Genomic DNA, 56,016 nt, shown 5'->3' on the forward strand with positions numbered 1-56,016 from the left:
CGGTGTGTCGTTCGCATTCATCCAAAATGCCTTGGACCACTTAAGGCCGTCGTATCGTGGCGACCCCCGGGAAGGTGTGTCATCCCGGTGAGCGCCTGACGACCTTGGGGTCGGGGCGTTCGGTGGAAGCCTTCGGGGGGAGTACCCCCGTGCGCTTCTTCGCATTAATCCGAATGCCGGGGATACATAAAAGGCCGTCGAACCGATGGCGCTTCGTCATGCGGTTTCATGGCGGGATTACTCATAAAATAATGATAGACTCACGGGGAGACGGATAACTCTGGAGAACGTAGATATCGCGCGACTGGAGGCCGGTCGGTCATCCCCCGCGTCGTACGTTCGGTCTGACCGGGTGTCGGTCGCGCAAGCAGACGCTGGCGGCGCTGTTTGAAAGGCGTATCGACTGCACTACGACTCGGGTGCTACACGTGCGTGCGCACGATAAGAATGTGAACGTCGGTCGCGCTACTCGTCGAGGTGCTCGATTCCTTTCTTGGAAACGTTCCCTTTGGTGATCTTCCCTTCCATCCAGCCGGGCTTGTCCTCGGGGGCGCTGCTGTTCCACGCCCACGCGTCGAAGATGTGGACCTTGTCAGTCCCCTTCTCCCGGAGTCGAATCTCGACCGCGTCCGACTTCGCGTCGTCTTCGGACCCGGCGGGGTCGAGTCGTCGGGCCGCCTTGAGCGCCGCTTGTCTCGGCATGCTGCCCGAAAACACACTCGTCTCTGTACCGTCCTCCTCTCGGAGCACGAAGTTCCGCTTACCGTCCTCGCGTACCATGATTTTCCACCTCTATGCCAATGAACCACATGGCACATGATAAATATATCGACGAATTTCGACCGACGACGCCGTGTTACTTATATACTCGACCGGTTTGGCGCGCCGACTCACCTCGCCGACGATGCGACGGGCTTGGCTGCGAGACGGTCGGGTTCCGGCGAAAATCACCACTCTCCGGGAGGACGGAGACAACACTTATGTATCCCCTGCGGCGAACCAACGGATAGACCCCCAGATGGTCCGGAAAAAGAAGCTCAGTCCGAGTGGCGCCAAAGACGAGAACGGCGAGTACCACAACGTCCATGTCAACCTCCACGAAGACGAACTCGCGGTCGCCGGAATGGAGATCGGCGACGAGGTGTTCGTCCGCGTTCGGGACGGTAAAATCATCATCCAAAAAGCGGACCCAGACCAGGTCGAACACGACTTCTGAGCGCGTGATACGTATCGTCTCGAACCGACCCGTCACCAGCGGAAGGCACGACAGACAGCAATGAACCCCTATCACCTCGCCAAACCACTCCTCTTTTCGTTTCCACCGGAGACTGCCCACCGGACCATCCACGGACTGCTCGCGACCGCTCGCGGCACTCCGGTCGAACCGCTCTTAGAGCGACGCTACCGCGTAAACGACTCCCGACTCGCGACGAACGCGTTCGGCCTCGACTTCCCGAATCCGGTCGGCGTCGCGGCTGGATTCGACAAGAACGCCGAGATACCCACCGTTCTTTCGGCGCTCGGCTTCGGCCACGTGGAAGTCGGCGGCGTCACTGCAGAGCCCCAACCCGGAAACCCGCGCCCCCGGATGTTCCGCCTCCCCGAAGACGAGGCGCTCATCAACCGCATGGGCCTCAACAACGAGGGCGCGGACGCGGTCGGAGAGCGCCTCGCCGCCGGACCCCTCCCGGACATCCCCGTCGGCGTCAACCTCGCGCTCTCGGAGGTAACGCCCACAGAGGAGGCCCCCGACGACTACCGCTACACCTACGAGCGCGTCGCCGACGGCGCGGACTACTTCGTCGTCAACGTCTCGTGTCCCAACAGTGAGGGCTTCCGCGACCTACAGAACCGCGACTCGCTCGAAGCGATTCTCGGGACGCTCGTCGACGCCGGTGCCGACCCGCTTCTCGTGAAACTCTCGCCCGACCTCCCGGACCCCGCCGTGGAGGACGCGCTCGAAGTCGTCGACGAACTCGGTCTCGACGGCATCATCGCCAGCAACACGACCACCTCGCGGCCCGACACCCTGCGGAACCCAAACCGGGCAGAACGCGGCGGCCTCTCCGGGAAGCCCATCGAGGCCGAGGCCACGAACATGATTCGCTTCATCGCCGAGCGGACCGACGTGCCCATCGTCGGCGTCGGCGGCGTCTCGGACGCCGAAAGCGCCTATCGGAAGATTCGCGCCGGGGCCGAGATGGTCCAACTCTACACGGGCATGATTTACGAGGGCCCGTCCATCGCCCGCGACATCAACCGCGGCCTCCTCGACCTGCTCGACCGCGACGGCTTCGACGACGTGGCCGACGCCGTCGGGTCGGGGCTGTAGCGTCGCCCGCTCCGGCCGCTCACCGCGATAACCGACCGCCTGCGCGCCGATGGCGAACCGAAGACTGATTTTCCGTCTATTCGATTGACAACTCGTGCGCCCTCCCGCTCCTCGCGACTCCGGCGTGCTCGCGGTTCTCGCCTCAAACGCCGTCGCGCCCGTCGGCGTCCTGTTCCTCGGGTGGTCCCCGACCGTGCTCTTCGGCGTGTTCGTCGCCGAAATCGCCGCCGTGCTGTGCTGGACGCTCGTGAAGATACCCTTCGCGGCCAAGCGCCCCAACAACGCCATCGGCGACGGGGACCGACTGTTCGGCCCGTTACAGGCCAAGCGAGGGTCGGTCTCGTTCCCCGGACCGTTCCCGCCGTGCTACCCGCGGAACGTCCCAACGTTCCTCATCGCGGCGTTCCTACTCGTCCCGCTCGAACTCGGCGTCGCGTTCCTCACGTTCAGCCTGACCGACCCGGTCGTCACCGAGGAGGTCGCCGGACAAATCCTTCTGGGCGGCGTGGGCGTGTTCGTCGGACGGGGCGTCGAAACGGTCACCGGCTACTTCGCGGCGGGCGGCTACCGCGGCCACTCCCCCCGGTCGGTGCTCCTGCCCCCGTTCAAACTCCTGTTCGCCGTTGGACTGCTGCTGTTCGTCGTCGGGCCGTTCGCAGTCGAGTTCGATAACGCCGCGTTCCTCGCGGCCCTCGTCGGCCTGAAACTCCTCTACGACCTCCGCGCGCTCCAGCTCGAACGGAGCGAAAAGCGGGGCGTCTTCTACCGCCTCTACGGGAGCGAGGAGACGGAGATAGAACCGGTTCCGGTCGAGGAACCGAAAAGAGCGCCGACCTATCGAACCACGCCAACCCGCGCGGTCGCCCTCGCCGATGCGGCCTACCGGAGCCTCCGGTACACGGTCACAAGCGACGTGCTGTGGTGTTACGGCGTCGCCGCCGCGCTCGTCTTCTTCGGCGCGTGGACGGTCGCGCTCGCGCCGCTCGCCCTCGCCGCCGCGTTCGGTTCCGTTCGGGGAACCACCCGCTACCTCGCCTCCGGACCCGTCGAGTTCCGGTGCTACGAGGACGTGCTCGTCGTTCACGACGTGCTGTTGGACGAGCCGCAAGCCCGACTCGAACGCGACGCGGTCACCGACGTCAGCGTGTCCACCGACGCCGTCGACCGCCTGTTCGGTACGGAGACGGTGCGATTCGAGACGGACGCGGACACGGACCCTGACGTGCAACTCACCGTCCCCGACCCCGAGGAGGTCAACGCCGACGACGCGAACTCGAACCATCCGATGACGGTTCCCCACGTCGAAGACGCGGCGGCGGTGATAGCCGCCTTTGACGGCGGCGGCGAGGCCGAGGCTGAAGCCGAGTCGGAGGCCGAGACGGAAACTGAGACCGAGGCCGATACAGAGACGCCGGTGCCGACCCGCGACGACTGACGAGCCATCGGCTGGGCGACCGACTACCGGGAAAAGAACGCGGACGAAAACGACCGGGTCGCCGCCTCAGTCGGCGTGCTGGACGATGACGATGGCGTCGCCGGCTTCGAGCATGTCGCCTTCGCCGACGTACTCGCGGGACTCCTCGATGGTGAACATCTCGGGGTCGAGTTCGACGCCCGCGACGTGCATCACGCCGTCTTCGACCTCGTAGTCGTCGCTTTCGAGCGCGGCCTCGATGTCCGGAACTTGAGCGCCGTACTCGGGGCCGACGAGCGAGTAGTCGAGGTCGACGCCGGTCACGACCGACTCGATTTCGGGCTCCTCCTCGAGCAGTTCGAGTTCCTCGATGTGCATCACGCCGCTCACGTCCTCCTCGAAGCCGTGGATGTCGCCGTACACTTCCACGAGGTCGACCGGAGCGTTCATCGAGAGCTGGTTGTCGCTTTTGTACTTACGGAGCGCGCCGACGACGGCCATCGCCGTCTCGCCGGCCGCCACGTCGGCGTCGAGGCCGAGCGGTTCGGGCCACGACTGGTCGTGGACGCTCGTCTCGTCGTACATGTCGCGCCACAGTTCCTCCGTGACGTGTGCGAGGATGGGCGCGAAGCAGGTCAGGAACCGCTTGTGGGCGGTCTGGAGCGTGTACGCCGCCGAGGGGTCGTCGCCCTCGCGGACGCGCTGTTTGGCGATTTCGAGGTAGTCGTCACAGAACGTGTGCCAGAAGAAACTACGCAGGCGGTCGCGCGCCTTCGAGAACTCGCGGTTCTCCAGTTTCTCCGTGACGAACTCGAGTTCGCGGTCGAGCGAGGCCAGAAGCCAGCGGTCGATGGCCTTCAGGTCGTCGTGGTCGAACTCGGCGGGCGCGTCCTCGGTGAGGCTCTCGACGAGCTTGGAGGCGTTCCAGAGCTTCCGCATGAGCTTTTCGCCCGCGACGAGGCCCTTCTCCTGGTACGGCAGGTCGTCGCCGACGGCGCTCCCGGCGGCCCAGTAGCGGGCGGCGTCGACCGGGAACTTCTCTAAGACCTCGTCGGGCGAGACGACGTTGCCGACGGACTTCGACATCTTCTCGCGGTTCTCGTCGAGGACCATCCCGTTTATCATGACGCTGTCGAACGGGACCTCGCCGGTGTGCTCGTAGCACTTGACGACCGTGTGGAACAGCCAAAAGGAGATGATGTCGTGGCCCTGCGGGCGCATGTCGAACGGGTAGAGTTCGGGCTGTTCGAGTTCCATCTCCTCCGTCTCGGGGTTCCAGTCCCAGCCGCCGTTGATGAGGGGCGTGAGCGACGAGGTCGCCCACGTGTCGAACACGTCGTCCTCGGCGGCGAACTCGTCGTGGCCGCACGCGGGACAGGCGTCGACCGGCGGGTCGTCGGAAAGCGGGTCGACCGGCAGGTCCTCGCGGTCGGCGACGACGACGTGTTCGCAGTCCTCGCAGTACCAGACGGGGAACGGAATCCCCGAGGAGCGCTGTCGAGAGATGGCCCAGTCCCACTGAAGTCCCTCTATCCAGTTCTTGTACCGCGTGAACATCTTCTCGGGGTACCAGTCCATCTGCTCGCCGGCTTCGAGGTACTCCTCGCGCTTGTCGAGCAGTTTGATGTACCACTGGTCTTTGACGAGGAACTCGACGCTCGTGCCACACCGCTCGTGGACGTTGACCGTGTGCGTGATGGCGCGCTTGTCGAGGAGCGCCCCGGCGTCGTCGAGGTCGGAGACGATGGCCTCTCGCGCCTCGCCCGAGGAGAGACCGGCGTACTCGTCTGCCACCTCGGTCATCGTGCCGGACTCGTCGATGGCGACGCGGAGCGGCAGGTCGTGGGCCTGATACCACTCGATGTCGGTCTGGTCGCCGAAAGTACAGCACATGACGAGGCCCGTGCCCGTCTCCAGGTCGACGCGCTCGTCTTCGAGGATGGGGACCCGCTGTCCGAACAGCGGAACCTCTGCCTCTTGCCCGACGAGGTGGGCGTTGTCGTCGTCGTCCGGGTGGACGAAGACGGCGACGCAGGCGGGGAGCAGTTCGGGGCGCGTCGTGGAGATGACGAACGACTCCTCGGAATCGGCCACGCCGAACTCGATGTCGTGGAAGTGCGAGCCCTGCTCGTCGTCTTCGGTCTCGACCTGCGAGATTGCGGTCTCGCACTCGGGACACCAGATGGCGGGCGCGCGCTGGCGGTACTGCCGGCCCTTGTCGTAGAGGTCGACGAAAGAGAGTTGGGAGACGCGCTGGACCTCGGGCGAAATCGTCTGGTACGTCTGGTCCCAGTCGATGGAGATGCCGAGGTTCTGCATCTTCTCCGTGAACTCGCCTTCGTACTCCGCCGTGACCTCGCGGCAGAGCTTCTGGAACTCGCGTCGCTCGTAGTCCTGGTGTTTGATGCCGAGTTCGTCCTCGGTCAGGAGCTCCGACGCGATGCCGTTGTCGTCGTAACCGAACGGGAAGTACACCTCGTCGCCACGCATCCGGTTGAACCGGGCGACGAAGTCCTGAAGGGTGAAGCCGTAAACGTGGCCCCAGTGGAGGCTCCCGGACACCGTCGGCGGCGGTGAGTCGATGGAGAAGACGGTGTCGGGGTCTACCGCACGCTCCGGGTACGCGTACAGGTCCTCGTCGACCCACCTCTCTTGCCACTTCGCCTCGACGGTTTCCGGATCGTATTCTCCGCTCGGCATTGCGTTGGCGTACCTACAGCCGGGCGGACTGTTAAACGCCTCGGTTAAGTGCCCGAGGGAACGGAATTCGGGCGCGAGAGCCGTGACTGCCTACAGGACTGAAAGCGCCGACGCGAGGTCCGAACGCAGGTCGTCGACGTGCTCGACCCCCACGGACATCCGGAGGAGCGAATCGGAGATGCCGAGCGCGTCGCGTTCGGTCTGCGAGAGCGGCGAGTGGGTCATCGTCGCCGGGTGCTCGATGAGGCTCTCGACGCCGCCGAGACTCACCGCCAGCGGGAACTCCCGGAGTTCGCCGAGGAACTCGGCGGTCCCGTCGAGGTCGGTGTTGAGTTCGAACGACAGCACGCCGCCGAATCCGGACTGCTGGCGGGCCGCGAGGTCGTGTTGCGGATGGGACTCCAGCCCCGGGTACAGCACTCGCGTCACGGCCTCGTGGGATTCGAGGAACTCCGCGATTTCCATCGCGTTGGCCTCGTGCTGGCGCATCCGCAGCGGGAGCGTCTTGATTCCCCGGAGCGTGAGGTAGGAGTCGAACGGCGAGAGCATCGACCCCATGCCGACGCGCTGGAGGAAGGTAATCTCCTCCAGTACGTCCTCGCGGTCGGTGACGACCGCACCGCCGATGGAGTCGGAGTGGCCGTTGAGGTACTTCGTGGTGCTGTGGACGACCACGTCGGCCCCGAGCGACAGCGGATTCTGGAACTGCGGGCTGAGGAAGGTGTTGTCCACTCCGAAGACCGCGTCCCCCTCGTCGGCGATGGCCGCGATGGCTTCGATGTCGCAGAGGTGCATGAGCGGGTTCGTCGGCGTCTCCATCCAGACGAGCGCCGTCTCCTCGCGCATCGCGGCCGCGACGTTCTCGGGGTCGGTGGCGTCCACGAACGACACGTCCACGTTCAGCCGGTCGGCAAACAGCCGGTTGAGCATCGTCTTCGTCCCGCCGTAGAGGTCCTCGAACGCGACGATGTGGTCGCCCGGCCGGACCACCGCGGTCATCGTCGCCGCGATGGCCGCCGTGCCGGAGACGAACGCCAGCGCGTGGTCCGCGCCTTCGAGCGCCGCGAGCCGGTGTTCCAGCGCGTTCCGCGTCGGGTTAGACAGCCGCGAGTAGAGATACTCGCCCGCGTCGGGGTCGAGCGTCTCCAGGTCCGCGTCGGGGTCGATGGTCGGCACCGCGTAGGTCGAAGAGAGGTGGACCGGAACGACGACGTCCTCGACGCCCGGAGCCGGGGCCTGCCCGCGCTCGCCGTGGGTCACCGCCAGCGTCTCGCGACGAACATCACTATCGTTCATACAGGAAGCGCGACGACTCGCGTCCTAAAGGTTTCTATCGCGTTCTGACCAAATGCATGAAAAGAATTACTGAAGGCGTTGAATTACCCATAGTTATCCTAATTCGCTTCGTGGACCTTCAAAAATCTGTCCCGGCTCCTGTGTCAACGCCGACAGGTCGAAGCTCCAACCTTTTTCCGCGACTCGCGCCGCTCGTCGCGCACAAATCTGGACCAAAAACGACCGCCGGAAGTCCTACGCCAGCGCCGACAGGTCGAATTCGAACGCCGCGACCGGCAGTTCGAGGTCGTGGTCGACGATGACCTTCGGGTGGAGTTCGCCGACGACGCCGACTTCCTCGCCGTCGATGACGACCGCGGCGGTGCGGCCGTCGATGAACGACGGATGCTCGGTCGCGGGCGTCTCCAGTTCCGCGTCGAAGTCGCGGCAGAGCGCCGCGAGGCGGGCCTTCGCGTCCTCGTAGGTCGCGTCGTGGCGGGCGAGGACGGCCGCGACGTGGCGGGACTCGGCGACGCGGGTGTTCTCGTCGTCGTCGCGGTGGGCCACGTGGCCGATTTCCGCGAGGTCCTGCGGGTACGCCCGGTGGGTGTTGTTCTCCAGCACCATCGTCAGCGAGGGGAGCACCCACGTCCGAAGCATGGTGTAGTCCTCGCTGTACGGTTCGGTGATGGAGGCGGGTTCGCCGCCGCCGAGGGAGTCGGAACCGACCTCGACGTCCATTCGCTCGTAGTTCTCTCCTTCCGAAATCATGTGGAAGTTGAGCAGGTCCTCGAAGCCGAGGCCGACGAGCGAGGTGCGGACGGCGTCTTCGAGTCGGGAGCGCTCGTGGCGCTGGCCGACCGTCCCCACGTCGGGGTAACGCGGTTCGAGTTCGTTGAAGCCGTAGGCGCGGCCCACGTCGTCCACGAGGTCGAGCGGGTGGAGCACGTCGACGCGGTACGGCGGGATAGAGACCTCGTAGACGGTCTCATCACCGAGTTCGGCGTCCGCGTCGAGGCCGGAGCGCTCGAACAGGTCGATGACCTCGTCCAGCTCCAACTCGACGCCGAGGACCGTCTCGATGCGGTCGTGAGAGACGTGTTTCGTCTCGACTTCGAAGTCGGGCTTGACGACGGTTCCCTCCTCGTACTGGACCTCGACGTCCTCGATGGTCGCCCCACGGGCGGCCAGCGCGTAGCAGATGATGTTGCACATCCGGTCGATGGTCCACTGGTCGGTGCCGGTGAGTTCGACGAGCAGGTCGCGGGAGTCCGTCGAGACCTCGGTCCGGCGGCCGTTGATGACCGGCGGGAACGAGAACAGCCCGATTTCGTCGTAGATGGCCGGGTAGCGGTCGTATTCGCTCACGAGGTCGGCGTACTTCCGCCCGGTATCGTGCTGTTCGAGCACCTCGGCGGGCGTGAGTTCGTCGTTCGAGTCGAGCGCGACGAAGGTGTCGCCGTCGGGTTCGATACCCGTGTACGTGATGGAGTTGCCGGAGGCGTTCTCCGAGAGCACGTCGCCTTTCAGCATCGTCAGGTCGTGGATGCCGATGGCTCCCTTGGCGCGCTTGCGGCCCATCGTCGCGTGGAGTTTCTCCTGCAACTGGATGAGCGAGTCGAGCGCCGCGTCGTCCAGGTCGATCCCGCGGACGACCGCGCCCGTGACGTAGGGGCGCTCGTCGGGAACGTCGTCGTCGACGACGAAGGTCCAGTCGGGGTCGTTCGTGTTCGGCACGGAGACGCCGCGGGCGTCGCCGTACTGGTAGCGAAGCGAGCGGGCGACGCCTTCGACCGACAGGCGGTCGAGGCGGTCGGGACCGAACTCGAGCTGGAACGCCCCGTCGTCGGTGACGCCCTCGAACTCCAGTCCGAGCGCGAACAGGTCGTCTTTGAACTCCTCGTCGGACTTGTCTTCGTGGCCGGTCAGGCGGCGCAGTTCGTCGGGTTGAACGTCGACTACGGGCATTACTTGAGCACCTCCGTCTCGCGGAGCAGGTCGAGGTCACACAGCGTTCCGTGCACGTCGCGGATGTCGTCGAAGCCGTACATGAGCATCAGCAGGCGCTCTAAGGCGAGGCCCCACGCCATCACGTCGCACTCGACGCCGAGCGGGCGAAGCACCTCCTCGCGGAACATCCCCGAATTCCCAATCTCGATGAGTTCGCCCGTCTCGGGGTGTCGGCCGAACAGTTCGAACGACGGCTCCGTGTAGGGGTTGTAGTGCGGCTTGAACTGGATGTCCGTGATGCCGAAGTGGGAGTAGAACTCCTCGAAGGTTCCCATCAGGTCGCGCACCGAGAGGTCCTCGGCCATCACCCAGCCCTCGATCTGGTAGAACTCCAAGAGGTGCGTCGGGTCGAGCGTGTCGTTGCGGTACACCTTTTCGACCGAGAAGTACCGCTGGGGTGGCTCTAACTCGCCGACCTCGTGGCCCGAGAGGTAGCGCATCGACAGCGACGTGGTGTGGCCGCGGAGCGCGATGGCCCGCGCGAAGTCCTCGGACCACGGTGAGTGGTAGCCGTCGCCGTCCTCGCCGACGCCGTTGAGGTGGGCGTCGCGGACGTTGTCGATGAGGTCCTCGGGGATGTCCTCCATCGGCGGCACATCGAGGGCGAAGCGGTCCCAGTGGGTGCGCGCCGGGTGGTCCTGCGGCATGAACAGGCAGTCGTTAATCCAGAAGTCCGCGTCGGCGTGCGGGCCTTCCATCTCGGCGAAGCCCATGCCGGTGAGCACGTCTTTCACGCGGTCGGCGGTCTGCCGGAGGATGTGCTTTTTGCCGCCGCGGGCCTCGGGCGCGTCGGCCTCGACGTTGTACTCCGTGAACTCGACGTCCTCCCACTCGCCGGAGGTGAGCATCTCGGGCGTGAGTCGGTCGACCGTCTCGGCCGCCTCGACGCCCTCCATCAGCGCCGTGACGCCCTCGTCGGTGAGGGTGACGGCGCGGATGGTGCGCTCGTGTCGGACCACGAGGTTCCGCGATTCGAGTTGGTCGAGCACGTCGGCGTCGACAGACTCGCCCGATTCGAGGGCCGCGAGCGCTGCGGCCTCCTCGTCGGCGTCGGGGTCGGCGTCCGCGTCGGGCGCGAGTTCGCCCGAATCGATGTGCCCGTAGCCCTTGCGCGCGAAGTTCGACAGCGCGATATCGACCTGCGGGCCGCCGAGTGAGGACGCGCCGATGACCTGTCCCATCGGGACCGCGTCGCCGTCGCCCACGTCGAGCGCGGCGCGGTAGAGACGGACCTCGGGGAGGCCATCTTCGGCGTATTCCGCGCCTTCGTCGGTCAGTTCGACGGACTCCTCGGTGGTCTCGGTGACCGAGACGAGTCCCTCGTCGCGGAGGTCGAAGACCGCGCCCGTCACCGTTTCGGGCTTCTGGTCTGTCGCCTCCGCGAGCTGTGCAATCGTTCGTTCGTCGGTAGCGCTCGCGGCGTTCAACACCGCGACCTGTGATTCCGGAAGTCGCATCTGGTTCGTTGTGGCGTTAGCCGTCTGGTGGTCGGTTAGCAGTTTCGAAGCCTCGCCGCGCTGGCGGGGCTGACCGGCGGGGTCGGTTTCGTCCGGCGGGCGCGGTGACGCCCGGTCGGAGTCCGCCGACCTCAGGCGGTCAGAAAGAAAAATCCGAACCCGTCGGTGGTCGGTTCGCTCGCTCGCATCGCGCGTCCGGGTTCGGATGCCATGTGCGACCGATTGTGAGTGCCGAGTAAAAACGTTGCGCGTCCACTCCGAGTCAGTCCGAACGCAGATACGTTCTTGGTACCGGCCGACGGAGAGACGGCGAAGAGAATGCGAGACCTGGACACGACCCTCTCGGCGATTCGCCTCGGCCACGAGGCGTCGCTCATCGTCAAACCCCCAAACCGACCGGACGACAGAGACGACGTCGAGGCCGTTCTCGTCCGGGCCGCGCCGCCCTACGAGTTCGACGACGGCGAACTGACCTACCGCGTCGTCGAAGACGAGGGCGACACCGGCTTTCGTGTCCTCGCGTCGCGCGACGTGGCCGACCCCGTCCGCGAACTCGGCGAACTCCGCGCTGTGGTCGATATGAGCGCGTAACGCGGCGTCGACTTCTCTCGGTCCCACTCAGGCCACGTTCCGCTCGCGGAGCGTCTCGCCCGACTCGAATCGGTCGAGCGACAGCGCCGACACGTCCACCTCGCAGGCGTCCTCGCCGAGACACAGGTCGGCGACGGCCTCGCCGGTCGCGGGCGCGTGCTGGAAACCGTGGCCCGAAAAGCCCGCGGCGACGACGAGACCCGGTTCGACCGCGTCCAGAATCGCGTGGTGGTCGGGCGTCACGGCGTACAGCCCGGCCCAGCCGTTTCGAATCCGCGTCTCCGGACCGAAGTAGGCCGCGGCGTCGTCGGCCCGCTCCGTCGCCTCCACCGCCCACTCCACGTCCATCGACTCGTCGAATCGGTCGGGGTCCACGTCTGGGTCCGACCCCGAGAAGTGCCCGCCGACGATGGCGGTTCCCTCCCGCTCCGGGCGGAAGTACGCCCCCGTGTCGAGGTCGATGGTGAGCGGGGCGTTCGCCGGAAGGTCGCCCTCGGGTTCCACGACGGCTATCTGCCGGCGGCGCGGCGCGAGTGGGAGGTCGATACCGGCGAGTGAAGCGACCTGGTCGGACCACGCGCCCGCCGCGACGACCACGGCGTCGGCGTCGATGGAGCCATCCGGGGTTTCGGCCCGCCAACCACCGGTTTTTCGAGTGGACATCGCATCGGCCGAACCACTGTCGCCGACGCGCGTGAGGTCGGTCACGGGCGTCTTCGTCCGAACGTCGACGCCGGCCGCTCGGACCGCGTCCGAGTAGCCCTGCACCGCGGAGTGCGGGTCGGCGACGCCGTCGGCCGCAGAGAAGGTCGCCGCGACGAACGACTCGGTTCGAAGTTTCGGGAGGTGCTCGGCCGCCTCCTCGGGCGAGAGGACGCGACTCGGCGCGCCCGCGTCGGTCTGCATGGCGACGTTCTCGCGGAACGCCGCGGCGGTCTCCTCGGTCCGGGCGAGAAAGAGATAGCCGGAGCGCCGGTAGTCGATATCGACGCCGAAGTCGTCCGCGAAGGACTCCCAGACGGGGACGCTCGCGAGCGAGAGTTCGACGTTCACGCGCGTCGAGAACTGCGTTCTGATGCCGCCCGCCGCGCGGCCCGTGCTGCCGCCGCCGAGCGTCCCGGCCTCGCAGACGGTGACCTCGGCCCCGCGGCCGGCCAGCGCGTGGGCGCAAGCGAGCCCGACGACCCCGCCGCCGATGATGAGGACGTGCATGGTCGTGTCTGATTCGCCACCGACATGAGTTTGTCTGTCACACACTATCGAGGCACAATTTTTTCACGCCACCGCGCTGAGTACTCCGGGTATGGTCCGTATTCTCTCCGCCGACACCGTCGGCGAGTTACTCTCGCTCTCCGAGTTGTTCCCGGTCGTCGAGGAGGCGTTCGTCAAGCAGGGTCGCGGCGAGGTCGAACGCCCCCCGAGACCGCACTTCCCGGTCGGCATCGACATCGACAGAGTCCGGGACGGGACCGGCGGCGAGGAGACCGCGGGCGCGGGTTCGGAGGCGACGGCGCGGGACGACCCGCTCGGCACCGGCCTCACCATGCCGGCGTACATCCACGGCCGCGAGGTGTACGCGACGAAGCTCGCGGCCGTCCATCCCGAGAACGCCTCTCACGGGCTTCCGACGGTGAACGCGCAGGTCGTCCTCACCGACGCGACGACCGGCCTCCCGCTCGCGCTCCTCAACGGGACGACGATTACCAGCGCCCGGACGGGCTGTATCGGCGGGCTCGCCGCGGAGTACCTCGCGGCCGACCCGGTCCGACTCGGCGTCCTCGGCGCGGGCACGCAGGCCCGCTGGCAGAGCCGCGCCGTCGCCGTTGGCTCCGCGGTCGAGTCGGTGAACGTCTACTCACCCAGCGACTCCCGCGAGGCGTGCGCCGCCGACCTCCGCGAGGACGGCCTCCCCGCCGAAGCGGTCGACTCACCCGAAGCGGCCGTCTCCGGTGCGAACGTCGTCGTCACCGCGACGACCAGCGAGACGCCCGTCTTCGACGGCTCGCGGCTCGAACCCGGAACGCTCGTCGTCGCCGTCGGAGCCTACACGCCCGAGATGCGAGAACTCGACGCCGAGACGTTCGAGCGGGCCGCGCGGGTGTTCGCCGACGTGCCCGAGGAGGTCGCCGACATCGGCGACGCGCGCGGGGCCGGCCTCGACGAGTCCGACCTGATTCCCCTCTCGGCCGTCTTCGAGGGCGACGCCGGGCGCGAGGGCGCCGACGAGATTCTGGTCGTCGAGAGCGTTGGTTCTGCGGTGCTCGACGCAGCGGCCGCCGAGTATCTCTACGAGAAGTCGAGCGCGCGCGGCGTGGGAGAAGAAGTCGGGTTGTGAGCGGTCGTGCGGTTTCGGTCGGGGTCGGGCCGCCGCGTTAGTGCTCGGCGGCAACGCCGCGTCGTCTTTCAGCCGCCACGAACTGCCGCCTCACTAATGTTCGGCGGCAACGCCGCGTCGTCTTTCAGCCGCCACGAACTGCCGCCTCACTAATGTTCGGCGGCAACGCCGCGTCGCTCAGTCTCTAGGTCGATGTCCAGCGAGTCGAGGACTTCCTCGGCCTCCTCGCGCTTTTCGTGGTGGTCTTCGAGGAACTCACGCATCATCGTCGCCGCCTGCTCCTTGCAGCCGCCGCAGAGGCGCTCGCCGCCGACGCACTCGTCGTAGACCTCCTTTGCGAGTTCGTCGTCATCGCCCGTCAGCAGGTAGGCGTACAGCTCGTACACCGGACACTTGTCGGCCTCGCCGCCGAGTTCGCGCTGTTCTTCGGCCGTGTCGCGGCCGCCGGTCGTCGCCGACTTCACCTTGTCGTAGCCCTCCTCGGGTTCGTCGAGAAGCGAGATGTGGCTCGCCGGAATCGACGACGACATCTTGCCGCCGGTGAGGCCGGTCATGAAGCGGTGGTAGATAGACGACGGCGGAATGAAGCCGTAGCCGCCGTGGTGGGCCTCGACCTCGCGGGCGAGGTCTTCGGCCTCGTCGACGCCCATGTCGAACGCGTCGATGTGCTGGTCGTACCGCCGCTTTTCGCCGTCAATCTCCTCGATGAGCGCCTCGAACGCCTCGTCGGTAGCCTGCCGGGCGAAGAATCGAATCCGCGGGCGGAGCGGTTCCATCCCGGCGTTTTCGAGCTTCTCGACCGCTGACTCGCGGACCGACTCGGCGGCGAGCACGCCGGCCGCGTCGAGGGCGGCGTCGGCGAGCCACTCGGCCGCCTCGCCGCACCGCGGCATATCGGCGTCCTCGGCGTACTCCTCGCGGGCGTCGTGGGCGGCCGCGACGAGCGGGCGCTCGGCGTCGTCGAGTTCGAAGCTCGCGAACGCCTCCGTCACCTTGAAGAATCGCATCCGGGTGGCGAGGTCGCGGGCGAACCGGACGTGGGGGTCCTGGTCGGGCCCGACCGGGATGACCGTCGGTTTGGGATCGTCCAACTGCGGGTAGAGGATGTCGGCCATCTGCGTGACGACCGACTGCATGTGCGAGACGTTGGTCTCGCCGTCGAAGCCGTAGATGGACTGGAACTCCGAGAAGTTGGCCTTCCCGCCGAGTTCGAACGCGAGCCGCTGGAGGCGGTCGTTATCCGACTGTCGGTAGAGTTCGCCCTCCTCGGGGTCGAATCCGAGCGCGATGAGCGACAGCAGGTAGTCGCGGCTGTGCTCGTTGATTTCGTCCCACGGGATGCCGCGGGCGGAGTGCGCCTCCATGTCGGCGATGAGGCCGTAGGCGTCGCCGCCCTGCTCTTGATGCCAGATTATCTCGTCGAAGACGAGCTTGTGGCCGATGTGGGGGTCGCCCGTCGGCATGAACCCCGAGAGGACGGCGAAGTCGTCGCCGTCGCGCATGGCGTCGAGGACCGGGCGGTAGTCGCGGTGGCCGAAGATGACCCCGCGGCGCATCAGGTAGTGCGGGTTCGGAACCTCGTCGAGCACCTCGTCGAACTCCTCGATGCCGAACTCCTCGAACAGCTTCCGGTAGTCGGAGACGGTCGACGAGCCCCACGGGTCGAGGGCGACGTCATCTGCTCCCTCTGCTGTGCCTCCATCGGTGCGGATGCGCTCCGCGGGTTCGTCGTCTGTCATGGCGTGAGCCGACTGACCGAAAGCCAGTCTATCTCTCCGTTGTCGTCGGTCAGCGCAAAAACCATTCGCTTGCGGACACCGCCCGCGAGGCGAACGTCGAGCGAGAGGTCCCGCGGGACGAACGTGTGATCGGGCGCGACCACGCGCACGAGGAACTCGGAGTGCGAGAGGTCAGACACCGATTCGAACTCCGTGTAGACGCGGAAGTCGGAGCCGAACTTGAAGCCGCTCTTGGGGACCGTCTTGGCTCCCCTGAGCGCGGCGTAGACCGCGAGCCTGCGGTCGAACCGGTCACCCTCCACGTCGCGACCGCGGGAGACCACGTCGGCCTCGTCGATGGCGAGCGCGTCGGCGCGGGCGAGGTAGGCGGCTTCGAGAAGCGACAGTTGGAGCGGGCCGCTGTCGGCGTTTCTGCCGTACAGGCGCTGGCCGAAGAAGCCGTTCTGGTAGAGGCGGTCGACGCCGTCCCAGACGAGCGCGCGGTCCGAGAGGAGTTCCGCGTCGAGGTCGGCGGGGAGATCCTCACCCGCCGTCCCCTTGGGGTCGTACCCCTCGGTGTCGAAGTAGGTCAGGTCGCCGTCCTCGTCGACGATGGCGAGGACGACATCCCCGAGCGACGAGACGGGGATGCTCTCGCGCTCGCCGACGACGCGGACTCGGTGTTCGACCTCGCCGTCCCACGGGCCCTTGCCGCGGGGGTAGACGAGGAAGTCAGCGCCCGTGGCGTCCGCGACGCCGGGCCAACCCTCGCGGGCGGGCGAGAGATAGAACCCGCGGTCGCGGAGGTCTTTGTAGACGACGAAATCGAGGGTGGTCCCGGTGCGCGCGAGGAGTTCGCGCAGGCCCATCCCGTCCACGCCGTCGATATCGTCCCGCGAGAGCAGGTGGGCGGCCTCGACGGGCGCGACCTCCAAGTCGTCGCCGCCGGTGGGTCTCCCGTAGCCGCGCGAGTCGTGGAACCGCTGTCGAGCGTCGCCCGGGAGGTGGACGACGCCGTCTTCGAGGCGTCCTTGCATACCCGAATCGGGGCGCGGCGACGACAAAGGGCCTGCGATGCGGGCGGCGCGCCACGCGGGACGAACGGGACGGCCACTACCGCCGTCTGCTCGGCGCGAGCGCGGACGCGGACGTACCCCCCGCGGCCGGCCGTGTCGCCAGCGACGGGGCCACGCCCGCCGCCCTTCGTTCCGGCTCCGAGGGACCTCGCCTCGGTGCCGCCGCGGGTCGTCGCGGCTCATCGGCCCTCGCAGGTCGAGTCGAGACACCGCCGACCGCGACTCGTCTCGAACATCGGCAGACCGCAGTCGCAGTCGTTGCCGACGACGCCCGCGGGGAGGGAAAACGCCGTCTCGCACTCGGGATAGGCGTCACAGCCGGCGAGCAGGCGGCCGCCCCGACGGATGATTCGGAGGGGCGACCCGCAGTCCGGACACGACCACTCGCCGTCGAACCGGGCTTTCACGCGGTCGTCCAGCGGGTCGCACCGGCGGTCGATGCACACCTCGAACGGCGCGCCGCGCTCGACGCGCATCAGCGGCAGCCCGCAGTCGCGACAGGTCTCGTCGAGGACGGTCGCGCCCGCCGGCAGGCGGAACTCGGTTCCCGAGTCGAGGGCGACGACGGACCCGTTGGTCCTGACGAGCGGGTCGCCGGTGTCGGGATGTGAACCGACCGGGACGCCCGCGTCGCTGGCGGGGTACTCGGCGCGGCCGGTCACGTCGTTCGACTCGACCGTGAGCGTCTGGTCGCCGGCGCGGGCCACGAGGCCGAACGACCCCGGTCCGGACTCGACGGTCAGCGAGTCGGCTCGGGTCAGCCACGCGACGGGCTGGTAGCCCCCGGCGTCGTGGACGAGGACGGTACGGTCGGGCTTGGCGACGACGACGACCCGCCCGCGCTGGGTGCGGTCGCGGGAGCCGTCGAAGTTGACGGTGCAGTCGCCGGCGAAGACGCGTATCGAATCCATGAGCCGGGGTGGTCGCCGGTTCCGATTTGAACCTTCGTACGGGGGTTCATCAGCCATGCCGCGGCACGAAGGTCTTTGGTCGGCCGCGGCCGAGGGCGAACCATGGACGCGAACGTCGTGCTGTTCGACATGGACGGAGTGTTGGTCGATTCCGAGCAGTACTGGCACGCCTTCGAGGACGAGTGGGTGTTCGCCGACGCTATCGAGTCCGGCGACCCCGACCACGAGGAGATAACGGGGATGAACTTCCGCGAGATATACGACTACCTCGACGCGGAGTACGGAACGACCGTCACGAAAGAAGAGTTCATCGCGGCGTACCACGAGAACTCAGAGAGCGTCTACGGCGAGAAGGTCGTCCTGATGGACGGCGCGGAGGAGCTGTTTTCAGACCTCCGCGCGGCGGGCAAGAAGGTGGCAATCGTCTCGTCGGCCCCGCAGGACTGGATTTCGACCGTCCGCGAGCGGTTCGACCTCGACCCGCTCGACCTCGTGCTCTCGGCCGACGACATCGACAAACCGGGAAAGCCCGAGCCACACATCTACGAGCACGCCGCGGCCGAGTTCGGCGTCGCCCCCGAGGAGTGCGTCGTCATCGAGGACTCGATAAACGGCATCGAAGCGGCCGTCCGGTCCGGTGCGTACACCATCGCCTACCGCGGCGGGCAGAACGCCGACCTCGACCTCTCGCGGGCGGACGAAATCGTGAACGGGCCGGCGGAGTTGCGGGCGGTGTTGCTCGGCGAGGAGTAGGCGAAAAGCGGCCAGAAATCGGCTGCCCGCGTCTTTTCCGTTATTCGACCCGGACCGTCCGCGACTCCCGAATCGGGAGCAGCGGCAGGTCGGGGAACGTGACTTCCACGACGAACTCCAGTTCGTCGTCCGTCGCGCCGAAGACGCCCACGGGGACCGCCACCTCGTCGGAGAGGTAGCACGTCTTCGCAGACATCTCCACGTCGTTGACGGTGACGCGGATACCGACTGAGCCGCCGCCGCCGTCGTTTCGCACGCGGATGTCGTGCATGTCGCTCTCGCCGCGGGCGACCGACTCGGGGAAGTCGCCCCAGTCGATGTCGGGCGCGGGGAGGTCCTTCGCGCTCTTGATGACGCGCTCGGCGACGCCCTGCGAGAGGCCCGCGCGAGTGAGTTCCTTCACGCCGGCGTCGACCACGTCGGCCGGGGTCGAGAGCCCGCCGGTGGCGAGCTTTCGCGCGCGGCCGGGACCGATGCCGTCCACGGCCGTGAGCGCCGCGGCGTCGCTGCTGACGCCGTTGTCGACGCGGGCCTCGACGCGCTTTGCGAGGTTGGCCGCGCGGGCGTCCGCGAAGGTGTCGAGGAACTCGCGGAGCGCCGAGAGCAGTCGAAGCGCGTTCTGCTTGATGACCCACGCGTCGCTCCGGAGCTCGCTCGGCGTCGAGTTCGCCATGCTGGCGTGGAGGATGGCGAGCACCTTCTTCGGGCCGTCTTCGAGCGTGGTCGAAACGCCCGTCAGCACCGAGTCGACGGCGTCCACCTCGGACTGGCGCGCCGACACCTGTCGGAAGTCGGCCGCGCCCGCGACGGTTTCGAGGATGTCGTCGGCGGTGATGCGGTCCCGTTCCGCGAGGTCGGCGAAGCGCGAGGCGGTCCCGAGTCGGAGGTAGTACTTCGAGGTGAGTCGCCCGAGCGGGGTCGCGTCGATGGAGAGATCGTCGTCCATCTCGACGAAGCCGCGAGAGACGAGGCGGTCGAGCACGTCGCGGACGCGCTCGCGGAGGTCCTCGAAGTCGTACGCCGCCGGGTTCGACTGCGCCCGGCGGTAGTAGAACGTCGTCTCCAGCCACGACAGCACGTCGTCGAGGTCGCGGATGGTCCCCATGGCGATTTCGGCGTTGAGGTGCGAGTCGAGGTCCTCGGCGAGTCTGGACTCGATTTCCTTGCCCTCGCGGAGCAGGCGGCGGTACTTGTTCTGGTCCGAGCGGTCGCAGACGACCCAGCCGTAGCCCACGTCGTCGTAGCCGGGGCGGCCCGCGCGGCCGAGCATCTGGAGGATGTCGAGCGGCGAGATGTCCACCTCGCCTTCGAGCGGGTCGTGGTGTTTCGTGTCGCGGATGACGACGCAGCGGGCGGGGAGGTTCACGCCCCACGCGAGCGTGGAGGTCGAAAACAGGAGCTGAATCTTGCCCTCCTTGAACCACTCCTCGACGGCCTCGCGGTCGTCCCGCGAGAGGCCGGCGTGGTGGAAGCCGACGCCGTCTAAGACGCCCTTGGCGAGCGAGTCGTTGCTCAGTTCTTTCGCCTCGTTGTGGAAGTCGTAGTCGCCGCGCGCGCCGATTGGCACGTCACGCTTCGCGAGTTCGTCGCGGGCCTTGGCGGCCGCGCGGACGGCGTCCTGCCGCGAGGAGACGAAGACGAGCGACTGGCCGCCGTCGCGGATGTGCGGCTCCGCGAGGTCGAACGCCCGGTACAGGCGGCGGTACTTGTCGGCGAAGGAGTTCTCGCCGTGGGTGTAGGTCTTGACGCCCGCGTGGAGGTCGACGGGGCGGTAGTCGTCGCCGAACTCGAAGGTCGTCTCGTCCGGCGCGTCGAGCCACGCCGCCACGTCGTCGATGTTGGGCATGGTCGCGGACAGCGCGACGATTCGGGGGTCGCAGATGCGGCGCATCCGCGAAACGGTGACTTCGAGGACGCCGCCACGGGTCTCGGAGTCCAGCAGGTGGACCTCGTCGATGACGACGCAGTCCACGTCCTCGATGAAGGAGTAGCGCGCCGAGTCGTGTTTCCGGGTCGCGGAGTCGGTCTTCTCGGGCGTCATCACGAGGATGTCGGCGCGGGCGGCCCGGCGGGGGTTCAGGTCGCGCTCGCCGGTGACGACGTACACCGAGTAGCCGAGGTCCTCGAAGCGCTCCCACTCCGTTTCCTTCTCGGTGGTGAGCGCGCGGAGCGGCGCGATGAAAAGCGCCGTCCCCTCGTCGCGGAGGGTCCGACAGATGGCGAGTTCGGCGAGCGCCGTCTTCCCGCTGGCGGTGGGCGCGGAGGCGACGACGTTGTGGTCGGTGTCGAGGATGGCGGGCAGCGCCTCGCGCTGCATCCGGTTGAACTCCTCGAACCCGAAGGCGTCTGCAAACTCGGGGACCGCCTCGGCGACTTTCACTGGGCGCACCTCCGGGTGCGCGCTGGCGTCGGGGACGAGACGAAGACGAGCGTCATACACGAAGCCGAGTCGTCCGTGGGGAAAGGCGTTTCTCCATCCGGCGCGGTGGCTCGCGGGCGTCGAACGAGCGGAAAACGGAGGGACTGAGGTTGGTGGCGCGTTCAAGCGGAACGCGGTGTGGTGTGGTGGAATGGGGGAGGATTCGGGGACCTCGGCGTCGGGCCGATTACGCGGCGCCGGCGAGCGCGGCGATGAACGACCAGTTCGTCCCCGCGGTGGCCTCGTGCTTCTTCGATTCGGCCTTCGTCATGTTGCGGCGGTGTTTCCAGTTCATACTCGACAGAAGTCTTTACTCGAATATAAGTTTTTCAGTTAAGTGATATATCTAGCACGGTCGTACATGCTGTTTGATGGAAAGCCGTGATATATTCGGTCCGAACGTTTCGTTTTACGAGATAGTAGTGTTCGTTTGAACGATTCTGAACAAGGCGTGATAACACGGGGCGCACTGGCGCTGGGCGAAGTCACGGCGACGCGGTTTCGGTCGCCTCGGGGAGTAGCTCCGTCGGCAACCCGACAGACGGCGGACCAATCCTCACGTTTTTGCCCGTCGCCTCGCAAGAACTGCCTATGCGCACGCGGCGGAAGCCAGACTGGTTGAAGATGCGACCGCCATCGGGCCGGCGTTTCACCGATATCAAATCGACGCTCCGGGACCGGAACCTCAACACCGTCTGCGAGGAGGCGAACTGTCCGAATCTCGGAGAGTGTTGGAGCGGCCGCGACGGCCCCGGGACGGCCACGTTCATGCTCATGGGTGACCGGTGCTCGCGCGGGTGTAACTTCTGCGACGTGACGACCGGCGGGATGGAGCCACTGGACCCCGATGAACCGGCGAACGTCGCCGACGCGGTGACCGAAATCGGTCTCGACTACGTCGTGTTGACCTCCGTGGACCGCGACGACCTGCCGGACCAGGGCGCGGCCCACTTCGCCGAGACCATCCGCGAAATCAAGCGCCGCGACCCCGAGGTTCTCGTCGAGGTGCTGATTCCCGACTTCCAGGGCGAACCCGAGCACGTTCGGAAGATAATCGACGCCGGCCCCGACGTCATCGCCCACAACATCGAGACCGTCGAGCGGCTCCAGTGGCCGATTCGGGACCGCCGCGCCGGCTACGAGCAGTCGCTTTCGGTGCTCCAGCAGGTGACAGACGAGTCCGACATCCACACGAAGACCTCGGTCATGCTCGGCCTCGGCGAGCACGCCCACGAGGTCTACCAGACGCTCTCCGACCTCCGCGAGGCCGACGTGGACATCGTCACCTTCGGTCAGTACCTCCAGCCCTCCCGGAGCCACCTCGACGTGTTCGAGTACGTCCACCCCGACGCCTTCGAGACGTGGCGGCGCGTCGCGGAAGACGAACTGGGCTTCCTCTACTGCGCGTCCGGCCCGATGGTCCGGTCGTCGTACAAGGCCGGTGAACTGTTCGTGGACGCGCTCCTCCGCGAGGGGTCGAGCGTCGAGGAGGCGCGACAGGCCGCCCGCGCGGCCGCCGGACAGTAAGTCGCGCGCCACCCCATGCCGCGCGACTCGACCGACCGGGTCCGACCCCGTTCCGCCCCGAAACAGTCCTGCAATGCTGTCGATATTTCCGATTATTTCTCGGTGATGTGTGGGTTCACACTAATGAACGTCAGGAAGAATCGTTTAGAAGCGAAAATGTCCAATTTTACCTCGCGTGGGTTTACATAGCACGACGCGAGCCGCAATATTCCGAGCCAAAGTAAATTATATACGAAAACAATATAACGCCGGCGGGTGTCGATTTTGCCATGAACAGGAGGGTTCTCCCGTGAGCGTGCTACAGCGCGACCCGCAGGACCAGGTACGAGTGCTCGACGAGAACGGGACCGTCGTCGGCGAGGTCCCCGACATCGACGACGAGACGCTCGTCGAGATGTACCGGTACATGCGTCTCGCCCGACACTTCGACACGCGGGCGGTGAGTCTCCAGCGGCAGGGACGGATGGGGACGTACCCGCCGCTGTCGGGACAGGAAGGCGCACAGATCGGGAGCGCAATCGCGCTCGACGAACAGGACTGGATGGTCCCGAGCTATCGCGAACACGGGGCGTCGCTGCTCCGAGGGCTTCCGCTGAAGCAGACGCTTCTGTACTGGATGGGCCACGAGAAGGGCAACGAGATGCCTGAGGGCGTGAACCTCTTTCCGCCCGCGGTCCCCATCGCCTCGCAGATCCCCCACGCGACCGGCGCGGCGTGGGCGAAGAAGCTTCAGGGCGAGGACGACACGGCCGTCATCTGCTACTTCGGCGACGGCGCGACCTCCGAGGGCGACTTCCACGAGGGACTGAACTTCGCGGGCGTCTTCGACACCCCGAACGTCTTCTTCTGTAACAACAACCAGTGGGCCATCTCGGTGCCGCGGGAGCGACAGACTGCCTCCGAGACGCTGGCGCAGAAGGCGACCGCCTACGGCATCGACGGCGTGCAGGTCGACGGGATGGACCCGCTCGCGGTCTACTCGGTGACGAAGGCGGCGCTCGACAAGGCGAAGAACCCCGCCGAGGGCGAGGGCCGGCCGACGCTCATCGAGGCAGTCCAGTACCGCTTCGGCGCGCACACGACCGCCGACGACCCGACCGTCTACCGCGACGACGAGGAAGTCGAGAAGTGGAAGGCGAAAGACCCCATCCCGCGGCTGGAGTCGTTCCTCCGCGAGACGGGCCGCATCGACGACGAGGCCGTCGAGGCCATCGAGGCGGACGTGAAACAGCGGGTCGCCGACGCCATCGAGGCGGCCGAGTCCGACCCGCGTCCGGACCCGAGCGAGATGTTCAACCACGCATACGCCGAGCGAACCCCGGAGATTCAAGCGCAGTACGAGGAGTTCGAAGCGCTCCGCGAGAAGTTCGGCGACGAAGGATTCCTCAGAGAATGAGCAGTCAGAACCTCACCATCGTGCAGGCGGTACGGGACGGTCTCTACACCGAGATGAACCTCGACGACGAGGTGCTCGTCATGGGCGAAGACGTCGGCAAGAACGGCGGCGTCTTCCGGGCCACGGAGGGCCTCTGGAACGAGTTCGGCGACGACCGCGTCATCGACACGCCGCTAGCCGAGTCCGGTATCATCGGCACGGCCGTCGGCATGGCCGCGATGGGGCTGAAGCCGGTCCCCGAGATTCAGTTCTCCGGCTTCATGTACCCCGGCTTCGACCAAATCGTGAGCCACATGTCGCGGTTCCGGAACCGCACCCGAGGCCGCTACACGCTGCCGATGGTGCTCCGCGCTCCCTACGGCGGCGGCATCCGCGCCCCCGAGTCGCACTCGGAGTCCAAAGAGATGTTCTACGCGCACGAGGCCGGCCTGAAGGTCGTCATCCCCTCGACGCCGTACGACACGAAGGGGCTGCTCATCTCCGCCATCCGCGACCCCGACCCGGTCATCTTCATGGAACCGAAGCTCATCTACCGGGCGTTCCGCGGCGAGGTTCCCGAAGAGGAGTACACGGTCCCTATCGGCGAGGCTGCGGTCCGCCGCGAGGGTACGGACGTGTCCGTGTTCACCTTCGGCGCGATGACGCGCCCGACGCTCGAAGCCGTCGAGAACCTCGAAGAGGAGGGCATCGACGCAGAGGTCGTGGATATCCGAACTATCTCGCCGCTCGACCGCGAGACCATCGTCGAGTCGTTCAAGAAGACCGGCCGCGCGGTGGTCGTCCACGAGGCCCCGAAGAACGGCGGCCTCGGCGCCGAAATCACGGCGACGATTCAGGAGGAGGCGCTGCTCTACCAGGAAGCGCCGGTCAAGCGCGTCGCGGGCTACGACGTGCCGTACCCGCTGTACGCGTTGGAAGACTACTACCTCCCCTCGGTCGCCCGCGTCGAAGAAGGTATTCGTGAGGCGGTGAACTTCTGAACGATGGCGCTCAAGGAATTCAAACTCCCCGACGTCGGCGAAGGCGTCGCGGAAGGCGAACTCGTAACGTGGCACGTCGCGCCGGGCGACGAGGTGACAGAAGACCAGGTGCTCGCGGAGGTCGAGACGGACAAGGCGCTCGTCGACGTGCCCTCGCCGTTCAACGGGACGGTTGAGGAACTCCTCGCCGAGGAGGGCGAGGTCGTCCCCGTCGGCAACGTCATCATCACCATCCGGGTGGGTGGCGACGACGAGGAGGCCGCCGAGACCGCAGGCGCGGACGCCGACACCGAGGAGACGGCCGAGAGCGACGACGCCGGCGACGCCGCCGACGACTCCGGGTCCGGCGGACGCGTGTTCGCCCCGCCGAGCGTTCGACGGCTCGCCCGCGAACTCGGCGTCAGTCTCGAATCCGTCGACGGCAGCGGCCCGAGCGGCCGTGTGACCGAAGGTGACGTTCGCGCCGCCGCGGAAGACGACGGCGACGAGGGCGAACCCAGCGGCCCGCGGACCGTCCAGAGCAACGGGAAGTCCGCGACCGCGAAGCGCGACGAGGGAACGTCTGGGTCCGCGTCGGCCGAGAGCGCCGATCGCGAGCAGACGCTCGCCGCGCCCGCGACCCGCGCGCTGGCCAAGGAGGAGGGTGTTGACCTCAACGCCGTCCCCGCGACCGAGATGCGCGACGGCGAGGCGTTCGTCTCGCCCGAGGCCGTCCAGGAGTACGCGCAGGCCCAGCGCGAGGCGCAGGCCGCGGACGCCGAGGCGGTGTCCGCCGAGGCCGACGCCGGAACCGCGACCGCCGAGGCGACGGGCGAAGTGGAGAGTGAATCCGCACCGCCCGAGACCGGCCCCGGTGCCGGCGAGCGCGTCCCCTACAAGGGCGTCCGCAAGGCCATCGGCGACCAGATGCAGCGCTCGAAGTACACCGCGCCGCACGTCACCCACCACGACGAGGTGGACGTGACGGAACTCGTCGAACTGCGCGAACAACTCAAGCCGGTCGCCGAGGAGCGCGGCTCGCGGCTGACCTACATGCCGTTCGTGATGAAGGCCGTCATCGCGGCGCTGAAGGACTTCCCGTACCTCAACTCGCAACTCGACGAGGAGAACGAGGAAATCGTCCTGCGCGACGAGTACAACATCGGCGTCGCGGCCGCGACCGACGCCGGCCTGCTCGTCCCCGTCGTCCACGACGCGGACCGCAAGGGCATGCTCGAACTCGCCGACGAGATGAACGAGAAGGTCGAGAAGGCCCGCAACCGCAAGATTTCGCCCGGCGAGATGCGCGGCGGCACCTTCACCATCACCAACATCGGGGGCATCGGCGGCGAGTACGCCACGCCCATCATCAACTACCCCGAGGTGGCGATTCTCGCGCTCGGAGCCATCAAAGACAAGCCCCGGGTCATCGACGGTGAGGTCGTGCCGCGAAAAGTCCTCACCCTCTCGCTGTCGTTCGACCACCGTATCGTCGACGGCGCGCAGGGCGCTCGATTCACGAACCGCGTGAAGGAACTGCTCGAAGACCCCAAGCTGTTGGTGTTAGAATAATGGTCGTCGGAGACATCGCGACCGGAACCGACCTACTCGTCATCGGCGCGGGACCGGGCGGCTACGTCGCCGCCATCCGCGCCGCACAGAAGGGAATCGACACCACGCTCGTCGAGAAGGACGCCTACGGTGGGACCTGTCTCAACTACGGCTGTATCCCCTCGAAGGCGCTCATCACGGGCGCGAACCTCGCTCACGAGGCGGGCCACGCCGAGGAGATGGGCATCCACGCCGACCCCGTCGTCGACATGTCGCAGCTACGCGACTGGAAGAACGGCGTCGTGGACCAACTCACCGGCGGCGTCGAGAAACTCTGTAAGGCGAACGGCGTCAACCTCGTCGAGGGCACCGCCCGCTTCAAAGACGAGAACGCCGTCCGCATCGCCCACGGCGGCGAGGGACAGGGCTCGGAGACCATCGAGTTCGAACACTGTATCATCGCCACCGGCTCGCGCGTCATCCAGATACCCGGCTTCGACTTCGGCGACGAGCCGGTGTGGTCGTCGCGCGACGCCCTCGAAGCCGACACCGTCCCGGAGCGGCTGGTCGTCGTCGGCGGCGGCTACATCGGGATGGAGCTGTCCACGACGTTCGCAAAGCTCGGCGCGGACGTGACCGTCGTCGAGATGCTCGACGACATCCTGCCGGGCTACGAGTCCGACGTGGCCCGCGTCGTCCGCAAGCGCGCCGAGGACCTCGGCATTGACATGCACTTCGGCGAGGGAGCAAGCGGCTGGCGCGAGGAGGACGACGGCATCATGGTGACCACCGAAACCGAAGACGGCGAGGAAAACGAGTACCGCGCCGACAAGGTGCTCGTCGCCGTCGGGCGCTCGCCCGTCACCGACACGATGGACATCGAGAGCGCCGGTCTCGAAGCCGACGACCGCGGGTTCCTCTCGGTCGACGACCGCCGCCGCACCGACGTGGAGCACATCTACGCCGTCGGCGACGTGGTCGAGGACACGCCGATGCTCGCGCACGTCGCCTCGAAGGAGGGCATCGTCGCCGCCGAGCACATCGCCGGCGAACCGGTCGCCTTCGACAGTCAGGCCGTCCCCGCCGCGGTGTTCACCGACCCCGAAATCGGCACGGTCGGCATGACCGAAGCGGACGCCGAGGAAGCCGGCTTCACGCCCGTCGTCGGGCAGATGCCCTTCCGAGCGTCCGGCCGCGCGCTGACGACAAACCACGCCGACGGCTTCGTCCGCGTCGTCGCCGACGAGGAGTCCGGGTTCGTCCTCGGGGCGCAAATCGTCGGCCCCGAGGCCTCGGAGCTAATCGCCGAACTCGCGTTCGCCATCGAGATGGGCGCGACGCTCGAAGACGTGGCGTCGACCATCCACACCCACCCGACGCTCGCGGAAGCGGTCATGGAGGCCGCCGAGAACGCGCTCGGGCAGGCGATTCACACGCTGAATCGGTAGCGATAGGCAAAAGCGACACGTTCGATTTCTTTTGCTGGGTTAGAGTATATCAACGGATTATACTATGTATTCTGAGGCAAAGTGGGACTAACTTTTTGAAACATGAGAAACATTTTCAGGGAAGATGGATGTTCGAAGTATCGAAGGGTTTGGAATTGATTTTGTTAGTAGAGACGATTATTCAGAGCTTACAGACTGCCTTCAACAAGTGACGGGTCTAGAAGAGGAACCAAGATGGTGCTACATGGCCTCAAGTGAGGTTGGTTCAATTCAAGTGCAAAATTGGGGAGATGTGTCGGAAGGTAGTGAGTTTTCACAGGTTCACCTACTTGTTATAGAATTCCCAGAGGATGCACCAGGTATGCGAACAATACTACTTAGAATTCCAGATCCAGAACTTGAGCATTTATTAGATTCTTATGAGAATCATACTGTTGATTTGAGAGACATCCACGAAAGAACCACGCGAGCATGGAATTCAATTATCCCCTCAGATCTACCAGGGATAATTACTCAGTACAAAAGATCAAATAAGGTTCCACTTTCCGTCGAGCCTCCACTTACATTTGTATCGACGCAAGCGGTTTGCAAAGATTTGCAATCAAAAATACCAGTACCGACAGGGCAACTCACATCTATAGACATGCTCAATTTTTCCGAGTTCTTCAGGGGATCTGCGTTCTGTAGTGAATTTGGACTGTCGCCAAATGGGCTCATGTCACTAGATTACATCACGGAGTCGTCGGCACTACTAAATGCAGAATCACGCACTAGTGGTGTTGGACCTTGGAAAGGGTATTCAGGAATATCCGTTATTGAGTTTCATGACAAAGGCAAATCAAACTTTTATAAACTATCTACTAGCGATTTACAGATAGGTCCGTTTAGTTCATTTCTACACAATAAGTCTGCGTCAAACATCGTCAAGCTGTTTCCATACATATCATACTACTATTGGTTCCGAGTACAGCCTGCGGAAATCCACGACTATAGCCAAGGTCTTAGGCGAATGCCAAGGCGTGTCGACGAGAATCATACTGGTGAATTTATTGACTTGTTGCAGGAAGCTCAAGCAGGATTTTATGACGAGTATATAGATCTTCTTGATAAAACAGACTCAGCAGAACGGTTGCTTAAGGGTCAACAGGGTATGAGCTTCGCGTATTCGGGAACAGGAGGTGGCTCAGTACAGTTTACTGGATCTCAACAAGAGATACCAATTCCGATAAACGAAGACAAACCTCTCCCAAACCCAGCATACCGTCCAGATATAGTCGGCGTGTTCTCAGCAGTAAAGCATGATCTCTATATGTCTAATGAAAGTTCCATTAAGCAGTACAACCGTTTCGAAGAACGATACAGTATTGCCGTAGAAATGTTAAATAGACAACTTGACCTCCAACTTTCAGACAAAAATCGCCAACTTTCCGAGACCAGCGTTTATCTTGAACAAAATGTGAATAAACTAACAATAGCGATGGCAGTTCTCACCGCGATACTTGTTTTAGATGCGTTTGGGCTCTTCGGAGTAGTTGGAAATCGAATATCAGAGATGGCACAGTGGTGGATTGGAGCACTCAGTTAGAAACACGGCCTGAACAGCTGTTCACCCGTCGTCGAACCACCACAGCGCCAGCATCGTCCCCACGACTGCCACGGCCGCGGGGATCGACTCGTCGACGCCGAGTGTGCGGACGTCGAAGAGGACGACGCCCTCGAACAGGGCGGCGAGCGCGAGGGCCACGAAGACGAAGCCCGCCACCCAGATTTCGGGCGTGTTGACGTCGCTGATTGACATGCGCGGTGCTACGAGGCGAAATATGATAAGTGTTAGCAGCCCCCAAACTGTCTATTCGTCGGCGTCGAGAATCCCGTGGCTCTCGAAGAGTTTTCCGAGTCGGTCCATGGAGGCGACGACGGCGTCGCAGGCCGGGCGGACCGCGTCCTTGGGGACGAAGCCGACCGAGAGGCCGGCGACTTCGAGCATCGGGAGGTCGTTCGCGCCGTCGCCGACCGCGACCGTTCGGTCCATGGGCACGTCGTGTTCGGCGGCGTGGTTCTCCAGCGCCGTGTCCTTCGTGCCCTCGATGAGCGACCCCTCCACGTCGCCGGTGAGTCGGCCGCCCTTCACGGGCAGACGGTTCGAGACGATGTCGTCGACCTCGACGCCCTCCTTTTCGAGCGCGCGCTCGACGCCGCGTTCGAACCCGCCGGTGAAGATGGCGACGTGGTGACCGTAGTCGCGGAGTCGCTGGATGAGGTCCGCCGCGCCGGGGCGAAGTTCGACCTCGCCGTAGGCTTCCTCTGCGAGTTCCTCTTCGAGGCCTTCGAGGAGACGGGCGCGCGACCGGAGGCTCTCCGCGTAGCTCATCTCGTCGTTCATAGCTCGTTCGGTGATATCGGCCATCTCGTCGGCCGTGCCGTTCTTCTTGCCGAGGAGAACCGTCATCTCGGAGTCCGAGAGCGTGCCGTCGAAGTCGAAGGCGATGATGCGCATATCTGCCCGTCGTCGCCGCGGGGTTTCAAAGCTTCCGCGTCGGCAGTTATGCGGCGGGGACGCGACCCCGAGTCGGGCGACAGACCGGAAGCGACACCTCGGGCGGTTGCGTCGCCGGCGAAGCGTTCTCGGGACGGAAGACCATCTACCGAACCTATCGGACTCGCCAAAATAATACTAGCGGGCCAGAACGTCGATGGACCCAAGCCGTGCGAGACAGTCTCAATGTCACGATATCGGCCGTTGTGACAACCCTTAACCCGCACGGCTCTGACCCTACGCGCATGAAGGTACTCGTCACGGACCCGATCGCCGACGCGGGTCTGGACCGGTTACGCGAGGCCGGTTACGAGGTAGAGACCGCGTACGATGTCGAAGGTGACGCGCTGCTCGAAGCCGTCTCCGACGCGAACGGGCTCATCGTCCGCTCCGGAACGCAGGTGACCGCCGAGGTGTTCGAGGCGGCGCCCGACCTCGTCATCGTCGGACGCGCCGGCATCGGCGTCGACAACATCGACATCGACGCCGCGACCCAGCACGGTGTCATCGTCGCCAACGCGCCCGAGGGGAACGTCCGCGCCGCCGCCGAGCACACGGTCGCGATGGGCTTCGCCGCCGCGCGCTCGATTCCGCAGGCCCACGCCCGCCTGAAAGATGGCGAGTGGGCCAAGTCCGACTACCTCGGCAACGAGGTCAACGGCAAGACCCTCGGCGTCGTCGGCCTCGGCCGCGTCGGCCAAGAGGTCGCAAAGAAGTTCTCGTCGCTCGGGATGGACATCGTCGCTTACGACCCCTACATCGGCGAGGAGCGCGCCGACCAGCTCGGTGCCGAACTCGTCGAGTTCGACGCCTGTCTCGCCCGCGCCGACTTCCTCACCGTCCACACGCCGCTGACCCCCGAGACGGAGGGGCTCATCTCCACCGACGAACTCGAAACGATGGGCAGCGGCTACCTCATCAACTGCGCCCGCGGCGGCGTCGTCGACGAGGCCGCCCTCGCCGAGGCCGTCGACGCCGGCGTCATCGACGGGGCCGCAGTCGACGTGTTCGCCGACGAGCCGGTCTCGCCCGACAACCCGCTTCTCTCCGTCGACGACGTGGTCGTCACGCCGCACCTCGGCGCGTCCACCTCGGCCGCACAGGAGAACGTCGCCGTCTCGACGGCCGACCAAATCGTCGCCGCGTTCCGCGACGAACCGGTCATCAACGCGCTCAACGCGCCCTCGGTCGACGAGAGCGCCTTCCCGCGCATCCAGCCGTACATCGGTCTCGCCGAGACCGCCGGGAAAATCGCCGCCCAACTGCTGGACGGCCGCCTCAACGAGGTCGAGGTCACCTACACCGGCGACATTGCCGCCGAGGACGTCGAACTCGTCACGGCCTCCGCGCTGAAGGGCGTCTTCGCGCCGCTCGAATGGCAGGTCAACGCCGTCAACGCCCCGCAGGTCGCCAAGGAACGCGGCATCGAGGTCGTCGAGTCGAAGTCCCGCCAATCGGACGACTTCCAGAGCCTCGTGACCGTCACCGTCCGCAACGGCGACGAGGAGATGACCGTCTCCGGAACGCTGTTCACCGGCGAGGACCCGCGCATCGTCCGCATCAACGGCTACCGTCTCGACGCCATCCCGCACGGCCAGATGCTCGTCGCCCGCAACTACGACAAGCCGGGCGTCATCGGCTTCATCGGAACCGTCCTCGGCGAGAACGACGTGAACATCGCCGGGATGTTCAACGCCCGCCGCGCGAAGGCCGGCGGCGAGGCGCTGACCGTCTACAACCTCGACGACGACGTACCCGAAAGCGTCCGCGAGAAGCTCCTCGCCGACGACCGCATCATCGACGTGGACCTCATCACGCTCTGAAGCGGACGAACCGCACCTCTTTCTGAAAGAAGAACCCGACTACCGTCGGCCGAACGCCGACGTGACTTCTTCGACCACGCGACCGACGACGGCTTGCACCGTTGCAGCCGCGCTCGACTCGGCACCCGAGCGGCGAGGCCGGTCGCTCCGCCGGTCCGAGCGGTCGTGCGTCTGCTGACGGCCGTGGCCGCGACGCTCGGCCAGCAACTGTTCGTAGTGGTCGATTATCTCCTGTTGTTCCGCATCGGCACTCTCGAGACGCTCGTTGAGACGGGTGTTCGCGCGACGAAGCGCCTCGTTCTCGCGCTGGAGGGATTCCTTGCTCCGCGCGTCGGTGGTGGACGACGGGCGACGACTGCGTGACTGCTGATGACTGTGTGACTGCTGATGACTACGTGACTGCGCTGACGTGGATGCCTGCGCTGACGTGGTCGTGGACGTGTGTGCGGACGGGGGTGCTGACGTGGCCGTGGATGCGTGTGTGGATGAGGCCGAAGACGCGGGGGCTGAGGAGGCCGAAGACGCGGTTTCGGACGGCCCGTTTTCGATTCCGTCCGGCGGGTACGTTCTCGAACCGGCCCCGTCCCGGCTGACGGTCCCGGTCGGCATGCTGCTGAGCGACATCGTGTGGCAAAACGTACCACAGAATGAAAAGGATGCGTCAGACGCGCACCCGACGCGCGTCATCGTCCGCGGTCAGACGGCTCCACCCGCCGATATTCGCGACCGTCGGCGACGGTCGGCACCGGGCCGGTCGCTACTCGGCGAGGTGTTCGAGGACCGCTTCGGTGTCGTTCGGGACGGGTTCGGGGTCGTCGCCCGCTTCGAACGCCGCGTCGGGGTCCTTCAGCAGGTGGCCCGTCGTGAGACAGACGACGTGTTCGTCCTCGGAGACGACGCCCTCGGTGCGGAGTTTGCGGAGACCGGCGACGGAGGCGGCGGAGGCGGGTTCGACGCCGACGCCCTCGGCCGCGAGGTCGCGCTGTGCCTCGGTGATTTCCTCGTCGGAGACGGCGACGGCCGTGCCGTCCGTCTCGCGGATGCCGGGGAGCGCCTTCGGCGCGTTGACCGGGTTGCCGATTCGGATGGCGGTCGCGCGCGTCTCGACTTCCTCCCAGCGCTGGGTGTCGTCCCAGCCGTTCTCGACGGCCTCGACCATCGGGGCCGCGCCTTCGGCCTGCACGCCGGTCAGTTTCGGCACGTCCTCGACGTCGAGCGCGCCCGACTGAACGAGTTCGCGGAACGCCTTGTAGAGCGCGGAGGTGTTGCCCGCGTTGCCGACGGGGAGGACGATTCGGTCCGGGTAGGTGCCGTAGTCCTCGTGGAACTCCTCTAAGATTTCGAGGCCGATGGTCTTCTGGCCCTCCAAGCGGAAGGGGTTCAGCGAGTTGAGGAGGTACGCCTCACCGCGGGCGGCGAGGTCCTGTACGATGTCGAGACAGGAGTCGAAGTTGCCGTCCACTTCGAGGATGCGCGCGTCGTGGAGCGATGCCTGCGCGATTTTCCCGGCGGCGACCTTCCCGGCGGGGAGGAGCACGAGCGTCTCCATCCCGCCGCGCGCGCCGTAGGCGGCGAGCGCGGCCGAGGTGTTGCCGGTCGAGGCACACGCGAGGCGGCCGACACCGAGTTCCTTCGCCACGCGGACGCCGACGGTCATGCCGCGGTCCTTGAACGAGCCGGTGGGGTTCATCCCCTCGTGTTTGACGCGGAGGGTCTCGACGCCCACGTCGGCTTCGAGGCGGGGTACCTCGTGCAGGGGCGTCGCGCCCTCGGGGAGCGAGACGCCCTCCTCGAAGGGGAGCGCGGCGTTGTAGCGCCAGACGCCGCGGCCCTCGAAGTCGTCCCACGTCGGCGGGGACGCGTAGCGGACCTCGAGGAGGCCGTCGCAGTCGTCGCAGGTGTACCGAACGTCCTCGAACGGCGCGAACTGCGCGCCGCACGCGATACATTCGAGCCAGGTGCCGTCGTCGGCGACGGATGGCTCCTCGGGGGCGGGTGCCGTGAGTTCGAGGCTCATTGCTCGGGCGGTGGCACCAGAGGGACAAAAGCGGGCGGGTTTGGGCGGCACCTGCCGGGCGACGACCTCGTCGGGAACGCGGTCGACCGGGGAGGACTACGACTCGCCGAAGGCGTCGATACGGGCGTGCACGTCCTCTGCCCACTCGTCGAGGGAGGCGTGCATCATCTCCTTGGCCTCGGGAAGCGGGGTCGCCGTGTACTGGTAGACGTAGCCGCCGGGGTCGAGCAGGCGGCGCTTGCGCTCGGTGAGTCCCTTGTCGAGGAGCGTCGTCAGAGAACGGTTGACGTTGCTCCGGTCGCGGTCGAGCACCTCCGCCAGTTCGGCGACGGTGCTGCCGGGGTTGTCGAGTAGTGCGAGGTACGTTCGGCTTTCGTGGCTCTGGATACCGAAGACGCACGCGAGGACCTGTCCGAAGTTCGGGTCCTCGGTCTCCATCAGTTCGCCCATGTCCGGTGCGTCGGCCATGCACACCTATTCGCCGTGCGCCGGATTAAAGCCTCACCTACAGGCGAGCGAGCGGTCGCCCGCGGACGGGGTGTCGCGGCTACTCCGCCTTCGCGTAGCCCATCTTCAGCACGCAGGCTCGCATCCCGTCTTCGTCGTCGTGTTTGTGGAGCGTCGTCGGCGTGTCGCAGTAAAAGACCGTGCCGTCGTGGCGGAGCGTCACCTCGTGGATACCGCCGAGCATCTCCGCTTGGACGACGACGCGGCGACCCTCGCGGAGCGCGTCGAGGATTTCGTCTGCGGTCAGTTCGCCGGACTCGACTCGAAGCGGCTCGGGCATACCGGAGGGTCGCGGGCGAACGGTATCAGTATTGTCGATGACGGCGGACACCGATGACGGCGGACGCCGATGACGGCGACCGCGTTCGACGAGTCGAATCAGCGCGAGACGCGAGTCAGTTCGTCGTGGATTTGGACCGCTGTTCGTCGTCCGTCACCGGAACCTCCACGCCCTCGACGACCTCCGCGACCTCGGTCTCTTTCGGCGTGTCGATGTGCCAGCGGTCGATTTCGTCCTCGAAGTCCCGCAGCGTCTCCGACACCATCGACTTCAGTTCGTCGTCGTTGACGTTCACCTCGAAGACGAACCGCTCGTCGCCGGAGCCGCGACCGACCCGCTGGATGTTCGCGCTCACGAGTTCGTTGTCGAAGTAGTACGGAGCCAACTGGGTCATCACGTTGCGGTAGACCGTGTCCTCGACCTTCCGCAGCGCCTTCCGACCGGCGGAGTCCGCCGCGCGGGCGACGTAGTTGATAGAGTCCTGCCACGACTCGACGGCCCCTTCGTTGTCGCCCTCCTCGACCCGCTCGTAGGACCGGGAGAGCTTCTCGCCCGCCGTTTTGAGGTCGTCGTTGGGGGTCTTGCCAGCCTTCTCGCCCTCGCCCTCGCCGACGCTGGCTTGCTGGGCCGTCTTCTCGTTTACGTCCTCGCCGAGGCGCTCGTGGGACTTCGGTCGCCACTCGTCCCAGTCGTCGAAGGCGGCACCGTCGACGTCGGCGTCGCGGAGCGCGCGGGTGATTCGCTCCCCGTGTTCGACAACCTCGTCCCAGGTGCCGCGGCGTTTGAACCCGGAGATGCTCTCTTCCATTGTCGTTGACGGGAGTACGTGCCAGACGGTATAAACTCTACGAGGAGACAGGTTCGCACACGCATGGGAACGCCTAGCGGTCGCGGTAGACGAACCACTCGGCGGCCGCGTCGAGGCGGGCCGACACCGGACCGAGCCACGCCGCCGGCGACGCGAGTCGGAGTGCCGACTCGTCGAGTTCGATTCGGTCGTCACCGAGCGGGTCGCGGTCCCCGCTCCCGGTGGCGTCCACGACGGTGGTCATCGAACACCGGCCGCAGGCCTCGCGCTTCGGGTCTGCCATGGGCCGCGATTCGTAACCTTCACGAATAAACCTTGGTTTCCGGACGGGTCGCGACGGGCTTATACGGTCGAACGTGTTGCTCCGTCTCATGGGATATCGCGTCGTGGACGCAACCGCCGTCGAACCCGCCGACGACCGCCCGTGCGAACTCCGCCGCATCGGCGGCGCGGGCGGCTTAGAGACCGTCGCGCTCAACCGCTTCCGGGCCGCTCCCGGCGAGCAGGTGCCGCTTTCGTACCACTACCACACCGAACAGGAAGAGGCGTTCTACGTTCTCTCGGGCACGCTGTTCGTCGAGACGCCCGACGAGACGTTCGAAGTCGGCGCTGACGGCCTGTTCGTCGCCGACCCGGAAAGCCCCCATCGGGCGTACAACCCCGAGGAAGCCGACGAGCCGGTCGAACTGCTCGCGCTCGGCTCGCCGGCCGTGTCGGGCGACGCGGTGGCCTACGACCCCGACGAGGAATGAGGAGCGTCGAACCCGACGACGCCGAGGGAGCCGGAATGCAGGACGAGCCAAGCGGGGCGGACGCCGTTCCGGGTCCGGCCCTCGACCGCCCCGAGTGGGACGACGAGTACCTCGACCGGGTCGCCGAACGGCTCATGTACAACTACGACTTGGAGCGGGAGTACGTCGTCCGCGGCGAGCGATTCGACCTGTTCGGCTCGATGCGGATGGAGAGCCAAAAACAGTTCCTCCACCAGTCTATCAACTACGCCAACCACCACGCGATGGAGTACATGTTCGCGCGCCGAGTGGGGTCGGCGACGGTCGCCGAACTCGAACGGCTCGTCGAACTGGGTCACGAACTCGCCGACGAGTGGATAGAACCCGACGAGGAACACTACGGGACGGACTTCACCTTCGTCCTCGTCGCCGACGCGGTGTCGGACGAGGTTCGGTCGTTCGTCTCCGACTTCTCTGACCGGACGCTCCTGAAGTTCGGCTACTACGGCCACTACGAGGTGAATCTCGCCGTCGTCGCGCCGACCGACGAGGACGCCGTCGCCAGCCGCAACGCCGACTCGGTCGCCGCGTTCACGCTCTGGAGTGACGGCTCGCCGGCCGTCTCCGGCGGGCTGTTGCGCCGGCTCCTCGGAAAACTGCGTCCGTAAAAAAAGCGGAGTCGAAACGGCGAACGGCCGCGCGTCAGTCGTCGCTCGGCTGCGGACGACCGCCGCCACCGCCGCCACCCGAACTCCGGGCGTCTTTGATGTTGTCGTAACCGATTTTCGCCAGCGACAGCGCGAGGTAGACGAGCACCAGCGCGAGGACGATTTGGACGACCGCCGACACCATCGCGAAGGTGCCCGCCGAGGCCATCCACTCGGGGTTCAGGAACTTCGCGTAGAGGTTGTCGTGGAACGCGAGCCAGAGCAGACCCAGCGACGTGATGGTCGTCATGAGGGCCATCGGCAGACCCGTGCTGAGGAGCTGCTTGGAGTCGTCCCAGTTGGCCAGCCAGACGGTCGCGGTCAGGAGCGCCAGCGCGGCGAGCAGCTGGTTCGCGCCGCCGAACAGCTGCCAGAGCGTCAGCCACGAACCGCTCGTGATGAGGATGTACGCCGGCAGCGACTGCACGAACGCGTTGCCGTAGCGGTTGGTCGCGAACTCCTCGACCGGTGTCTCGGGCGTCCCGACGATTTCTTCCATCATGTAGCGACCGAGACGCACGGCCGTGTCGGTCGACGTGAGGAGGAAACTGACCAGCACGAGGGCCATGAACGGCCCGCCGAAGTCAGTCGGGATGCCGAAGCTCGACAGGATGACGCCGCCGCCCGCCGCGAACGTCGGCAGGGCGAGGCCGATGCCGCCGCCCACGTCAGGCGCGATGATGGCGGCCGTCGCCAGCGCGACGGTGGCGAGGAGGCCCTCGCCGAGCATGCCGCCGTAGCCGATGACGCGCGCGTCGGACTCCTTGTTCAGTTGCTTCGAGGTCGTGCCCGACGAGACGAGCGAGTGGAACCCGCTGATGGTCCCGCAGGCGATGGTGATGAACAGAAGCGGGAACAGCGGCGCACCGGAGCGGCCGATGAACCCGTAGTACGGTTCGAGGTTCGTCACGAGCGGCTGGGTCGGGTTCGTGAAGAACGTGCCCACGACGATGGCGACGAGCGCGCCGCCGACGCCCGCGTACAGCAGGAACGACGAGAGGTAGTCACGCGGTTGCAGGAGCACCCAGACCGGGAGGGCACTAGCGATGGCCCCGTAGACGAGGATGAGCGGCACCCACGCCGCGGTGTTCCCGTTGAACGAACTCGCACCGGGGAGCCACGCGCCGGACCCGGAGAACAGGACGAACGTCTCGGCGGGCGCGCGGGCCGCAGGCTCGAACAGCGCAATCGGGAACTTAATCCCCGCGTAGACGCCGATGAACATCGCGACGACGAACGCGAGCGTCCCCGGCAGGAACGGGAGGTTCAGTTGGTAGAGGTAGACGCCGAACAGCACCGCGAGGACGATGTACACCAGACTCGCCGTGGCGGCCTCCGGATAGGCGTTAAACACGATGGCCACCACGAGGGCGAACACCGCGACGACGAGGACGATGGTGAGAAACGCGAACCACAACAGCATGTTCTTGCCGCGCTCGCCGACGTACTCGCCGATGATGTAGCCGATGGACTTCCCGTCGTGTCGCAGACTGCTCGACAGCGACACGAAGTCGTGAACGCTCCCGAGAAGCGGGTTACCGATGGCAATCCACGCGAGTGCGGGGGCCCAACCCCACACCACGCCCGCCGTAATCGGACCGACAATCGGCGCGCCGCCTGCGATGCTCGAATAGTGATGCCCCAGTAACACCGGCTTTTTCGCCGGAACGTATTCTTTACCGTCTTCGTACTTGTGCGCTGGCGTCTCACGACTGTCGTCGAGTTCGACGAACTGCGCGAGATATCGGGAGTAACCGAGATACCCGACAGTAAACAACGCGAGTACCGTGACGACCAACCAAATGACTTGTACCATGGTACGCTGCCCCACTCGGTGACACGAAAATGCTCACCTTAACGTTAACGATAGATAGGAATGTATCGTGTTCGAACGACAGGTTCAATCGGCGAGGGATACGAAAATTCTCACCGCGGGGTCGGTTTACCCACCTACTGAACGTCGGGCGCGGTGTCGATGTCGAGTTCGGCCGCGACCTCGCCGAGGAAGTCACCCTTGACCTCGGCGACCCGCGTCTCGACGGCGGCGACGAGCGGCGGTGAAAAATTCTCGCGGAGGTCGGCGAGGCGCGCTCGTTCTGTCTTGACTCGTTCGCGCAAGAACGTCGCGCCCCGTCCCGACTCGTCGGGGTCGGGTTCGGGCGTGAGGCGGTTGACCGCGAGGCCGCGCACATCGAGGCCGTAGTCGTCGAGTTGGTCGATGGCGCGCTCGGTCTCCCGGAGCGATAGCTCGTCGGGATTCACGACGAGGAAGAACGCGGCGTCGTCCTGCAGCGTCTCCTTGGCGAACGAGAAGTCGTCGCGGCGCTGTTCGAGGCGGGCGATGATGGGGTCGCCGTCCATCATCCGCCGCGGTTCGTTGTTGCCGATGGCCGCGCGCTCGAACAGTTTGACAGACTCCTTGCGCTTGTGGAGGAGTCGTTGAATCCAACCGTCGAGGTACTCCGGCAGCGAGAGCAGTCGGAGCGTCCCGCCGGTCGGCGAAGTGTCGAAGACGACGCGGTCGTACTCGTCGGCCGAGCGCATCACGTCGATGAAGCGGTCGAACAGCGCCGACTCGTACGCGCCGGGCGTCTGGTGGGCCATCTCTATCTGGCGGTCGATCTCGTTGACCATCGCCGGGCTGACTTGGTCGCCCATCGCCCGCTTGGTCTCCATGAGATGTTCGCGGACCTCCGTCTCGGGGTCGATTTCCATCGCGTCGAGGTTCGGTTCGTCGGCGACGGCCGCGGGCTCGTCGGTGAACGACTGGTCGAACACGTCGCTCGTGCTGTGGGCCGGGTCGGTCGAGACGAGGAGCGTCCGGACGCCGTCGCGGGCACACTTGACCGCGTAGGCGCTCGACATCGTCGTCTTGCCCACGCCGCCTTTGCCGCCGAAGAAGACGAATTTGCGCATGTTAGAAATGATACTGGTGACCCTTGCGTTCGAGGAGCGACCCGCGGTCCCACATCCGCCGCTCCCACGCCTCGAACTCGTCTTCGAGGAACGGGAGCAGTTCGGCGGTGTAGTACGAGATGGGCGAGGGGATACCGAACGCATCGGGGAAGCACGCGAGCATGAACGCGTCCTCGTCGTCCTCGGCCTGCTTTTCTATCTTCTCATAGGCGGGGTGCGAAATCATCCCGTGGTAGAGGCCGCGGAGCCACTCTTCGACGAGTTCGCGAAAGGATTCGATGCGCGCGGCGAGCGTCATCAGTTTACACACTCACCGGTTCCCGGGCAAAAGGGTATCGTTCACGAACGTCCACGCTGGATACCTGCGATTTCATATGTGCGGACCCGGTAGGCCCGCTCATGAACGCGGGGGAGACGATTCCGGTGACGGTGCTGGGCGGGAGTCTCGGGGCGGGCAAGACGACGCTTCTCAACCACCTGTTGACACACGCCGGCGACCGCGACATCGCCGTGCTCGTCAACGACATGGGCTCCGTGAACGTCGACGCCGAACTGGTCGCCGACGAGTCAGACCTCGCGGTCGGCGACGGCGTGACCGAACTCTCGAACGGCTGTATCTGCTGTGAGCTACAGGACGACCTCGAAACCGCGGTCGTCCGCCTCGCGCGAGAGCGGTCGTTCGACCACCTCGTCGTCGAGGCCTCGGGCGTCTCGGAGCCCGGTCCGGTCGCCCGGCTGTTCGTCACCTCGCGGGCGGCCGCCCGCTACGACGTGGCCGGCCTCGCGACGGTCGTTGATTCGCGACTGTTCGCGGACACCTTCGGCGACGGCGACCCCGAACGAACCGTCGCCGAGGAGGGGGACGGCTCGGTACGCCCCCTGTCGGACCTCCTCGTCGAGCAGGTCGAGAGCGCCGACCTCGTCGTCCTCAATAAGCGCGACCTCGTCTCCGACGCGGAGCTCGCGGCGGTCCGCGACGCGGTCGAGGCGCTCCGCCCCGGCGCGACCGTCGTGGAGACGGACCACGGCGACGTGGACGTTGACCTGCTCCTCTCGGACCTCCACGACCCCGACGCGACCGTCGGCTGGCGGGCGGCGTTAGAGGGCGAGGCGGGTGGAGACGACGGGAACGAGGACGACCACGAACACGTCGAGCACGCGGACGCAGACCGCGACGACCACGACCACGACCACGGTGAAACGCCCCACGCGGAAGCGACCTACGGCGTCACGTCGTTCGTCTACCGCCGCCGGGCACCGATGGACCCCGACGGCGCGGCCGCGGTGCTGGGCAACCTCCCGGAGTCAGTCGTCCGCGCCAAGGGCTCGCTGTGGGTTGCCGGGGCCGAGGACGTACACTTCACCTACAGTCAGGCCGGCCCGTCGGCGTACGTCGCCGCCGCCGGCCCGTGGGTCGCCTCGCGCCCCGAGTTCGAACAGGACACCTACCGCCGCAACCACCCCGAACTCGACTGGCACGACGACCACGGCGACAGGCGGACCGAACTGGTGTTCATCGGCCGCGGGATGGACGAAGACGCACTCGCAGCCGCGCTCGACGCCCACCTGCTCGACCCCGGTGCGGACGCGAACGCCGGCGACTACCCGACCGACCCCGGCGCGGAAGTCGCGCTCGCGGAGCCGACCCGGGAGCGCGAGTCGGTCCCGACCACGGGCGCGACCCCGGAGGGCGGACGATGAGCGGCGAGTCGGAGAGCGCCGGCGGTGACGACGGGGAGCGCGGAGAGGAGATAGAGTGGGGCGAGGGCGACCCGAGGGTGCTGTTCGTGATGAACCTCGTCCTCTCGACGACGTTCGCGGCGGTGGTCGTCTACGGACTGTCGTACCTCGACCTCGCGGCCTTCTCGGTCGTCAACGTCGCGTCCGCGGCGCTCGTGCTCACAGCCGTCACGTACCTCGTGACGAACTGAAACCGCGGGATGCGTCGCCGACCCATTCTCCGCGTGAACTACCCGCAGGGCACCGCTGGCGGCCGATAGCCGCATTTATGTCCTTCGGGAAACCGCCTTCTCAGTAAGATGCCCATCGAAGACCGAGACGACGCGTACCTCATCACGCACGCGCTGGCGAAGGACACGCTCTCGCGCCTCCGGGACGTGGAGACGACGCAGGTCGCCTTCCGGAAAGGCCTCGTCAAACTCGGCCGCATCTGTGGCTACGAGATAATCGACGGCGCGATGGAGACCGAGTACGTCACCATCCAGACCCCGCTGGCGGAGACGACCGGCGAGCGCGTGAAGGGGCTCGACAACGTCGTCATCATCAACGTGCTCCGCGCCGCGACCCCGTTCGTGGAGGGACTGCTCAAGGCGTTCCCGCGGGCGAAGCAGGGCGTCATCTCCGCCGGCCGCGACGAGGAGGCGGGGATGGACGACGACGGCGGCTTCCCCATCACCATCGACTACGTGAAGCTCCCCGAGATCACGGAGAAAGACACCGTCATCGTGGCGGACCCGATGCTCGCCACCGGCTCGACGATGTGCTCGGTCCTCGACCACATCCTCGAAAACGCCGGCGTCGACCCCGAGAAGCTGTTCGTCCTCTCTGCCGTCTCCGCGCCCGACGGCCTGCTCCGCGTCGACAGCGAGTTCCCCGAGGTCGACCTGCTGACGGTCTCCATCGACGACTACCTCGACGACGACGGCTACATCGTCCCCGGCCTGGGCGACGCCGGCGACCGCGCGTTCCGCACGACGTAACTCGGTCTCCTCGCGTCGCGGCTCGCGGGCGGGCCGTCCCCGCCGCCGCCGACCCGAATTCGGGTAACGACTAAGTTACCGCCCGCGCACCTCCGACGCATGGACGAACCTCGCGCCACCGGAGGAACCCGACGATGAGCGACCCGTGCGACGGCTGTGGGCGGGCAGTCGAAGACGCCCTCGCCCGTGCAGTCCAGTTACAGGTCGACGGCTCGACCGTGGACGACCAGCGGCTCTGTCCGACCTGCTTCGCCGACTGGATAACCCGGTACGAAGAACAGATGTCGCCCAAGCAGTCGTCGGACGACTCGACGGACTCCGAGATAATCGTCGACTGACGGCTGCGGGCGCGAGCGCACTCCTCTGAACGCCGTCCGAACCCCCTCTTTTCGGGTCGAAAGTCGCCCACCGGCGGCCGACTGTCGTTCGAGTCGAACGTCCCGAACCGCACCCCCGTAGACTACTGTGAGAGACGTTTGCACGGGGTGCGCCGGAGTCGGAGCCCTACTCGCCGAACCCCTTCGTTTCGAGTCGAAGTCCGCCACGAACTCCGAAATCGGACGGAACTGAGAAACAAGAAAACGACAGCGGTGAGCACATGCAGTCGAAGTGGAATCAGAACCGCGGTGGTGCGTATTTATCTGCTGAATGACTATTTCAGGTATGTCTATTGTTGGAGAATTAATACTCTAACATTAATAAGAATTTACTACAATTAGTGTGTAAATAGAGATATGTTGGCCGTTGACATGAACAGCCATAAATATGCATCGTGACGAATAGTGATGTATGACTCGGAAGCTTGACCGCCGACAGTTTATCGCTGCGACAGGTGCCGTCGGTCTGGCCGGCCTCGCCGGCTGTTCCGGTGGCGGTGGCGAAGAGACGACGACGACGACGACCGAATCCGGTGGCGAAGAGACCACCACCGCCGAGGAGACGACGACCGAATCCGGCGGTAACGGCGGCACCGAGAGCCGACTCTCGTGGCACGCCGGCGGGACGGGCGGCACGTACTACCCCCTCTCGAACGAGTTCAAGTCCGTCATCGAGGGACAGACCGACTTCACGATTCAGGTGCAGTCCACCGGCGCGTCCGTCGAGAACGTCGGCAGCCTCGCCCGCGGCGACGCTGACTTCGCGCTGATTCAGAACGACGTCGCCTACTTCGCCCGCAACGGCGAGGGTATCGAGGCGTTCCAGGGTAACCCCGTCGAGAACCTCCGCGGCGTCGCCACGCTCTACCCCGAGACGATTCACGTCGTCACGCTCGCCGACACGGGCATCGAGACGCCGTCCGACCTCTCCGGTGCGACCATCAACACCGGCGACCTCGGCTCCGGGACGCAGGTCAACGCGACCCAGATTCTCGAAGCCCTCGGCATCTCGGACTACAGCGAGCAGAACACCGGCTTCTCGCAGGCCTCCGACCAGCTGAAGAACGGCGACATCGACGCCGCGTTCGTCGTCGGCGGCTGGCCGGTCGGCGCTATCGAGGAACTCGCCGCGACCGAGGACGTGCGCATCGTCCCCATCGAGGGCGAGGACCGCACGGCCGTCAAGGACGCCGCGCCGTTCTACGCCGACGACGAAGTCCCGTCGGGCACCTACGGACTGGAGAACCCCGCCCCGACCGTCTCGGTGCAGGCCATGATTGCGACGAACGCCGAGCAGCCCGAATCGACCGTCGAGTCGGTCACGAGCGCCATCTTCGAGAACGTCGACGAACTCACCATCAAGACTGACTTCATCTCCAAGGAGAGCGCCCAGGACGGCATGTCCATCGAGCTCCATCCCGGCGCGCAGGCCTACTTCGGCTGAGCCCGGGCGCTTCGCTTCGCTTTCGAACAGCGGTTTCCTACCCATCTTTCGATGCTTGATTCGACTCCCACACGTCTCCTCGTCGTAGTCGCGGTGCTGGCGGTCGCCGTCGGCGGGAGCGCCGCCGTTCCGGCCGGACAGGTGCTCGTCGTCGAAGATGCCGAGACCGGCGAGCGACTACAGACGATGCCGGTCGAAGAGAACACGACCGTCGCGCTCGAATACACCCACAGCGTCGAGAAAACGCGCGTCCTCGACGCCTACGCGGTCCAAGACGGCGAACTCGTCATGACCAAAATGGAGTTCAAGTCCTACGGCGCGGGCCTGCCCGCTCGGGCGAACGTGACGACCGAAAACGGCTCGTTCGTCTTCGACCCCGAGGGGAGCTACGAGGACCTGTACGTCAAACCCGGCCACATCGCCGGCCACAAGCTACACGTCGGTGACCAGACCTATGACCTCGTAGCGCTCTCCGACGCGCGCTCGGTCCGCCTGTACGTCACGCATCGCTCCGTCCTCGACGCCGCCCTCCACTGACCAACGATGAACCGAACACACGACGAGGGCCAATCCGACGGCCCCGACGACGAAGACGCCTCCCGGTCCGTTCCGGAGACCGACGCGGCACCGGCCGACTCGCCGATTCGAACCGACGGCGGTGAGCCGCCCGCTGACGACGACCGCGAGGCCGCGAGTACCGACGAAGAACTATCCGAAGAAGAGGCACAGGAGATGCTGGAGGGCATCGACCGGAAGCGGACGCTCTCGGGGTGGGCGGCGATTTTCACGTCGTTCGTCGCCATCTGGTTTTCCGTCTTCCAGTCGTGGCTGGCCGCCCGCGGCTTCGAGTTCGCCGCGACGATACCGCTCGTCGGCGAGGTGTCGCTCGGTTCGCTCCAGCTCCTGCAGGTGAACTCGATTCACGTCGCCTTCGCACTCGTGCTGGCGTTCATCCTCTTCCCGGCGACGACCGGCCACGGTCGGTTCGCTGCGGCACTCAGTCGCGTAGTTCCGACCCTCGCGTCGAACCTCGGTGAGGACAACCCGGTCACTCGCGTTGCCGCGGGAATCCGCCGGTTCGTCCGATGGCTCGCGGTCGACCCGGACCGCGAGCGCGTGACGCCGCTCGACCTGCTGTTTATCGTGTTTTCCGTCGCCACGGCGGCCTACATGGTGTTCGAGTGGTCCGAGATTCAGCGGCTCCGCGTGTTCGGCCTCGAAGCCGGCCGGACGGTCACCGAGTACCTCGGCGCGCCGTTCGTCTCGCTGTCCGAGACGCTCGGCCCGCTCGGCTTCCTCGCCGACGCGGTCGTCGCGGCCATCGGCGTCCTCCCCTTCGCGGACGTGTCCTACCCGTTCTTCCTCGGCGCGGTCGGCGTCCTCCTCGTCCTGGAGGCGACCCGCCGCTCGCTCGGGTTCTACTTGATGGTCATCGTCGCCTCGTTCATCGTCTACGCGAGGTTCGGTTACCTCATCTCGCCGTCGATGCCGCTGATCGGCGTGCTGTCCATTCCCGAGGGGTCGTGGGCAAACATCATCCAGAACCTCTGGTACAACACCGAAAACGGCGTCTTCGGCATCCCGGTCACCGTCTCCGTGCAGTTCATCTACATCTTCATCCTGTTCGGGGCGTTCCTGGAGATGTCGGGGGCCGGCCAGTGGTTCATCGACCTCGCGTACGCCGCGACCGGGACCCGCAAGGGCGGCCCGGCGAAGGCGTCCATCCTCGCGTCCGGCTTCATGGGAACTATCTCGGGTTCCTCCATCGCCAACACGGTGACGACCGGTGCGTTCACCATCCCGCTGATGAAGCGGTCGGGCTACCGCTCTGAGTTCGCCGGGGCCGTCGAGGCCTCCGCCTCCTCCGGCGGGCAGATTCTCCCGCCGGTGATGGGCGCGGCGGCGTTCCTCATGATCGAGTTCATCGGCGTCCCCTTCTCCGACATCATCATCGCGGCGGCCATCCCCGCCGTGGTGTTCTTCTTCGGCGTGTGGGTGATGGTCCACCTCGAAGCGACGCGGGCCGGCATCGGCGGCCTCGACCGCTCCGAGGTCGTCGACCTCGGCAAGCACCTCACCCGCGGGTGGTTCTACCTCATCCCGCTGGTGTTGCTCATGTACTACCTGCTGGTCGAGCGCCTGACGGTCGCGCGCTCGGCGTGGTTCACGCTCATCGCCATCATGGCGCTTCTGTCCGTCGTCGCAGCGTACAGCGAGCGGACCCGCGTCCCCCTCGTGGGCGCTATCGCGGCGGCGTTCGTCGCGCAACTCGGCTCCTACGTCACCACCGGCGTCGGCGTCATCGACGCGGTCACGGGCGGAAGCGGCGAACCGCTCGGCGCGACCGCCGCGCTCTTCGCCGCCGCGGGCGACCTCGGCGTCATCGCCATCTTCGTCAGCCTCGTCGTGATGCTCGTCCGGCCGGCGCTCGACTCGCCGCTGTTGGAGTTCGACGACGCGGTCGACGAGGCCGCCGACAACGTCGCCAACGCGGTCTCGCGGCCGTCGCTGTCGGACCTGAACGTCTTCCGCTACGTGACGTTCATCGGGAAGTCGATGGACTCCGGCGCGCGCACCTCGACCGAGGTCGTCGTCGCCGTCGCCGCCGCGGGCATCATCCCCGGCGTCGTCAGCGCGACCGGCCTCGGCCCGAACCTGACCGCGCTCATCAAGGCGGTCGCCGGCGGCTCTATCGTCCTCTTACTCCTGTTCACGGCTATCGCGTCCATCATCCTCGGGATGGGGATGCCGACGACGGTGACGTACATCATCCTCGTCTCGCTGCTCGGGCCGGCCATCGCGCAGTCTTCCGACATCCCGCTGCTCGCGGCCCACCTGTTCATCCTCTACTTCGGGGTGATAGCGGACATCACACCGCCGGTGGCGGTCGCGGCGTACGCCGCCTCCGGCATTGCCCGGTCTAATCCGTTCCGGACCGGGACGAAGGCGTTCTCGCTGTCGCTTAACAAGGCCATCGTGCCGTTCGCGTTCGCCCTGACGCCCGGCATCCTGCTCCTCCGCGGACGGGGCGAGGCCGCGGCGGTCATCACGTTCGCCGACGTGGCCGACATCGGCTACTTCGTTCCCGAGGTGGTCATCCCGGTCGCGGGCGTCTTCATCGGCGTCATCGGACTCGGCGCGACCGTCATCGGCTACCTCTACAGCCGCGTGTCGCAGACCGAGCGGGCCCTGTTCGCCCTCTCGGCGTTCCTGCTCATGGCCCCGATGCTCCTGTTGAACGCCGCGTTCGACCTCGGGAGCTTCCTCGGGCTCGTCGGGACCGTCCCTGACACGGTCGCCGTCGACCTCGCCATGCGTGCGGTCGGTGGCGCGCTGTTCGGCGCGCTCGCCGTGAAAAACCGCCGCGAGACGCGTGAACGGGCCGCACCGACTCCCGCAGAACAAGTCGAACCGACCGACTGAACAGAAAAGAACCCCGCGGCCGCGCTACTCGATGTCCGCGCGGCCGCTGGTCGCGCTTCTGATGCGGTCGCGGAGGTCCGCCCCGTCCTCGACGGGAACGCGGACCTCGAACGACACGTCGGCCTCGTAGGCGGCCTCGAACTCGACGCCCGCGCTTTCTAACAGCCCGCGAACGCTCCCCGAGTCGTCGTACTCGACGGTCGCGGTGAACCGCTCGTGGGGGAGTTCCTCGACGACGCCCGCCGCGTCGAGCGCCTCCTTGACCGCGCGGGAGTACGCGCGGGCGAGGCCGCCGACGCCGAGGTTGGTGCCGCCGTAGTAGCGCGTCACGACGGCGGCGACGTTGCGCACGTCCTGCTGGACGAGGACGTTGAGCGCCGGTTTTCCCGACGAGCCGCTCGGCTCGCCGTCGTCGCTCTGATACTCGCGGAGCATGACGTTCCCCCCGCCGGGGACCGACGACGAGGCCGACCCGGCGGGAACCCGGTAAGCGGGGACGTTGTGGGTGGCGTCGGGGTGGCGCTCCTCGATTTCGGCGACGAACGCCTCCGCCTCCTCGACCGTCTCCGCGGGGGAGACATAGCCGATGAACTCCGAGCCGTTGACCTCGAAGCGGGCGTCGGCCCGGCCGGCGACGGTTCGATAGGCGTCGGTCATGCCACCGAGTTGGCGTCGCGGCGTGGAAAAGCGTTCGCACCGGGGCGTCGTCGGCCCCGCGGGGGCGACGGGAGCGGTGGGCGCGGCGGACGGTGCGAGGATGTGAACGGGAAGCGACGCGCTACTGACCGCAGGCGTCCGCGTACGACGTACACCCGTTTTGGATGCAGACGCCGCAGAGGTGGCGCGTCTCGGAAATCGGCTCACCACAGCACATGCAACTGCGCATGGACACCATGCGAATAGCTACCGTGCGATGTTACAAGAATCTTATTGCCACGTTGACAGAATATTCGCGGAGGAAGACGAGTCCGCTCAGGCGATGATAATTCGGCGGACGAAATCGAGGTTCGACAGGTCGTTGAGCAGGTCGCCGGGAACCGGCTCGTCGGTGATGATGTAGAGCTTCGGGTCGTCGGTGAACTCGGGGTCCTCGCTTATTGTCTGGCGAATCGAGATGCCCGCGTCGGCGAGCTTCGAGGTGACGGTGGCGACGATGCCGGGCTCGTCGGCGTCGGCAACCTCGACGGTGAGCACGGAGAGGTTGAGCACCGGCGCGAGGTCCATCAGGCTCGGAATCGACGAGATGTTCTGGAAGATTCGTCGAAGCTCCTCGTCGGCGAGGATGGCGTCGGTGGTCGAGTCGACGACGCGCCTGTCCACGTCGGCCTCGCGGGCGATGCCGGTGTTCGGTATCTCGATGCCGCCCGAGACGACCCGTCCCTGGTCGTTGACGGAAAAACCCCGTTCCAAGAGGAGCCGGATGACGGCCTGCTGGCTCGGGCTGCCCTCGAACTTCTCCATAATCTCGTCGAACATTCGTTGGTCCGGGAATTTGCGGGCGGGTGCATTAAGTGGTACGTCGCCGACGGCGGCTGACTGGAGGCGTCGCGTGGGCGTCGCGTGGACGACGCCGCGGGCAGGCGACCGACGCCGCGGTCGGGGAGTGGGTTTAACCGTCGGCGCGGATACCCGTCGTGCATGCGCGAGCTACGCACCTGCGACTTCTGTGGGACCGACGCCGTCGGCGTGTTCGAGGTACTGCCGCCGGAGTTGACGCCGGCCGACGACCAGCGCCGCGTCGTCCTCTGCGAACACTGCGAGGAGACGCTGAGCGAGGTCATCGCGCCGCTTCTCTCCCGGCTCGGCGTCGACGCCGGCGTCGACGTGCCCGACGACGCGCGGGCCGAGACGGGCGCGTCCGCGGCACCGGAGCGGACCGCGAGCGGGTCGGGCGGCGAGGCCGCTTCGGTCGACGTGAACGCGGTCGACCCCGCGCCGACGCCGCCGGAACCGGCGAATCACGACTCGCCCGACGAGGCAGACGACCACGAGGAGTCAGGAGACGGCTCGGATGACGACGGCGCGGACGAGGCCGAGGAGTCCGACGGTGCCGCCCGGGTGGCCGACGAAGCCGACGACGAAACAGAACCGGCCGACAGCGAATCCGAGTCGGTCGACGCCGAGGACCGCCAAACTGGCGGCGGGTCGCCCGACCGGAGCGAGGAGCCGCCGAAGTTCCGGAAGGTCATCCGCATCCTCCAGAACCGCGAGTTCCCCGTCGAGCGGGCGGAAGTCGAGGCGCTGGCGTCCGGCGCGTACGACCTCGACGACGACGAGGTCGCCGACATCTTCGACTACGCGGTCGAACGCGGCCTCCTCGTCGACGACTCGGGGACGCTCCGGCGACCCTGAGCGGTCGAGTGCGGGAGGTCGGGGAGAACGGGACGGACTGGCGACTACAGCTTTCCTTTCGTGCTCGGCGTGTCCGAGCGCCGCGGGTCCACGCGGGTCGCGTCGTCGAGCGAGCGTGCGAGCGCCTTGAACAGCGCCTCGACCTCGTGGTGGGCGTTGTCGCCTTCGACGCCCGCGTGGAGCGTGAGGCCGGCGTTCATGGCGAGCGACATCGCGAAGTGTTCGGCCATGTGGCTGGTGAACTCACCGACGTACGGCTGGGAGAACTCGCCCGAGAACTCGAAGAAGGGGCGGCCCGACACGTCCACGACGACGGAGGCGACGGCCTCGTCGAGCGGGACCCTGCGGTCGGCGTAGCGGACGATGCCGCGCTTGTCGCCGAGCGCCTCGGTGAACGCCTCGCCGAGGACGATGGCCACGTCCTCGACGGTGTGGTGGTCGTCGATGTGGAGGTCGCCGTCGCACTGGACGGTCAGGTCGAACAGGCCGTGTTTGGCGAAGGCCTCCAGCATGTGGTCGAAGAATCCGATACCGGTGTCGACGACCGCGTTGCCGTCGCCATCGATAGACAGCGTCACGTCGATAGTCGTTTCGGACGTCTCGCGGGAGACGGCCGCGCGTCGGTCGGCGTCGCTCATGTCGCGTTCGAAGCAGGCCGCGCATATAGGGATTCTCGTCGTGCGGAGGCGACCGCAACCCACCGCAGCGTCAGACGCACGTCTGACGGACGTTCATGGTTTCGGACGTGTACCGTGGGGTATGCAGCGAAAGGGAGCGCTGGTGGTGGGCTACATCATCTGCGTCGGGGGACTCCTGCTCACCGCCCGGTCCGGGGTGGCTGTCGCGCTCGGCGTCGCGCTTGTGACGCTCGCGGTCGGCGCGGCGGTTCTCGGCGGAGGCGTCCTGAGTGGGCGATAACCGACCAATTCGGGGGAAATCGAGTCGTCCAGGGGCGACCGATTGATGCGGCGCGGAGCGACTGCCAGTCCGAAACGCGACGTGGTGACGGTCAGTATGCTCGTCCTCGCCGGGCCGTTCCTCGCGACCTCGCGTCCCGAGACCGCGATTATCGGCGCGCTGTTCGTCGCCGTCGGCGTCTACGGGACCGTCGAGAGCCTCGCCGCGGCCGTCCTCGCGACCTCGCGTCCCGAGACCGCGATTATCGGCGCGCTGTTCGTCGCCGTCGGCGTCTACGGGACCGTCGAGAGCCTCGCCGCGGCCGTCCTCGCGTACCTCGACACGTAGCGCCGTAGCGTCGCGTGGCCGTGTGGCGTCTCGGCGCGGCGGCGACTACGCCTCCATCGCTTCTTCGAGCGTGAACCGCCCCTCGTAGAGCGCGGTACCGACGACAGTCGCCGCCGCGCCCGCCTCGCGAAGCGCGCGGATGTCGTCGAGCGAGGCGACACCGCCGGAGGCGACGACGGGGATGTCGACCGCGTCGACGACGGCCGAGGTCGTCTCGAGGTGGACGCCTTCCAGTTGCCCTTCCACGTCAACGTCGGTGAAGAGGATGGCCGCCGCCCCGAGTTCCTCGTACCGGGCGGCCGCCTCGGCGGGGTCGAGGCCGGTGCCTTCGGTCCACCCGGAGACGACGACCTCGCCGTCCTTCGCGTCGAGGCTGACCATCACGCCGTCGGGGTAGTCGTCGGCGAGTTCGGCGACGATGTCGGGGTTCTCGACGGCCGCGGTGCCGAGGATGACGCGGTCGACGCCACGGTCCAGAAGGTCGCGGGCGTCGTCGGCGGTGCGGATGCCGCCGCCGAGTTGGAGCGGCACGTCGACCGCGTCGAGGACGGCGTCGACCGCCGGGGCGTTCTTCCGCTCGCCCTCGAACGCGCCGTCGAGGTCGACGAGGTGCAGCGTCTCCGCGCCGGCGTCGACCCAGCGGCGGGCGGCCTCGACCGGGTCGCCGTAGGTCTTCTCGGTGCCGCGTTCGCCCTGCACGAGTTGGACGACTTCGCCGTCTTGCATGTCGACTGCGGGGACGACTTCGAACTCCGGGAACATACGCCACCGTGGGCGAGCGACGTGCGTAAACGCACCGGATACGGCGACCCGAGTTCACCGAGGAACGTAACGAGCGAACCAACAGTTCGGAACGGCTTTGTCGCGCCGGGGTGCACACACACTCAATGAAACTCTTCGGTTCCAGCGGTACCCGCGGCGTGGTGGGTGAGAGCCTCACCCCGGAGTTCGTCCTCCGCGTCGCGAAGGCCGCCGGCACGGTCTGGAACGCAGACCGAGTCGCCATCGCACGCGACACCCGAACCACGGGCGAGATGTTCGTCAACGCCGCCGAGTCCGGGCTGGCGAGCGTCGGCGTCGACGTGGACGACCTCGGCGTCGTTCCCACCCCCGCCGCGGTCCGGTACTGCGAGAACCAAGGCGTTCCGGGCGTCGTCATCACGGCCTCGCACAACCCCCCGGAGTTCAACGGCGTCAAACTCGTCGGCGACGACGGCGTCGAACTCGCCGTCGAGGAGTTAGAGCGCATCGAAGACCACATCCTCGCGGAGGAGTTCGACGTGGCCGAGTGGGACGCGGTCGGGGCGACCCGACGGGTCGACACGGCGAACGACGACTACCGCGAGGACCTCCTCGCCAGCGTCGACCGCGAGAAAATCGCCGACGCGAACCTCACGGTCGCGCTCGACCCCGGCCACGGCGCCGGCTCGCTCGTCACGCCCGACTTCCTCCGCGAACTCGGCTGTGAGGTCCGCACGGTCAACGCCCAACCCGACGGCCACTTCCCCGGTCGCCAGTCCGAACCGGTCCCCGAGAACCTCAGCGACCTCGAACGCCTCGTCCGCGCGACCGACGCCGACGTGGGAATCGCCCACGACGGCGACGCCGACCGGGCCGTCTTCGTGAACGAGCGCGGCGAGTGCATCTCCGGCGAGGCGTCGCTGGCCGCCCTCGCGGCCGCCGCGCTCGAACCGGGCGACGCGACCGTCTCCGCGGTGAACGTCTCCCAGCGCCTCGTCGACGTGTGCGAGGAGGTCGGCGCCGACCTCGAACTCACGCCCATCGGCGCGACGAACCTCATCACCCGCATCCGCGAACTCTGGCGCGAGGGTCGGAACGTCCCCATCGCGGGCGAGGGTAACGGAGGCGTGTTCTACCCGAACTACCGCCTCGTCCGCGACGGCGCGTACATCGCGGCGAAGTTCCTCGAACTCGTCGCCGAGCGCCCGCCGAGCGAACTCGTCGCGCCCTACGAGGACTACTACAACGTCCGCATCAACCTCGAATACGACGAGGAATCCGAGTTGACGGCGATGCTCAACGCCGCCGCCGACTACGCCGAATCGGCCGACGCGACGCCGAACACGACCGACGGCTACCGTCTCGACTACGGCGACGCGTGGGTGCTCGTCCGCCCCTCCGGGACCGAGCCGAAGGTCCGCGTCTACGCCGAGGCTCGCTCCGAGGAGCGCGCGACCGAACTCGCCGAGGACGCCGCCGACGCGCTCCGAAGCGCGGTCGCGACGCTGTAACTCGGCGGCAGAACCGACGGAAAAGAATCTCTTTTCGCGCGCCGCTCACAGGCTAATCGCCGCGAACAGGAGCGCCAGCGCGCCGAACACCAACAGCATGAAGCCGCGTTCGAGGTCGTCGCCGTCGAGTTCGTCGTCCGGCGGGTCCTCGCGGGTCGGGTCGAGGACGAACTCCGGGTCGTCCGAGCGGGCGACCCGACGGGCGGCCGCGGCGCTCTTGAGCAGTCGGCCGCCGAGGGCGAAACAGCTCAAGCCCACGACGATGGCGACCAGCGAAATCGGATTGACGCTCAGCATCGGCCCGCGACTGTGGTCATCGGCCGGTCGGTTTGGTGGCGGCCGTGGTCATCGCGTCGGTCACACCCGTCATCGGTCGGCTCGCATCGGTCACTCGTCGTCGTAGACCGCGTCGGGGTCGAAGACGCGCTCGCCGACGTGCTCGCCCTCGACGGTGCGGTAGAAACACGACCGGTGGCCGGTGTGGCACGCGCCGACGTTCTGGTCGACGAGATACAACAGGGTGTCGGCGTCGCAGTCGACACGAACCTCTCGAATCTCCTGTGTGTGGCCGCTCGAAGCCCCCTTCTCCCAGAGTTCGTCGCGGCTCCGCGAGTAGTAGTGCGCCCGGCCCGTCTCGACGGTTCGGTCGAGCGCCTCGGGCGAGACGTACGCCAGCATGAGCACCTCTCCGGAGTCGGCGTCCTGCGCCACGGCGGGGACGAGTCCGTCCTCGCCGAAGTCGACATCGACGGTCATGATTCGGGCCACGCGGTCGTGGGGGTTATCTCTTGTGCGTCGCCGCGCGGACGGCGCTCGACACCGACTCTCCGCAGGAACTCAGACGATACCGAGCGCACCGAGGACGCCGAAGAGGATGTCGCCGTAGACGAACGCGACGACGAGGCCGACGAACATGGGAACGAGAAACGGGATGCCCGGCGAAATCCACACCGACTCGCGGGCCGTCACGAGTTCCAGTCCGCCGCGGAGCTTCTCCGGCGAGGTGCCGTAGGCGGTGCCCTCGATGCTGTCGAGGAACCGGGCCGCGCCCCACGGGTCGTCGAACGACGCGTCCGCGTCGGCTTCGGCGGGGTCTCCGGAGGCGTCACCTCCGGCGTCCACGGTCTCGTCGTCGCCGAGGTCAGTCGAGACGCCGCCGTCGGTGGCCGCGCGGTGGACCGCGCCGTCGGTCGGGTCGAACGTCTCGCCGATGCTGTCGGGGTCGCGGAGGGCGTCCGGGTCCGAACGCAGGTCCGCGAGCGTGAGGCCGCGCCAGCGGAGGTACATCCGGAGCGCGTCGAGGTCGAGGCCGTTCCGCGTGATTCCCTCGGGCGACTCGAACAGGCGGCCGTGGGCAGTCGAGAGCGACGCGACGGAGACGCGGCGGCCGACGAACGAGATGGGGAACTCGAACTCGCCGTCGGCGAGGTTCCGGGCGGCGAGGAACAGCGGGTACGCGAGGCCGACGATGACCGTGTTCGTGAGAATCGTCATCGAGAAGACGCCGAGGCGGGTGGCGGCGAGCGGGAACTCCGTTCCGGCGAGGGTGTAACTGGGGAACGTCGGGAGCAGGACGGCGAACACCATGAGCGCCTTCGCGTCCGCGCCGCCGAAGCCGCCGAGCCGCCAGAACAGGTACGAAAGCGGGACGACGAAACAGATGCTCACGGCGACGCGAATCAGATAGAGCCGGTCGAAGACGGTCTCGGGCGGGAGGTGGCCGACCAGTTCCCACGCGAGCAGGACGACGCCCAGCGCCGCGAGCGGATACCAGACGACGTTGGGGACGCGGCGCGTGCGAACGTCGCGTACCGCGGTCCACGCGAGGACGGGGAGCACCACCAACCGCAGGAGGTCGGGGAGCGTGCCGATACCGAACATACCCGCAGACTGGGGGCAGGGGGAGTTAGGTGTTCGGGACGGGTATCAATCCTGAAACCGACCCCGGCGGCGGGTCAGAACAACGCGAGTTCGACGAAGCCGACGAGCCGAATCGAAAGCGAAAA

At 66.5% G+C, this 56,016-nt stretch carries 55 protein-coding genes (1 of these 55 only partly in view); 27 read left to right on the forward strand and 28 right to left on the reverse strand.

Annotated features, from left to right (window positions below):
• Window positions 1-465: 465 nt before the first annotated feature.
• Complete coding sequence (locus AM590_RS10170) at window positions 466-780, reverse strand: non-histone chromosomal MC1 family protein (RefSeq protein WP_004044781.1); 315 nt, start codon at window positions 778-780, stop codon at window positions 466-468.
• A gap of 238 nt (window positions 781-1,018) precedes the next feature.
• Between AM590_RS10170 and AM590_RS10175 the strand changes: the two genes are divergently transcribed.
• The 3 genes from AM590_RS10175 to AM590_RS10185 all read left to right on the forward strand — a co-directional run bounded on the left by AM590_RS10175 (window position 1,019) and on the right by AM590_RS10185 (window position 3,767).
• Window positions 1,019-1,216, forward strand: a complete 198-nt coding sequence (locus tag AM590_RS10175) for a hypothetical protein (RefSeq protein WP_004044784.1) — start codon at window positions 1,019-1,021, stop codon at window positions 1,214-1,216.
• Between the two features lie 60 nt (window positions 1,217-1,276).
• A complete protein-coding gene (locus tag AM590_RS10180) occupies window positions 1,277-2,332 on the forward strand; it encodes a quinone-dependent dihydroorotate dehydrogenase (protein WP_058827388.1) in 1,056 nt (351 codons plus the stop codon).
• Between the two features lie 94 nt (window positions 2,333-2,426).
• Window positions 2,427-3,767, forward strand: a complete 1,341-nt coding sequence (locus AM590_RS10185) for a DUF6498-containing protein (RefSeq protein WP_256364941.1) — start codon at window positions 2,427-2,429, stop codon at window positions 3,765-3,767.
• A 66-nt stretch (window positions 3,768-3,833) separates the two neighbouring features.
• Here the strand turns inward: AM590_RS10185 and AM590_RS10190 are convergent, their stop codons facing one another.
• From AM590_RS10190 to AM590_RS10205, 4 genes are all read right to left on the reverse strand, one after another.
• Complete coding sequence (locus tag AM590_RS10190) at window positions 3,834-6,446, reverse strand: valine--tRNA ligase (protein ID WP_058827389.1); 2,613 nt, start codon at window positions 6,444-6,446, stop codon at window positions 3,834-3,836.
• A gap of 90 nt (window positions 6,447-6,536) precedes the next feature.
• Window positions 6,537-7,742 (reverse strand): PLP-dependent aspartate aminotransferase family protein, encoded by a 1,206-nt coding sequence (locus AM590_RS10195; protein ID WP_058827390.1) that lies wholly within the window; start codon window positions 7,740-7,742, stop codon window positions 6,537-6,539.
• Window positions 7,743-7,976: 234 nt separating this feature from the next.
• Complete coding sequence (gene pheT / locus AM590_RS10200; RefSeq protein WP_058827391.1) at window positions 7,977-9,689, reverse strand: phenylalanine--tRNA ligase subunit beta; 1,713 nt, start codon at window positions 9,687-9,689, stop codon at window positions 7,977-7,979.
• Window positions 9,689-11,188: a phenylalanine--tRNA ligase subunit alpha gene (locus AM590_RS10205; protein ID WP_058827392.1), complete on the reverse strand. Its 1,500-nt coding sequence runs from the start codon at window positions 11,186-11,188 to the stop codon at window positions 9,689-9,691. The genes pheT and AM590_RS10205 overlap by 1 nt, the downstream gene beginning before the upstream one ends.
• 318 nt (window positions 11,189-11,506) lie before the next feature.
• Here AM590_RS10205 and AM590_RS10210 point away from each other — a divergent pair, with 318 nt between their 5' ends.
• Window positions 11,507-11,779: a hypothetical protein gene (locus AM590_RS10210; RefSeq protein WP_058827393.1), complete on the forward strand. Its 273-nt coding sequence runs from the start codon at window positions 11,507-11,509 to the stop codon at window positions 11,777-11,779.
• A gap of 27 nt (window positions 11,780-11,806) precedes the next feature.
• Here AM590_RS10210 and AM590_RS10215 read toward each other — a convergent pair whose 3' ends face one another.
• On the reverse strand, window positions 11,807-12,991 hold the full coding sequence (locus AM590_RS10215) for an FAD-binding oxidoreductase (protein WP_058827394.1): 1,185 nt from the start codon (window positions 12,989-12,991) through the stop codon (window positions 11,807-11,809).
• A 91-nt stretch (window positions 12,992-13,082) separates the two neighbouring features.
• On the opposite strand from AM590_RS10215, the gene AM590_RS10220 reads away from it, so the two are divergent.
• On the forward strand, window positions 13,083-14,114 hold the full coding sequence (locus AM590_RS10220) for an ornithine cyclodeaminase family protein (RefSeq protein ID WP_058827395.1): 1,032 nt from the start codon (window positions 13,083-13,085) through the stop codon (window positions 14,112-14,114).
• A 149-nt stretch (window positions 14,115-14,263) separates the two neighbouring features.
• Here the strand turns inward: AM590_RS10220 and AM590_RS10225 are convergent, their stop codons facing one another.
• The 3 genes from AM590_RS10225 to AM590_RS10235 form a co-directional block, all read right to left on the reverse strand.
• Window positions 14,264-15,853 (reverse strand): tryptophan--tRNA ligase, encoded by a 1,590-nt coding sequence (locus AM590_RS10225; protein WP_058827396.1) that lies wholly within the window; start codon window positions 15,851-15,853, stop codon window positions 14,264-14,266.
• Window positions 15,850-16,869, reverse strand: a complete 1,020-nt coding sequence (gene endA, locus AM590_RS10230) for a tRNA-intron lyase (protein ID WP_058827397.1) — start codon at window positions 16,867-16,869, stop codon at window positions 15,850-15,852. The genes AM590_RS10225 and endA overlap by 4 nt, the downstream gene beginning before the upstream one ends.
• 218 nt (window positions 16,870-17,087) lie before the next feature.
• Window positions 17,088-17,819 carry an Sjogren's syndrome/scleroderma autoantigen 1 family protein gene (locus AM590_RS10235; protein WP_058827398.1) on the reverse strand — a complete coding sequence of 244 codons (732 nt, stop codon included), beginning with the start codon at window positions 17,817-17,819 and terminating at the stop codon, window positions 17,088-17,090.
• 102 nt (window positions 17,820-17,921) lie between these two features.
• On the opposite strand from AM590_RS10235, the gene AM590_RS10240 reads away from it, so the two are divergent.
• Window positions 17,922-18,572: an HAD family phosphatase gene (locus AM590_RS10240; protein ID WP_058827399.1), complete on the forward strand. Its 651-nt coding sequence runs from the start codon at window positions 17,922-17,924 to the stop codon at window positions 18,570-18,572.
• Between the two features lie 40 nt (window positions 18,573-18,612).
• Here AM590_RS10240 and AM590_RS10245 read toward each other — a convergent pair whose 3' ends face one another.
• On the reverse strand, window positions 18,613-20,952 hold the full coding sequence (locus tag AM590_RS10245) for a DEAD/DEAH box helicase (RefSeq protein WP_058827400.1): 2,340 nt from the start codon (window positions 20,950-20,952) through the stop codon (window positions 18,613-18,615).
• Window positions 20,953-21,582: 630 nt separating this feature from the next.
• Here AM590_RS10245 and lipA point away from each other — a divergent pair.
• The 6 genes from lipA to AM590_RS20470 all read left to right on the forward strand — a co-directional run bounded on the left by lipA (window position 21,583) and on the right by AM590_RS20470 (window position 29,457).
• On the forward strand, window positions 21,583-22,518 hold the full coding sequence (gene lipA, locus AM590_RS10250; RefSeq protein WP_049920508.1) for a lipoyl synthase: 936 nt from the start codon (window positions 21,583-21,585) through the stop codon (window positions 22,516-22,518).
• 289 nt (window positions 22,519-22,807) lie between these two features.
• Entirely contained in the window at window positions 22,808-23,914 is a 1,107-nt protein-coding gene (gene pdhA / locus AM590_RS10255; protein WP_058827401.1) for a pyruvate dehydrogenase (acetyl-transferring) E1 component subunit alpha, read from the forward strand.
• Window positions 23,911-24,894: an alpha-ketoacid dehydrogenase subunit beta gene (locus AM590_RS10260; protein ID WP_058827402.1), complete on the forward strand. Its 984-nt coding sequence runs from the start codon at window positions 23,911-23,913 to the stop codon at window positions 24,892-24,894. Before pdhA ends, AM590_RS10260 begins: the two co-directional genes overlap by 4 nt.
• 3 nt (window positions 24,895-24,897) lie before the next feature.
• Window positions 24,898-26,445 (forward strand): 2-oxo acid dehydrogenase subunit E2, encoded by a 1,548-nt coding sequence (locus AM590_RS10265; RefSeq protein ID WP_058827403.1) that lies wholly within the window; start codon window positions 24,898-24,900, stop codon window positions 26,443-26,445.
• Window positions 26,445-27,872, forward strand: a complete 1,428-nt coding sequence (lpdA, locus tag AM590_RS10270; protein ID WP_058827404.1) for a dihydrolipoyl dehydrogenase — start codon at window positions 26,445-26,447, stop codon at window positions 27,870-27,872. Before AM590_RS10265 ends, lpdA begins: the two co-directional genes overlap by 1 nt.
• Window positions 27,873-27,996: 124 nt before the next feature.
• Window positions 27,997-29,457, forward strand: a complete 1,461-nt coding sequence (locus AM590_RS20470; protein WP_157575450.1) for a hypothetical protein — start codon at window positions 27,997-27,999, stop codon at window positions 29,455-29,457.
• Window positions 29,458-29,478: 21 nt separating this feature from the next.
• Here AM590_RS20470 and AM590_RS10275 read toward each other — a convergent pair whose 3' ends face one another.
• Window positions 29,479-29,670 (reverse strand): hypothetical protein, encoded by a 192-nt coding sequence (locus AM590_RS10275; protein ID WP_058827405.1) that lies wholly within the window; start codon window positions 29,668-29,670, stop codon window positions 29,479-29,481.
• Window positions 29,671-29,721: 51 nt separating this feature from the next.
• Complete coding sequence (serB, locus tag AM590_RS10280) at window positions 29,722-30,369, reverse strand: phosphoserine phosphatase SerB (RefSeq protein ID WP_008090876.1); 648 nt, start codon at window positions 30,367-30,369, stop codon at window positions 29,722-29,724.
• 284 nt (window positions 30,370-30,653) lie between these two features.
• On the opposite strand from serB, the gene serA reads away from it, so the two are divergent.
• Entirely contained in the window at window positions 30,654-32,231 is a 1,578-nt protein-coding gene (serA, locus tag AM590_RS10285) for a phosphoglycerate dehydrogenase (RefSeq protein WP_058827406.1), read from the forward strand.
• Window positions 32,232-32,414: 183 nt separating this feature from the next.
• Entirely contained in the window at window positions 32,415-32,594 is a 180-nt protein-coding gene (locus AM590_RS20475) for a hypothetical protein (RefSeq protein ID WP_157575451.1), read from the forward strand.
• A 394-nt stretch (window positions 32,595-32,988) separates the two neighbouring features.
• On the opposite strand, the gene thrC is transcribed toward AM590_RS20475, so the two are convergent.
• From thrC to AM590_RS10315, 5 genes are all read right to left on the reverse strand, one after another.
• Window positions 32,989-34,248 carry a threonine synthase gene (thrC, locus tag AM590_RS10295; RefSeq protein ID WP_058827408.1) on the reverse strand — a complete coding sequence of 420 codons (1,260 nt, stop codon included), beginning with the start codon at window positions 34,246-34,248 and terminating at the stop codon, window positions 32,989-32,991.
• 96 nt (window positions 34,249-34,344) lie between these two features.
• Window positions 34,345-34,716: a helix-turn-helix domain-containing protein gene (locus AM590_RS10300; protein ID WP_004968692.1), complete on the reverse strand. Its 372-nt coding sequence runs from the start codon at window positions 34,714-34,716 to the stop codon at window positions 34,345-34,347.
• Window positions 34,717-34,795: 79 nt separating this feature from the next.
• Window positions 34,796-35,035 (reverse strand): hypothetical protein, encoded by a 240-nt coding sequence (locus AM590_RS10305; protein ID WP_058827409.1) that lies wholly within the window; start codon window positions 35,033-35,035, stop codon window positions 34,796-34,798.
• Between the two features lie 115 nt (window positions 35,036-35,150).
• On the reverse strand, window positions 35,151-35,843 hold the full coding sequence (locus tag AM590_RS10310; protein ID WP_058827410.1) for a DUF5828 family protein: 693 nt from the start codon (window positions 35,841-35,843) through the stop codon (window positions 35,151-35,153).
• A gap of 73 nt (window positions 35,844-35,916) precedes the next feature.
• Window positions 35,917-36,126 (reverse strand): hypothetical protein, encoded by a 210-nt coding sequence (locus AM590_RS10315; RefSeq protein ID WP_058827411.1) that lies wholly within the window; start codon window positions 36,124-36,126, stop codon window positions 35,917-35,919.
• A gap of 88 nt (window positions 36,127-36,214) precedes the next feature.
• Here AM590_RS10315 and AM590_RS10320 point away from each other — a divergent pair, with 88 nt between their 5' ends.
• Together AM590_RS10320 and AM590_RS10325 are read left to right on the forward strand one after the other, a co-directional pair.
• Window positions 36,215-36,595 (forward strand): cupin domain-containing protein, encoded by a 381-nt coding sequence (locus AM590_RS10320; protein WP_058827412.1) that lies wholly within the window; start codon window positions 36,215-36,217, stop codon window positions 36,593-36,595.
• On the forward strand, window positions 36,592-37,242 hold the full coding sequence (locus AM590_RS10325) for a hypothetical protein (RefSeq protein WP_058827413.1): 651 nt from the start codon (window positions 36,592-36,594) through the stop codon (window positions 37,240-37,242). The genes AM590_RS10320 and AM590_RS10325 overlap by 4 nt, the downstream gene beginning before the upstream one ends.
• Window positions 37,243-37,276: 34 nt before the next feature.
• On the opposite strand, the gene AM590_RS10330 is transcribed toward AM590_RS10325, so the two are convergent.
• The 3 genes from AM590_RS10330 to AM590_RS10340 all read right to left on the reverse strand — a co-directional run bounded on the left by AM590_RS10330 (window position 37,277) and on the right by AM590_RS10340 (window position 40,495).
• Window positions 37,277-39,097 carry a carbon starvation protein A gene (locus AM590_RS10330; RefSeq protein ID WP_058827414.1) on the reverse strand — a complete coding sequence of 607 codons (1,821 nt, stop codon included), beginning with the start codon at window positions 39,095-39,097 and terminating at the stop codon, window positions 37,277-37,279.
• 134 nt (window positions 39,098-39,231) lie between these two features.
• Complete coding sequence (locus AM590_RS10335) at window positions 39,232-40,197, reverse strand: TRC40/GET3/ArsA family transport-energizing ATPase (protein ID WP_058827415.1); 966 nt, start codon at window positions 40,195-40,197, stop codon at window positions 39,232-39,234.
• A gap of 1 nt (window position 40,198) precedes the next feature.
• Window positions 40,199-40,495, reverse strand: coding sequence for a hypothetical protein (locus AM590_RS10340; RefSeq protein WP_058827416.1), 297 nt, complete (start codon window positions 40,493-40,495; stop codon window positions 40,199-40,201).
• A gap of 101 nt (window positions 40,496-40,596) precedes the next feature.
• On the opposite strand from AM590_RS10340, the gene AM590_RS10345 reads away from it, so the two are divergent.
• The 7 genes from AM590_RS10345 (at window position 40,597) to AM590_RS10375 (ending at window position 48,161) form a co-directional block, all read left to right on the forward strand.
• On the forward strand, window positions 40,597-41,898 hold the full coding sequence (locus tag AM590_RS10345) for a GTP-binding protein (protein ID WP_058827417.1): 1,302 nt from the start codon (window positions 40,597-40,599) through the stop codon (window positions 41,896-41,898).
• Window positions 41,895-42,128, forward strand: coding sequence for a hypothetical protein (locus AM590_RS10350; protein WP_058827418.1), 234 nt, complete (start codon window positions 41,895-41,897; stop codon window positions 42,126-42,128). The genes AM590_RS10345 and AM590_RS10350 overlap by 4 nt, the downstream gene beginning before the upstream one ends.
• Window positions 42,129-42,236: 108 nt before the next feature.
• Complete coding sequence (upp, locus tag AM590_RS10355; protein WP_008090895.1) at window positions 42,237-42,917, forward strand: uracil phosphoribosyltransferase; 681 nt, start codon at window positions 42,237-42,239, stop codon at window positions 42,915-42,917.
• Window positions 42,918-43,051: 134 nt separating this feature from the next.
• The gene (locus AM590_RS10360; protein WP_004974143.1) at window positions 43,052-43,255 is read left to right on the forward strand and encodes a hypothetical protein; all 204 of its coding nucleotides are present in this window, start codon (window positions 43,052-43,054) and stop codon (window positions 43,253-43,255) included.
• Between the two features lie 451 nt (window positions 43,256-43,706).
• The gene (locus AM590_RS10365; protein ID WP_058827419.1) at window positions 43,707-44,738 is read left to right on the forward strand and encodes a TAXI family TRAP transporter solute-binding subunit; all 1,032 of its coding nucleotides are present in this window, start codon (window positions 43,707-43,709) and stop codon (window positions 44,736-44,738) included.
• A gap of 51 nt (window positions 44,739-44,789) precedes the next feature.
• Entirely contained in the window at window positions 44,790-45,275 is a 486-nt protein-coding gene (locus tag AM590_RS10370) for a DUF1850 domain-containing protein (RefSeq protein ID WP_058827420.1), read from the forward strand.
• A gap of 6 nt (window positions 45,276-45,281) precedes the next feature.
• Complete coding sequence (locus AM590_RS10375) at window positions 45,282-48,161, forward strand: TRAP transporter fused permease subunit (RefSeq protein ID WP_058827421.1); 2,880 nt, start codon at window positions 45,282-45,284, stop codon at window positions 48,159-48,161.
• Between the two features lie 24 nt (window positions 48,162-48,185).
• Here AM590_RS10375 and AM590_RS10380 read toward each other — a convergent pair whose 3' ends face one another.
• A complete protein-coding gene (locus AM590_RS10380) occupies window positions 48,186-48,818 on the reverse strand; it encodes a YigZ family protein (RefSeq protein WP_058827422.1) in 633 nt (210 codons plus the stop codon).
• Window positions 48,819-49,133: 315 nt separating this feature from the next.
• On the reverse strand, window positions 49,134-49,637 hold the full coding sequence (locus tag AM590_RS10385; protein ID WP_058827423.1) for an ACT domain-containing protein: 504 nt from the start codon (window positions 49,635-49,637) through the stop codon (window positions 49,134-49,136).
• A gap of 162 nt (window positions 49,638-49,799) precedes the next feature.
• Here AM590_RS10385 and AM590_RS10390 point away from each other — a divergent pair, with 162 nt between their 5' ends.
• Window positions 49,800-50,513 (forward strand): hypothetical protein, encoded by a 714-nt coding sequence (locus tag AM590_RS10390; protein ID WP_058827424.1) that lies wholly within the window; start codon window positions 49,800-49,802, stop codon window positions 50,511-50,513.
• 44 nt (window positions 50,514-50,557) lie between these two features.
• Here AM590_RS10390 and hisB read toward each other — a convergent pair whose 3' ends face one another.
• Complete coding sequence (hisB, locus tag AM590_RS10395) at window positions 50,558-51,151, reverse strand: imidazoleglycerol-phosphate dehydratase HisB (protein WP_058827425.1); 594 nt, start codon at window positions 51,149-51,151, stop codon at window positions 50,558-50,560.
• Window positions 51,152-51,272: 121 nt separating this feature from the next.
• On the opposite strand from hisB, the gene AM590_RS21115 reads away from it, so the two are divergent.
• On the forward strand, window positions 51,273-51,431 hold the full coding sequence (locus AM590_RS21115) for a hypothetical protein (protein WP_253245054.1): 159 nt from the start codon (window positions 51,273-51,275) through the stop codon (window positions 51,429-51,431).
• A gap of 45 nt (window positions 51,432-51,476) precedes the next feature.
• Window positions 51,477-51,758: a hypothetical protein gene (locus tag AM590_RS10405; RefSeq protein WP_058827426.1), complete on the forward strand. Its 282-nt coding sequence runs from the start codon at window positions 51,477-51,479 to the stop codon at window positions 51,756-51,758.
• A gap of 45 nt (window positions 51,759-51,803) precedes the next feature.
• On the opposite strand, the gene hisA is transcribed toward AM590_RS10405, so the two are convergent.
• Window positions 51,804-52,520 carry a 1-(5-phosphoribosyl)-5-[(5-phosphoribosylamino)methylideneamino]imidazole-4-carboxamide isomerase gene (hisA, locus tag AM590_RS10410; protein WP_058568838.1) on the reverse strand — a complete coding sequence of 239 codons (717 nt, stop codon included), beginning with the start codon at window positions 52,518-52,520 and terminating at the stop codon, window positions 51,804-51,806.
• Between the two features lie 125 nt (window positions 52,521-52,645).
• On the opposite strand from hisA, the gene glmM reads away from it, so the two are divergent.
• Entirely contained in the window at window positions 52,646-54,010 is a 1,365-nt protein-coding gene (gene glmM / locus AM590_RS10415; protein ID WP_058827427.1) for a phosphoglucosamine mutase, read from the forward strand.
• Between the two features lie 45 nt (window positions 54,011-54,055).
• Here glmM and AM590_RS10420 read toward each other — a convergent pair whose 3' ends face one another.
• The 4 genes from AM590_RS10420 to AM590_RS10435 form a co-directional block, all read right to left on the reverse strand.
• Window positions 54,056-54,307: a hypothetical protein gene (locus tag AM590_RS10420; RefSeq protein ID WP_058568836.1), complete on the reverse strand. Its 252-nt coding sequence runs from the start codon at window positions 54,305-54,307 to the stop codon at window positions 54,056-54,058.
• Window positions 54,308-54,397: 90 nt separating this feature from the next.
• The gene (hisI, locus tag AM590_RS10425) at window positions 54,398-54,766 is read right to left on the reverse strand and encodes a phosphoribosyl-AMP cyclohydrolase (protein ID WP_058827428.1); all 369 of its coding nucleotides are present in this window, start codon (window positions 54,764-54,766) and stop codon (window positions 54,398-54,400) included.
• 81 nt (window positions 54,767-54,847) lie between these two features.
• Entirely contained in the window at window positions 54,848-55,891 is a 1,044-nt protein-coding gene (locus AM590_RS10430) for an A24 family peptidase (RefSeq protein WP_058827429.1), read from the reverse strand.
• 74 nt (window positions 55,892-55,965) lie between these two features.
• On the reverse strand, window positions 55,966-56,016 hold the final stretch of the coding sequence (locus AM590_RS10435; RefSeq protein WP_058827430.1) for a hypothetical protein. It continues 891 nt past the right edge of the window; the window shows 51 of its 942 coding nt (coding positions 892-942); its start codon lies beyond the right edge, outside the window — the gene reads right to left on this strand; it ends in the stop codon at window positions 55,966-55,968.

Origin of the sequence: Haloferax sp. Q22 (genome assembly GCF_001482285.1) — an archaeon.
Classification (GTDB): Archaea; Halobacteriota; Halobacteria; order Halobacteriales; family Haloferacaceae; genus Haloferax.

Coding starts and splice junctions, on each gene's coding strand:
- AM590_RS10275 (WP_058827405.1), bottom strand. CDS start 29,670: ATGTCAATCAGCGACGTCAACACGCCCGAAATCTGGGTGGCGGGCTTC.
- AM590_RS10360 (WP_004974143.1), top strand. CDS start 43,052: ATGAGCGACCCGTGCGACGGCTGTGGGCGGGCAGTCGAAGACGCCCTC.
- serB (WP_008090876.1), bottom strand. CDS start 30,369: ATGCGCATCATCGCCTTCGACTTCGACGGCACGCTCTCGGACTCCGAG.
- AM590_RS20470 (WP_157575450.1), top strand. CDS start 27,997: ATGGATGTTCGAAGTATCGAAGGGTTTGGAATTGATTTTGTTAGTAGA.
- AM590_RS10195 (WP_058827390.1), bottom strand. CDS start 7,742: ATGAACGATAGTGATGTTCGTCGCGAGACGCTGGCGGTGACCCACGGC.
- thrC (WP_058827408.1), bottom strand. CDS start 34,248: ATGAGCCTCGAACTCACGGCACCCGCCCCCGAGGAGCCATCCGTCGCC.
- AM590_RS10420 (WP_058568836.1), bottom strand. CDS start 54,307: ATGCTGAGCGTCAATCCGATTTCGCTGGTCGCCATCGTCGTGGGCTTG.
- AM590_RS10430 (WP_058827429.1), bottom strand. CDS start 55,891: ATGTTCGGTATCGGCACGCTCCCCGACCTCCTGCGGTTGGTGGTGCTC.
- upp (WP_008090895.1), top strand. CDS start 42,237: ATGCCCATCGAAGACCGAGACGACGCGTACCTCATCACGCACGCGCTG.
- hisI (WP_058827428.1), bottom strand. CDS start 54,766: ATGACCGTCGATGTCGACTTCGGCGAGGACGGACTCGTCCCCGCCGTG.
- AM590_RS10170 (WP_004044781.1), bottom strand. CDS start 780: ATGGTACGCGAGGACGGTAAGCGGAACTTCGTGCTCCGAGAGGAGGAC.
- AM590_RS10205 (WP_058827392.1), bottom strand. CDS start 11,188: ATGCGACTTCCGGAATCACAGGTCGCGGTGTTGAACGCCGCGAGCGCT.
- AM590_RS10260 (WP_058827402.1), top strand. CDS start 23,911: ATGAGCAGTCAGAACCTCACCATCGTGCAGGCGGTACGGGACGGTCTC.
- AM590_RS10240 (WP_058827399.1), top strand. CDS start 17,922: ATGGACGCGAACGTCGTGCTGTTCGACATGGACGGAGTGTTGGTCGAT.
- AM590_RS10325 (WP_058827413.1), top strand. CDS start 36,592: ATGAGGAGCGTCGAACCCGACGACGCCGAGGGAGCCGGAATGCAGGAC.
- AM590_RS10390 (WP_058827424.1), top strand. CDS start 49,800: ATGCGCGAGCTACGCACCTGCGACTTCTGTGGGACCGACGCCGTCGGC.
- AM590_RS10215 (WP_058827394.1), bottom strand. CDS start 12,991: ATGCACGTCCTCATCATCGGCGGCGGGGTCGTCGGGCTCGCTTGCGCC.
- AM590_RS10265 (WP_058827403.1), top strand. CDS start 24,898: ATGGCGCTCAAGGAATTCAAACTCCCCGACGTCGGCGAAGGCGTCGCG.
- AM590_RS10365 (WP_058827419.1), top strand. CDS start 43,707: ATGACTCGGAAGCTTGACCGCCGACAGTTTATCGCTGCGACAGGTGCC.
- glmM (WP_058827427.1), top strand. CDS start 52,646: ATGAAACTCTTCGGTTCCAGCGGTACCCGCGGCGTGGTGGGTGAGAGC.
- serA (WP_058827406.1), top strand. CDS start 30,654: ATGAAGGTACTCGTCACGGACCCGATCGCCGACGCGGGTCTGGACCGG.
- AM590_RS10320 (WP_058827412.1), top strand. CDS start 36,215: ATGGGATATCGCGTCGTGGACGCAACCGCCGTCGAACCCGCCGACGAC.
- AM590_RS10210 (WP_058827393.1), top strand. CDS start 11,507: ATGCGAGACCTGGACACGACCCTCTCGGCGATTCGCCTCGGCCACGAG.
- lipA (WP_049920508.1), top strand. CDS start 21,583: ATGCGCACGCGGCGGAAGCCAGACTGGTTGAAGATGCGACCGCCATCG.
- AM590_RS10380 (WP_058827422.1), bottom strand. CDS start 48,818: ATGACCGACGCCTATCGAACCGTCGCCGGCCGGGCCGACGCCCGCTTC.
- AM590_RS10330 (WP_058827414.1), bottom strand. CDS start 39,097: ATGGTACAAGTCATTTGGTTGGTCGTCACGGTACTCGCGTTGTTTACT.
- AM590_RS10300 (WP_004968692.1), bottom strand. CDS start 34,716: ATGGCCGACGCACCGGACATGGGCGAACTGATGGAGACCGAGGACCCG.
- hisB (WP_058827425.1), bottom strand. CDS start 51,151: ATGAGCGACGCCGACCGACGCGCGGCCGTCTCCCGCGAGACGTCCGAA.
- AM590_RS10350 (WP_058827418.1), top strand. CDS start 41,895: ATGAGCGGCGAGTCGGAGAGCGCCGGCGGTGACGACGGGGAGCGCGGA.
- endA (WP_058827397.1), bottom strand. CDS start 16,869: ATGCAAGGACGCCTCGAAGACGGCGTCGTCCACCTCCCGGGCGACGCT.
- hisA (WP_058568838.1), bottom strand. CDS start 52,520: ATGTTCCCGGAGTTCGAAGTCGTCCCCGCAGTCGACATGCAAGACGGC.
- AM590_RS10235 (WP_058827398.1), bottom strand. CDS start 17,819: ATGGATTCGATACGCGTCTTCGCCGGCGACTGCACCGTCAACTTCGAC.
- lpdA (WP_058827404.1), top strand. CDS start 26,445: ATGGTCGTCGGAGACATCGCGACCGGAACCGACCTACTCGTCATCGGC.
- AM590_RS10175 (WP_004044784.1), top strand. CDS start 1,019: ATGGTCCGGAAAAAGAAGCTCAGTCCGAGTGGCGCCAAAGACGAGAAC.
- AM590_RS10190 (WP_058827389.1), bottom strand. CDS start 6,446: ATGCCGAGCGGAGAATACGATCCGGAAACCGTCGAGGCGAAGTGGCAA.
- AM590_RS10310 (WP_058827410.1), bottom strand. CDS start 35,843: ATGGAAGAGAGCATCTCCGGGTTCAAACGCCGCGGCACCTGGGACGAG.
- AM590_RS10385 (WP_058827423.1), bottom strand. CDS start 49,637: ATGTTCGACGAGATTATGGAGAAGTTCGAGGGCAGCCCGAGCCAGCAG.
- AM590_RS21115 (WP_253245054.1), top strand. CDS start 51,273: ATGCAGCGAAAGGGAGCGCTGGTGGTGGGCTACATCATCTGCGTCGGG.
- AM590_RS10225 (WP_058827396.1), bottom strand. CDS start 15,853: ATGACAGACGACGAACCCGCGGAGCGCATCCGCACCGATGGAGGCACA.
- AM590_RS10405 (WP_058827426.1), top strand. CDS start 51,477: ATGCGGCGCGGAGCGACTGCCAGTCCGAAACGCGACGTGGTGACGGTC.
- AM590_RS10340 (WP_058827416.1), bottom strand. CDS start 40,495: ATGACGCTCGCCGCGCGCATCGAATCCTTTCGCGAACTCGTCGAAGAG.
- AM590_RS10180 (WP_058827388.1), top strand. CDS start 1,277: ATGAACCCCTATCACCTCGCCAAACCACTCCTCTTTTCGTTTCCACCG.
- AM590_RS10370 (WP_058827420.1), top strand. CDS start 44,790: ATGCTTGATTCGACTCCCACACGTCTCCTCGTCGTAGTCGCGGTGCTG.
- pheT (WP_058827391.1), bottom strand. CDS start 9,689: ATGCCCGTAGTCGACGTTCAACCCGACGAACTGCGCCGCCTGACCGGC.
- AM590_RS10345 (WP_058827417.1), top strand. CDS start 40,597: ATGAACGCGGGGGAGACGATTCCGGTGACGGTGCTGGGCGGGAGTCTC.
- AM590_RS10315 (WP_058827411.1), bottom strand. CDS start 36,126: ATGGCAGACCCGAAGCGCGAGGCCTGCGGCCGGTGTTCGATGACCACC.
- AM590_RS10335 (WP_058827415.1), bottom strand. CDS start 40,197: ATGCGCAAATTCGTCTTCTTCGGCGGCAAAGGCGGCGTGGGCAAGACG.
- AM590_RS10375 (WP_058827421.1), top strand. CDS start 45,282: ATGAACCGAACACACGACGAGGGCCAATCCGACGGCCCCGACGACGAA.
- AM590_RS10220 (WP_058827395.1), top strand. CDS start 13,083: ATGGTCCGTATTCTCTCCGCCGACACCGTCGGCGAGTTACTCTCGCTC.
- AM590_RS10305 (WP_058827409.1), bottom strand. CDS start 35,035: ATGCCCGAGCCGCTTCGAGTCGAGTCCGGCGAACTGACCGCAGACGAA.